This is a genomic window from Shewanella sp. DW31 (genome assembly GCF_015767295.1).
Lineage (GTDB): Bacteria > Pseudomonadota > Gammaproteobacteria > Enterobacterales > Shewanellaceae > Shewanella > Shewanella oncorhynchi.
This window is the reverse complement of sequence record NZ_JADWMP020000002.1, coordinates 230,687-287,921: the sequence shown is the minus strand read 5'-3', so window position 1 is coordinate 287,921 and position 57,235 is coordinate 230,687. Positions and strand designations below refer to the sequence as shown.

The 57,235-nt window shown below is 45.8% G+C and carries 55 protein-coding genes and 1 pseudogene; 35 read left to right on the top strand and 21 right to left on the bottom strand.

Annotated features, from left to right (window positions below; genetic code table 11):
• Positions 1-153: 153 nt before the first annotated feature.
• The 3 genes from hemL to GWI56_RS03505 form a co-directional block, all read right to left on the bottom strand.
• Complete coding sequence (gene hemL, locus GWI56_RS03515; protein ID WP_198572147.1) at positions 154-1,446, bottom strand: glutamate-1-semialdehyde 2,1-aminomutase; 1,293 nt, start codon at positions 1,444-1,446, stop codon at positions 154-156.
• 26 nt (positions 1,447-1,472) lie between these two features.
• Positions 1,473-2,492: an aspartate carbamoyltransferase gene (locus tag GWI56_RS03510; protein ID WP_113940696.1), complete on the bottom strand. Its 1,020-nt coding sequence runs from the start codon at positions 2,490-2,492 to the stop codon at positions 1,473-1,475.
• 196 nt (positions 2,493-2,688) lie between these two features.
• Entirely contained in the window at positions 2,689-4,413 is a 1,725-nt protein-coding gene (locus GWI56_RS03505; RefSeq protein ID WP_198572146.1) for a chloride channel protein, read from the bottom strand.
• Between the two features lie 74 nt (positions 4,414-4,487).
• Here GWI56_RS03505 and GWI56_RS03500 point away from each other — a divergent pair.
• Together GWI56_RS03500 and erpA are read left to right on the top strand one after the other, a co-directional pair.
• Positions 4,488-5,292 (top strand): annotated as a pseudogene (locus tag GWI56_RS03500) (DUF6776 family protein).
• Positions 5,285-5,635, top strand: a complete 351-nt coding sequence (gene erpA / locus GWI56_RS03495) for an iron-sulfur cluster insertion protein ErpA (RefSeq protein WP_006080742.1) — start codon at positions 5,285-5,287, stop codon at positions 5,633-5,635. The pseudogene GWI56_RS03500 and the gene erpA overlap by 8 nt, the downstream one beginning before the upstream one ends.
• Positions 5,636-5,751: 116 nt before the next feature.
• Here erpA and GWI56_RS03490 read toward each other — a convergent pair whose 3' ends face one another.
• From GWI56_RS03490 to GWI56_RS03470, 5 genes are all read right to left on the bottom strand, one after another.
• Entirely contained in the window at positions 5,752-6,201 is a 450-nt protein-coding gene (locus GWI56_RS03490) for a hypothetical protein (RefSeq protein ID WP_168823456.1), read from the bottom strand.
• Positions 6,202-6,226: 25 nt separating this feature from the next.
• Positions 6,227-6,607, bottom strand: coding sequence for a DUF2750 domain-containing protein (locus GWI56_RS03485; RefSeq protein ID WP_028760853.1), 381 nt, complete (start codon positions 6,605-6,607; stop codon positions 6,227-6,229).
• Between the two features lie 164 nt (positions 6,608-6,771).
• A complete protein-coding gene (gene aqpZ, locus GWI56_RS03480) occupies positions 6,772-7,467 on the bottom strand; it encodes an aquaporin Z (RefSeq protein ID WP_198572145.1) in 696 nt (231 codons plus the stop codon).
• A 433-nt stretch (positions 7,468-7,900) separates the two neighbouring features.
• The gene (locus tag GWI56_RS03475) at positions 7,901-9,010 is read right to left on the bottom strand and encodes an anhydro-N-acetylmuramic acid kinase (protein ID WP_028760851.1); all 1,110 of its coding nucleotides are present in this window, start codon (positions 9,008-9,010) and stop codon (positions 7,901-7,903) included.
• A gap of 20 nt (positions 9,011-9,030) precedes the next feature.
• Positions 9,031-10,437, bottom strand: a complete 1,407-nt coding sequence (locus GWI56_RS03470; RefSeq protein WP_113940678.1) for a peptidoglycan DD-metalloendopeptidase family protein — start codon at positions 10,435-10,437, stop codon at positions 9,031-9,033.
• Positions 10,438-10,563: 126 nt separating this feature from the next.
• Between GWI56_RS03470 and tyrS the strand changes: the two genes are divergently transcribed.
• The gene (gene tyrS / locus GWI56_RS03465) at positions 10,564-11,757 is read left to right on the top strand and encodes a tyrosine--tRNA ligase (protein ID WP_131523049.1); all 1,194 of its coding nucleotides are present in this window, start codon (positions 10,564-10,566) and stop codon (positions 11,755-11,757) included.
• A 99-nt stretch (positions 11,758-11,856) separates the two neighbouring features.
• Here the strand turns inward: tyrS and GWI56_RS03460 are convergent, their stop codons facing one another.
• The 8 genes from GWI56_RS03460 to gltB form a co-directional block, all read right to left on the bottom strand.
• A complete protein-coding gene (locus tag GWI56_RS03460) occupies positions 11,857-12,285 on the bottom strand; it encodes a hypothetical protein (RefSeq protein WP_113940677.1) in 429 nt (142 codons plus the stop codon).
• Positions 12,286-12,411: 126 nt separating this feature from the next.
• A complete protein-coding gene (locus tag GWI56_RS03455; protein ID WP_028760847.1) occupies positions 12,412-12,903 on the bottom strand; it encodes a nuclear transport factor 2 family protein in 492 nt (163 codons plus the stop codon).
• A 1-nt stretch (position 12,904) separates the two neighbouring features.
• Positions 12,905-13,531 carry a trimeric intracellular cation channel family protein gene (locus tag GWI56_RS03450; RefSeq protein WP_105249873.1) on the bottom strand — a complete coding sequence of 209 codons (627 nt, stop codon included), beginning with the start codon at positions 13,529-13,531 and terminating at the stop codon, positions 12,905-12,907.
• Complete coding sequence (locus GWI56_RS03445; protein WP_012088590.1) at positions 13,528-13,905, bottom strand: DUF2721 domain-containing protein; 378 nt, start codon at positions 13,903-13,905, stop codon at positions 13,528-13,530. The genes GWI56_RS03450 and GWI56_RS03445 overlap by 4 nt, the downstream gene beginning before the upstream one ends.
• Before the next feature lie 56 nt (positions 13,906-13,961).
• Entirely contained in the window at positions 13,962-14,951 is a 990-nt protein-coding gene (locus GWI56_RS03440) for a cobalamin biosynthesis protein (protein WP_168823446.1), read from the bottom strand.
• Between the two features lie 22 nt (positions 14,952-14,973).
• Positions 14,974-15,684, bottom strand: coding sequence for a 5'-methylthioadenosine/adenosylhomocysteine nucleosidase (locus GWI56_RS03435; protein ID WP_173246143.1), 711 nt, complete (start codon positions 15,682-15,684; stop codon positions 14,974-14,976).
• Between the two features lie 346 nt (positions 15,685-16,030).
• The gene (locus GWI56_RS03430) at positions 16,031-17,437 is read right to left on the bottom strand and encodes an FAD-dependent oxidoreductase (protein ID WP_198572144.1); all 1,407 of its coding nucleotides are present in this window, start codon (positions 17,435-17,437) and stop codon (positions 16,031-16,033) included.
• A 6-nt stretch (positions 17,438-17,443) separates the two neighbouring features.
• Positions 17,444-21,892, bottom strand: coding sequence for a glutamate synthase large subunit (gene gltB, locus GWI56_RS03425; protein WP_198572143.1), 4,449 nt, complete (start codon positions 21,890-21,892; stop codon positions 17,444-17,446).
• 588 nt (positions 21,893-22,480) lie between these two features.
• On the opposite strand from gltB, the gene GWI56_RS03420 reads away from it, so the two are divergent.
• The 3 genes from GWI56_RS03420 to oxyR all read left to right on the top strand — a co-directional run bounded on the left by GWI56_RS03420 (position 22,481) and on the right by oxyR (position 25,174).
• Entirely contained in the window at positions 22,481-23,410 is a 930-nt protein-coding gene (locus GWI56_RS03420) for a TIGR01212 family radical SAM protein (RefSeq protein WP_198572142.1), read from the top strand.
• A 204-nt stretch (positions 23,411-23,614) separates the two neighbouring features.
• Entirely contained in the window at positions 23,615-23,980 is a 366-nt protein-coding gene (locus GWI56_RS03415; RefSeq protein WP_028760840.1) for an Hpt domain-containing protein, read from the top strand.
• A 282-nt stretch (positions 23,981-24,262) separates the two neighbouring features.
• Positions 24,263-25,174 carry a hydrogen peroxide-inducible genes transcriptional activator OxyR gene (gene oxyR / locus GWI56_RS03410; protein WP_198572141.1) on the top strand — a complete coding sequence of 304 codons (912 nt, stop codon included), beginning with the start codon at positions 24,263-24,265 and terminating at the stop codon, positions 25,172-25,174.
• Positions 25,175-25,229: 55 nt separating this feature from the next.
• Here the strand turns inward: oxyR and GWI56_RS03405 are convergent, their stop codons facing one another.
• Positions 25,230-26,297 carry an adenylate/guanylate cyclase domain-containing protein gene (locus GWI56_RS03405; protein WP_105249866.1) on the bottom strand — a complete coding sequence of 356 codons (1,068 nt, stop codon included), beginning with the start codon at positions 26,295-26,297 and terminating at the stop codon, positions 25,230-25,232.
• Between the two features lie 122 nt (positions 26,298-26,419).
• Positions 26,420-27,091: a DNA mismatch repair endonuclease MutH gene (gene mutH / locus GWI56_RS03400; protein ID WP_131523041.1), complete on the bottom strand. Its 672-nt coding sequence runs from the start codon at positions 27,089-27,091 to the stop codon at positions 26,420-26,422.
• A gap of 680 nt (positions 27,092-27,771) precedes the next feature.
• On the opposite strand from mutH, the gene rppH reads away from it, so the two are divergent.
• The 10 genes from rppH to GWI56_RS03350 all read left to right on the top strand — a co-directional run bounded on the left by rppH (position 27,772) and on the right by GWI56_RS03350 (position 36,512).
• A complete protein-coding gene (gene rppH / locus GWI56_RS03395) occupies positions 27,772-28,296 on the top strand; it encodes an RNA pyrophosphohydrolase (protein ID WP_006080762.1) in 525 nt (174 codons plus the stop codon).
• Positions 28,297-28,319: 23 nt separating this feature from the next.
• The gene (gene ptsP / locus GWI56_RS03390) at positions 28,320-30,554 is read left to right on the top strand and encodes a phosphoenolpyruvate--protein phosphotransferase (protein WP_198572140.1); all 2,235 of its coding nucleotides are present in this window, start codon (positions 28,320-28,322) and stop codon (positions 30,552-30,554) included.
• 59 nt (positions 30,555-30,613) lie between these two features.
• Positions 30,614-31,414 carry a sulfite exporter TauE/SafE family protein gene (locus tag GWI56_RS03385; protein WP_198572139.1) on the top strand — a complete coding sequence of 267 codons (801 nt, stop codon included), beginning with the start codon at positions 30,614-30,616 and terminating at the stop codon, positions 31,412-31,414.
• Between the two features lie 42 nt (positions 31,415-31,456).
• Positions 31,457-32,266: a prolipoprotein diacylglyceryl transferase gene (gene lgt / locus GWI56_RS03380; RefSeq protein ID WP_198572138.1), complete on the top strand. Its 810-nt coding sequence runs from the start codon at positions 31,457-31,459 to the stop codon at positions 32,264-32,266.
• Positions 32,263-33,057 carry a thymidylate synthase gene (gene thyA / locus GWI56_RS03375; RefSeq protein WP_105249861.1) on the top strand — a complete coding sequence of 265 codons (795 nt, stop codon included), beginning with the start codon at positions 32,263-32,265 and terminating at the stop codon, positions 33,055-33,057. The genes lgt and thyA overlap by 4 nt, the downstream gene beginning before the upstream one ends.
• Before the next feature lie 117 nt (positions 33,058-33,174).
• Positions 33,175-34,344: a Na+/H+ antiporter NhaA gene (nhaA, locus tag GWI56_RS03370; protein WP_198572137.1), complete on the top strand. Its 1,170-nt coding sequence runs from the start codon at positions 33,175-33,177 to the stop codon at positions 34,342-34,344.
• 2 nt (positions 34,345-34,346) lie between these two features.
• Positions 34,347-34,733, top strand: a complete 387-nt coding sequence (locus tag GWI56_RS03365) for a hypothetical protein (RefSeq protein ID WP_105249860.1) — start codon at positions 34,347-34,349, stop codon at positions 34,731-34,733.
• Positions 34,734-34,848: 115 nt separating this feature from the next.
• On the top strand, positions 34,849-35,757 hold the full coding sequence (nhaR, locus tag GWI56_RS03360; RefSeq protein ID WP_028760830.1) for a transcriptional activator NhaR: 909 nt from the start codon (positions 34,849-34,851) through the stop codon (positions 35,755-35,757).
• An 85-nt stretch (positions 35,758-35,842) separates the two neighbouring features.
• Positions 35,843-36,091, top strand: coding sequence for a succinate dehydrogenase assembly factor 2 (locus GWI56_RS03355; RefSeq protein ID WP_028760829.1), 249 nt, complete (start codon positions 35,843-35,845; stop codon positions 36,089-36,091).
• Positions 36,072-36,512, top strand: coding sequence for a protein YgfX (locus tag GWI56_RS03350; RefSeq protein WP_198572136.1), 441 nt, complete (start codon positions 36,072-36,074; stop codon positions 36,510-36,512). The genes GWI56_RS03355 and GWI56_RS03350 overlap by 20 nt, the downstream gene beginning before the upstream one ends.
• 34 nt (positions 36,513-36,546) lie before the next feature.
• On the opposite strand, the gene nadB is transcribed toward GWI56_RS03350, so the two are convergent.
• Positions 36,547-38,160 carry an L-aspartate oxidase gene (gene nadB / locus GWI56_RS03345; protein WP_113940667.1) on the bottom strand — a complete coding sequence of 538 codons (1,614 nt, stop codon included), beginning with the start codon at positions 38,158-38,160 and terminating at the stop codon, positions 36,547-36,549.
• A gap of 190 nt (positions 38,161-38,350) precedes the next feature.
• Between nadB and rpoE the strand changes: the two genes are divergently transcribed.
• From rpoE to GWI56_RS03285, 12 genes are all read left to right on the top strand, one after another.
• A complete protein-coding gene (gene rpoE, locus GWI56_RS03340) occupies positions 38,351-38,929 on the top strand; it encodes an RNA polymerase sigma factor RpoE (protein WP_028760826.1) in 579 nt (192 codons plus the stop codon).
• A gap of 41 nt (positions 38,930-38,970) precedes the next feature.
• Positions 38,971-39,597, top strand: coding sequence for an RseA family anti-sigma factor (locus GWI56_RS03335; protein ID WP_198572135.1), 627 nt, complete (start codon positions 38,971-38,973; stop codon positions 39,595-39,597).
• Between the two features lie 12 nt (positions 39,598-39,609).
• Positions 39,610-40,542, top strand: coding sequence for a MucB/RseB C-terminal domain-containing protein (locus tag GWI56_RS03330; protein WP_028760824.1), 933 nt, complete (start codon positions 39,610-39,612; stop codon positions 40,540-40,542).
• Positions 40,543-40,552: 10 nt separating this feature from the next.
• Positions 40,553-41,026, top strand: coding sequence for a SoxR reducing system RseC family protein (locus GWI56_RS03325; RefSeq protein WP_198572134.1), 474 nt, complete (start codon positions 40,553-40,555; stop codon positions 41,024-41,026).
• Between the two features lie 166 nt (positions 41,027-41,192).
• Entirely contained in the window at positions 41,193-42,983 is a 1,791-nt protein-coding gene (gene lepA / locus GWI56_RS03320; RefSeq protein ID WP_028760822.1) for a translation elongation factor 4, read from the top strand.
• A gap of 183 nt (positions 42,984-43,166) precedes the next feature.
• Entirely contained in the window at positions 43,167-44,084 is a 918-nt protein-coding gene (gene lepB, locus GWI56_RS03315) for a signal peptidase I (RefSeq protein WP_168823422.1), read from the top strand.
• A gap of 1 nt (position 44,085) precedes the next feature.
• Complete coding sequence (gene rnc / locus GWI56_RS03310) at positions 44,086-44,766, top strand: ribonuclease III (protein WP_012088603.1); 681 nt, start codon at positions 44,086-44,088, stop codon at positions 44,764-44,766.
• The gene (gene era / locus GWI56_RS03305) at positions 44,763-45,779 is read left to right on the top strand and encodes a GTPase Era (RefSeq protein ID WP_028760819.1); all 1,017 of its coding nucleotides are present in this window, start codon (positions 44,763-44,765) and stop codon (positions 45,777-45,779) included. The genes rnc and era overlap by 4 nt, the downstream gene beginning before the upstream one ends.
• A gap of 28 nt (positions 45,780-45,807) precedes the next feature.
• Complete coding sequence (gene recO / locus GWI56_RS03300; protein ID WP_198572133.1) at positions 45,808-46,518, top strand: DNA repair protein RecO; 711 nt, start codon at positions 45,808-45,810, stop codon at positions 46,516-46,518.
• A gap of 70 nt (positions 46,519-46,588) precedes the next feature.
• Positions 46,589-47,326 (top strand): pyridoxine 5'-phosphate synthase, encoded by a 738-nt coding sequence (gene pdxJ, locus GWI56_RS03295; protein WP_198572132.1) that lies wholly within the window; start codon positions 46,589-46,591, stop codon positions 47,324-47,326.
• Positions 47,326-47,706: a holo-ACP synthase gene (gene acpS / locus GWI56_RS03290; RefSeq protein WP_198572131.1), complete on the top strand. Its 381-nt coding sequence runs from the start codon at positions 47,326-47,328 to the stop codon at positions 47,704-47,706. Before pdxJ ends, acpS begins: the two co-directional genes overlap by 1 nt.
• Positions 47,707-47,917: 211 nt before the next feature.
• Positions 47,918-48,442: an Mpo1-like protein gene (locus GWI56_RS03285; protein WP_131523031.1), complete on the top strand. Its 525-nt coding sequence runs from the start codon at positions 47,918-47,920 to the stop codon at positions 48,440-48,442.
• Positions 48,443-48,572: 130 nt separating this feature from the next.
• Here GWI56_RS03285 and GWI56_RS03280 read toward each other — a convergent pair whose 3' ends face one another.
• The gene (locus tag GWI56_RS03280) at positions 48,573-49,847 is read right to left on the bottom strand and encodes a CNNM domain-containing protein (RefSeq protein WP_113940661.1); all 1,275 of its coding nucleotides are present in this window, start codon (positions 49,845-49,847) and stop codon (positions 48,573-48,575) included.
• 99 nt (positions 49,848-49,946) lie between these two features.
• Positions 49,947-50,735, bottom strand: coding sequence for a cytochrome c biogenesis protein CcsA (gene ccsA, locus GWI56_RS03275; RefSeq protein WP_028760813.1), 789 nt, complete (start codon positions 50,733-50,735; stop codon positions 49,947-49,949).
• A 289-nt stretch (positions 50,736-51,024) separates the two neighbouring features.
• Between ccsA and ffh the strand changes: the two genes are divergently transcribed.
• From ffh to tyrA, 7 genes are all read left to right on the top strand, one after another.
• Entirely contained in the window at positions 51,025-52,398 is a 1,374-nt protein-coding gene (ffh, locus tag GWI56_RS03270) for a signal recognition particle protein (protein WP_198572130.1), read from the top strand.
• A gap of 217 nt (positions 52,399-52,615) precedes the next feature.
• Complete coding sequence (gene rpsP / locus GWI56_RS03265) at positions 52,616-52,867, top strand: 30S ribosomal protein S16 (RefSeq protein WP_006080788.1); 252 nt, start codon at positions 52,616-52,618, stop codon at positions 52,865-52,867.
• Positions 52,868-52,887: 20 nt separating this feature from the next.
• A complete protein-coding gene (rimM, locus tag GWI56_RS03260) occupies positions 52,888-53,418 on the top strand; it encodes a ribosome maturation factor RimM (RefSeq protein WP_006080789.1) in 531 nt (176 codons plus the stop codon).
• A 15-nt stretch (positions 53,419-53,433) separates the two neighbouring features.
• Positions 53,434-54,180: a tRNA (guanosine(37)-N1)-methyltransferase TrmD gene (gene trmD / locus GWI56_RS03255; RefSeq protein WP_028760810.1), complete on the top strand. Its 747-nt coding sequence runs from the start codon at positions 53,434-53,436 to the stop codon at positions 54,178-54,180.
• 34 nt (positions 54,181-54,214) lie between these two features.
• A complete protein-coding gene (gene rplS / locus GWI56_RS03250) occupies positions 54,215-54,568 on the top strand; it encodes a 50S ribosomal protein L19 (RefSeq protein WP_006080791.1) in 354 nt (117 codons plus the stop codon).
• A 260-nt stretch (positions 54,569-54,828) separates the two neighbouring features.
• Positions 54,829-55,920 carry a 3-deoxy-7-phosphoheptulonate synthase gene (locus GWI56_RS03245; protein WP_198572129.1) on the top strand — a complete coding sequence of 364 codons (1,092 nt, stop codon included), beginning with the start codon at positions 54,829-54,831 and terminating at the stop codon, positions 55,918-55,920.
• A gap of 27 nt (positions 55,921-55,947) precedes the next feature.
• Positions 55,948-57,087, top strand: coding sequence for a bifunctional chorismate mutase/prephenate dehydrogenase (gene tyrA, locus GWI56_RS03240; RefSeq protein WP_198572128.1), 1,140 nt, complete (start codon positions 55,948-55,950; stop codon positions 57,085-57,087).
• Positions 57,088-57,235 lie beyond the last annotated feature (148 nt).

The window sequence follows — 57,235 nt, the reverse complement described above, 5'->3', positions numbered from 1 at the left end:
GGGTTTCTCTTGGTCGAAAGATCCGATCACTTGGAGGGCTATTAGTTCAACATTTCTTATCCCGAGTTCAGGTTAACTAAATCGAATAAAAGTAAAGGGACGCATTGGCGTCCCTTTGTTATGTTTAAACGGCTTAAATACTAAAGCTTAGGCTTAGCTTGCCGCTTTCATGCTTGCCAATACGCGATCTGCCGCTTCTAAGGTTAAGCGCATCTCTTCTTCGCCATGAGCCATTGACAGGAAGCCAGCTTCATAGGCACTTGGCGCTAAGTAAACACCTTCATCTAGCATGCCGTGATAGAAAATACGGAACTGTTCGATATTACATTGGGTCACTTGATCGAAACGAGTGATCTCGAGTTGTTCCGTGAAGAAGAAACCGAACATGCCACCAACATAGTTGATCGCCATTGGAATACCGTGCTTATCCGCAGCCGCTTTAAAGCCTTCTGCAATACGTTTGGTTTTCGCGCTCAGTGCTTCGTACAGACCTTCTTCACACAGGGCTTCCATTTGTGCCAGACCCGCTGACATCGCAATGGGGTTACCCGATAACGTACCCGCTTGGTAAACCGGACCCGTAGGGGCGATAAATTGCATCACATCTTTACGGCCACCGAAAGCCCCCACTGGCATGCCGCCACCAATCACTTTACCAAGTGTGGTTAAGTCTGGTGTGACGCCGTAGTAACCTTGAGCACCACTTAGTGATACGCGAAAACCTGTCATCACTTCATCGATAATCAACAGCGCGCCAAACTCATCACACATATCACGCAGGCCTTGAAGGAAACCTGGGACAGGTGGAATGCAGTTCATGTTGCCAGCAACGGGCTCGATGATGATGCAAGAAATCTCAGTTGGATACTGTTCGAACAGGGTTCTAACTGAATCTAAATCGTTATACACAGCGGTTAAGGTGTGCTTGGCAAAATCTTCAGGAATACCGGGTGAGCTAGGTTGACCTAACGTTAACGCGCCAGAACCGGCTTTCACTAACAGGCAATCTGCGTGGCCGTGGTAGCAGCCTTCAAATTTTAAGATCTTGTCACGATTGGTAAAACCGCGTGCTAAACGGATAGCACTCATAGTGGCTTCTGTACCTGAACTCACCATGCGTACTTGCTCGATAGAAGGCACCATAGAGATGACTTTTTCGGCCATTTGCACTTCAAGCTCAGTTGGCGCACCAAAAGATAAGCCATTTTCTACCGCTGCTAATACAGCTGCACGGATTTTAGGATGGTTGTGGCCGAGGATCATCGGGCCCCAAGAACCGACATAGTCGATATAAGCTTTACCATCGGCATCGTAAATATAAGCGCCGTTAGCTTTTTCAATAAACAGGGGCGAACCGCCTACACCATTAAATGCACGAACCGGAGAGTTAACGCCGCCGGGGATGGTTTTTTTAGCCTGTTCAAATAGCGCTTCGGAACGGGTCATGTTTAGTCCTTAAAGTCTGTAGCCAATTAGCGATCGGCTTTACGTGAATACCAATTAACCGGACACTCATATTTTTCGAGTTGATTATCAACGCCGAGTGTCAATGCAAACAAAGCCATGCGAATTAACAGCCCATTATCCGCCTGTCTGAAGATAGCAAGATTGGGATGGCTATTTAAATCATTATCTAACTCATTGGCTTGCGCCCGTGAATCCCTTGGAAGCGGGTGCATAATGACTGTGTTAGATTTGCAATGCTGAGTGTAAATACTGCGATTTAAGCGGAACTTGCCGCGATACTTATTTGCTTCTTCCTGTGAAGGGAAGCGTTCTTCTTGAATGCGAGTGAGATACAAAATATCTGCTTTATCTAAATGGCCTTCAAGTTGGTCGGTTATTTTGATGCTATGGCCAGCATTTTCAATGTCGGAGATCACATAATCAGGCATAGCTAATTCAGCAGGTGAAATCAGTGTGAAACTGATGTTCTTATACATGCAGAGTAAGCGCGACAGTGAATGCACAGTACGGCCAAATTTTAAGTCGCCGACCATAGCGATGTGCATGCCATCGATACCGCGGCCAGCACACTTGAGTTCTTTTTGGATAGTATATAAGTCGAGCAAGGCTTGGGTCGGATGCTCGTTCGAACCATCGCCGCCGTTGATCACTGGGACGCGGCTGCCTTCAGCAAACTCTTTGACCGAGTAAGAGTCTGGATGGCGCATGGCAATGACATCAGAATAGGTGGATAACACCCGCGCCGTATCGTACAGGGATTCACCTTTAGATAAAGACGATGAAGCCATGCCTGTGGTTTCACGTACATGGCCGCCGAGCAAGTTAAAGGCACAACCAAAACTCACGCGGGTACGGGTACTAGGTTCGAAAAACAGGTTACCTAAAATGGCTCCATCGAGCACATTATTGCGCTTCTCTCGAAGTGCATAGGGCATCATGCGGCTAGCGACATTAAAAATAGTTTGGATTGAGTCAAGATCTAACTGGTTTACGGAGAGGATATGGGATCCTTCGAACTGATTCATCAGCCTGTTTTCCAATTTGCTAGGGGGCATTTTAAGCTGCATTATCGCGCTTATCTGCCCTGATGTTATGTAGGGTGGCTGAGGCGCGATTGTAGCAGAAGCACTGGGGCAACGAAATAGCCACATTACCACTGTGTTAGATTTTTGCGATGAAGCCCAAAGCTTTTAATCTGCCGCCTCAGGTTTTGAAGCGATATTAGGCTTGGCCTGAACGAATCTCCTGTTGTAGGTTCGACCAACTGATCACTCCAACCACATTGTCTGGTGTATCTTGATAGATAAACACCTCACCGCAGCGTTTGGGTGACAATAGTGAATAGACTTCATTGAGGGTGGTGCTGTCGCTTAGCCCTTGCATGGGATGGCGTGATAGCGTGGTACTGTCATCATAGGATTGCATTTCAAGACTAAGCATTTCGATAATGCCATCGGCATTGCGGACTAGCACAGGGCGACCTTCGGCGCGTTTTAGCACTTCGAGTAACAATTCATCGTTGTTATTGACGATAACAAAGCGTTTATCCATTAAGGCTCGCACGCCTTTTTTCTGCAGTGCTAAATTCACGGGGGCGACCTTATAACCTAGTCCCATAATTTCTAATTGCTTAAAGAAAATGGAGTCGGTCTTAAAACCCTGATAAGCAATTAAAAAAGCCGGAATTGTTACAAACATTGCCGGTAAAATAATGCTGGCGTCATTAGTCATTTCTAACAGGGCGACTAAGGCGGCCAGCGGCGCGCTTAAACACACGCCCATCATGGCTGTCATGCCGATCACAGTGTAAAGCCCTACATAAGGGGCGATGGACGGGAATAAGATAGCGCTGATCAGCGCCAAAATCGCCCCTAGCAGCGCGCCGATACCATAAAGTGGACCAATTAAACCGCCGGGAATACCTAAGCCAATCGCCGCAATAGTGGCAATGATTTTGGCAAATAATAGGGCGATTAACAGCAATAGGCTTGGATGTTGGCTAATGGCTTCGCCAATAGCGAGATCGCCTGTGCCAAGGGCTTGTGGCAATACTAGACCTATTAAGGTAGTGACGCTGCCCGCCAGTAATAGTCGGTAAATGAGTGGCCAGTTTTGACCCGTCGCGGTGACTTTTAAGAGTGAGTAATTAAACAGCGCCGCGGCGCAGCCCAATACCACGCCGCCGATGGCGAGAATAGGGTAATGGTCTAAGGGAATATGGATCACTTGAATACGGTCAAATTCGTGCACATTACCAAACACCAGTTGGCTTGAAACTGCGCCACAAATTGCTGATAGCATAATCGGGAAAAAGTAATGGATTTTATATTCACGTACTATCACTTCGAGTACAAAAATCACCGCCGCCAAGGGCGCGTTAAACGTTGCGGCAATCCCTGCTGCAATGCCACTGGCACACATGATGCGTACGCTATTATCGGGAAGATTGAATTTTTCAGCGAGAAAACTTGCACTGACAGCACCCAGATGAATGGCAGGACCTTCACGGCCGACTGAGAAATTTGTACCTAGGGCAAAGAGTGCTTGAAAAAATTGCCCAGCGGCGGATTGTAGGGGGATTTTACCATAATGCAGTTTAACTCTATGTAACACATAGGCTATTCCCATACGTTTGTAGCGTTTGGAGCCCAACTTCGCCACTATCCAAATTAATATTGCGCCTAAAAGGGGTAACAGGGCTCGCCAGTCGGCGACGTTCCCCGTAAAATCCAGCGCCTGTATTTGGGTGTAATGATTAGCCCAAACGAGCAAGAGTCGAAACAGTAAGATCACACAGGATGCAAAAATAGCAAATAACAGTGCCAGTATGCACAGCTGTGCACTGATGCGGGCTTGAGATAAATGGTCACGTAGCTCATTGGTTAAATACTTTTTGGCTGTGACTATGGCATGTTGGATAGCGACTTTATTTATCGTTAATTGCACTACATTGGCCTGAGTTGTATTGTATCGAACTCGTTCTTGAGTTGATTGTATTTTATATAAGGGGCTGTTACCTAATGCCAAATTATCATCGTTGGCTAGATCGGCTGCAAGTGATGGATCTCAAGTATCGTCCATCTTCAGTATATTTATCGCTTTTAGTGTTAGTTTCTATTCTTTTTGGGGCTTGGATAAGTTTTCTGCTATTAAGCAGCGATGAGCCTGTTGTTAAGCATATCAGCAGCAAGACTCAACGCTTGACCGCTGAGTTAGAGGCACAGACCCAACTACTTGCAACCCGAAATTTAGAGCTGTCCGTCGAGCGAGAGGCTAATACCCAAATGCAAGAAATGTTTGGCCAGCAAATGAAAAAGCAAAAAGAATTGGAACATGAGCTGGCATTTTACCGCAGCATTATGACACCGGATGATAATGCTGAAGGTGTCGCTATTCACGGACTTGAAATGACGCTGGGCGCTTTGGCCAATGAATACCATCTCAAGTTGGTGTTGACTCAGTTGCAAAAGCGTAAGCAAGCTATTCAAGGCCGAACAGAATTGACGCTCATTGGTGTGCAAGATGGCAAATCTGTTAGCTTGAGTGTGAACAAACTCACGGGTTCTAAGTTGGAATTTGATTTTCGTTATTTTCAAGTCATAGATACCAAGGTCACTGTTCCTGCTGGCTTTAATTTACAACACGTGAAAGTCAAAGTGCTGGTGCCTTCGAGCCGCTGGACTAAGAATTCGCAGACCGAACATGTCTATAGTGCCCCTGAGTTATTACAGGGTAAAAAAGAACCACGGGTAATACTTGAACAAAACAGTCAGGTAAAGGATAATTTGCCCCAGAAAACTGATGTTAAGAGGTAGTAATGACTGATCAAGCTGATACAGCAATGCCAATCCAATTTACCGATGCGGCAGCCGCTAAGGTGAAAGGTTTGCTGGAAGAAGAGCAAAATCCTGCACTTAAGCTACGAGTCTATGTGACTGGTGGTGGTTGTTCTGGATTTCAGTACGGCTTTACCTTTGATGAAAAGGTCAATGACGGCGATTTTACGATAGAAAAACAAGGTGTTCTCTTGGTTGTCGATCCTATGAGCCTACAATATTTAGTCGGTGGTGAAGTGGATTACACTTCAGGACTGGAAGGTTCTCGCTTCTTCGTGAAAAACCCTAACGCAACCACAACTTGTGGCTGTGGTGCCAGTTTCTCTGTGTAAAAAAGTTTTTCTGTTTAATGATGACTAACTTTGCATCTTTTTAGGCGTAGAGTGAGATCAAAAAAGCCGTCGCAATGACGGCTTTTTGTTGGGCTAAATTTATTTTCTACAAGAGCTTAGCTCATGATGTTCAGGTTAAGCTTAGGTTTAAACCATGCCTTTACCTTTTTATCAAAGGCTATCCAAACTTGCAGTAATGACAAGACGATCAAAGCGATAAAAATCACATAGTCAGGCAGTTTTCCCTGCCATTCACCTAAGTAAACTGTTGTTGGACCTACCACTAAGTTGCCCGGATCGTACATGATCACTGGCAGCATGCTAATCAATCCAAGCTGCACGACTGTGTAGCCGCGCAGCATGATAAGCCCTGCTTTTTGCCGACCGATAATGGCAATCACCATCAGGAGGGTTAGCAGACAAAATAACACCCCTTGTTTAGCGATTAAGCCACTCACTGACGCAACAACATACACTAGCAATAAGGCAATGAGTCGTTTCGGAAAGTGTTGACTCAGTGCTGTACTTGCCTCTGGTGTCGGTATCGCCGATTTTTGCTCGCTCATAGGCATTCTCGTTTAGCGATAGCGATTAGTGGCTTTGCTTAGGCGCTAATCTTTGATCTAACTCATAAGGCGGGATTACCACACCTAAATCATCTAATACTGGGAATACGGCGACAAAGAGGTCGTCATCTTCCATGCCTGGCACCCATCTTTCGTGAAATTCGTCGAGTGGAATCGCTAACGTTTGGCAATCACTCCATTCATCCACAGCCCAAGAATCAGCGGCTTCTTCGGTTGGCCACATTGGGATGCAATCTTCTTCTTCTGTGGTTAACATCACGCAACCGTCTTGATCTTGTAATGTCCAAAGTATTTTGTGTTCTTTAACTTGTTCAACGAGGTAATCGTAACGGGCTTCTGGCGTCATTGCTGCTGTCTCAGCGAGGTTTTTAACAGTCTTGCTCATGAAAAATATCTCTTTTGCTTGGATAGGGCGAAGCCTGTTGTGTCTCTAATGTAAAAACCTAGGGCACAGCAAAATTCGCCAGTTGGCTAAATGGTAACATTAGAGCGGGATTAGAAAAAGAACAACAGCGCCAAGAGAGCGCTGTTGTGTTAGATCTTCGGCTCTTATTCTGCCGCGTGGAAGTAGCGATAGATAAAGCCCGCCAAAATGGCACCGGCAATCGGTGCTACCCAGAACAACCAGAGTTGTGATACCGCCCAGTCACCGACAAACAGTGCAGGGCCTGTGCTACGCGCTGGGTTCACCGAAGTATTGGACACAGGAATACTAATAAGGTGAATTAAGGTTAAACCTAACCCTATGGCAATTGGGGCAAATCCCTTAGGCGCTCGCTCATCGGTGGCACCTAAAATAATAATCAAGAAGAACAGTGTCATAACTATTTCACAAATCATCACCGACAGCATGCTATAGCCACCTGGTGAGTGCTCACCAAAACCGTTAGAGGCAAATCCGCTCGCGAGTGAAAATCCCTCTTGTCCTGAAGCTATGAGATACAAGATGCCTGCGCCCACAATCCCACCCGCGACTTGGGCTACGATATAGGGCAATAATTCTGCTGCCGGAAAACGTCCCCCAGCCCAAAGGCCGAATGACACTGCAGGGTTGAGATGACAACCTGAAATATGGCCAATCGCAAAGGCCATGGTTAATACGGTTAATCCAAAAGCTAAAGCGACGCCGAGTAAGCCTATGCCTACTTCTGGAAATGCGGCGGCAAGTACAGCACTACCACACCCACCAAGGACTAACCACAAGGTGCCGAGAAATTCTGCCGCCATTTTTTGTGACATGTTCATTGTTTGATTTCCTATTCTTTTAAAGACGCTTGTTTGTTAATCAGTGCGTCTTTATTCCTAATTTACCTGCCTATTAACGGATCTTGTCTGAGTGAGCAAAATCGCGCTGTAGACACGAGTTCCCTTAAAACCAGTTTCTTATTGGACGCCTATGAGGCTATTCCTAAGTGTTTGAGCTGTTTAGAGCAATATCCTGTATCCATTTTTACTATAGTGAGACTTGATTAAGCTTCAGTGACGAAACTTTTTTACTCATGCTTCTGTCACTAAATGCTTCAGTAATTAAGAATAGATGGCTTTAAAATAGCTGCTGATTTTCTTGATAAATTTAGGCAGGAAGAGGGGAAAAGATTAGTTTGTCTTTTAAAGACAACAAGAGCTTCATGTAGAAGCTCTTGTTTAGGTTATCGCTTTAGTATTTTGCGAAGGCTAATTACTTAGCGCTAAATCGTCCGCCGAGTACGGCTTCGCGGGAGGCGCCTGTTACTGCTGGGAGATTAGCGGGTAAACCTAAGTGATTGCGCATGGCGAGCCAGGCAAAGGCGATGCCTTCTGCCCACTTAGGATCTACGCCAAGGGCCGAGGTAGTATCCAGCTTATAACCTGGTAATAAGGCTGCAAGACGCTGCATCAGTTGACCATTAAATGCACCGCCGCCACAGACGAATAATTCCCCTTCATTGGATAGTTTTATAATGTCTTGGGCTATGCTGTGGCAGGTTAAATCCAATAAAGTTGATTGAATATCTTCTTCATCTAAATGATTAAAGGGCGATAATTGCTGCTCTAACCAAGCTTGGTTAAACAGTTCGCGACCGGTGCTTTTAGGGTAAGCAAGGGAGAAATACGGATGCGAAAGCAGCTGAGTTAATAAGCTTTGATCAGTTTTTCCGGATGCAGCCCATTCGCCATTTTTATCGAAGGGCTCACTTTTAACCTGTTGCATCCAGGCATCAATTAAGGTGTTGCCTGGTCCTGTATCAAAGCCTAAGACTTCTTCACTATTGCCCGGCAGATAGGTGATATTGGCAATACCACCAATATTGAGGATGACACGTTTTTTACCGACTTGGGCAAAGGTTTGCTGGTGGAATGCGGGTACTAAGGGCGCGCCTTGGCCACCAAGGGCAATATCTTTGCGACGAAAATCGGCAATGACATCTATGCCTGTTTCGGTCGCAATAGTATTAGGATCGCCAATTTGTAAGGTAAAACCCACTTCGAGGTTTGGCATATGGCGCACGGTTTGACCATGGCTACCAATGGCGATGACATCTTCTTTCGCAATAGCACATTTAGCCATCAGATTATTGACTGCTAAAGCAAACAGCTGACCTACATTACGATCTAAACGGCCGAGGCGGTTAATTTCATCTGAGCTGGGTAAGCACAGGCGCTGTAGACCTTTGAGCAAATGGCTCGGAATAGCTTCGGTATGGCTGGCGATAAGCTGCGGCTGCGCGCCTGAAAAGTCGACCAATACTGCATCGACACCGTCCATGCTGGTGCCTGACATAAGTCCAATATAATAAGCGTTTTTCATTGGGAGGAATCCATCCGTCGTTATTGCATTGCCAATTGCGTTTGCTTGTTTTGCGAAAGTGTAGTCATCAATTGCTTGCTAAGTGCATCGAATTGATTTTTTTCTTTTCTCGCAATTGATTCGGATTTCGGTAGCGTAATCGTTCTCGGGTTGCGGTGTACGCCATTGACGATAAATTCGTAATGTAAATGAGCCCCAGTGACACGGCCTGTTTTACCTAAAGTACCAATAATTTGTCCTTGCTTAACGTTGGCGCCTTTGCTGACATTACGTTTTGTGAGGTGTAGATATTTGGTGGTATAGGTATCGTTATGTTTGATAAACACATAGTTACCGTTGAATTGATTATAACCAGACTCAATAACGCGTCCACTACCCGCAGCTTTAATGGGCGTGCCAATGGCTGCGACATAGTCTACACCGCGATGGGCTTTGACTTGGCCTGTCACTGGGTGCAAACGTCTTGGGTTAAAGTTGGAGCTGACATACTTAAAATCGACCGGTGAGCGCAGGAAGGCTTTACGCATGCTAGTGCCATTTTCGGAATAATAGTTACCGTCGGTATAGCGAATGGCAGTATAGCGCTCATCTTGGTTAACAAATTCTGCAGCTAAGATATTGCCATTACGCAAAAATTCACCATCGGCATATTCTTGCTCGTAAATAATGGCGAAGCTGTCGCCTTCGCGTAAGTCTAAGGCAAAGTCGATATCCCAGCCGAATACGGTCGATAATTGTAATATCTGGTTAGCAGACATGCCTGCATCCACAGCGGCATTCCAGAAATTGCTCTTAATTTTGGCACTGGTGAAATGGTTGCGGATTTCCACATCCTTTTCGGAGATTTTTTCGTTGTATTGCTCTTGGCTTTTAGTGATGACTAGCGTGGAAATAGCATCGACCCGATAACGTACTTCAGTCAAATTACCGTTTGCATCCTTTGAAATCACAATTTCTTCGCCCGGCATTATCTTAAGTAAGTTTTGCTTGGCTAAAGGCAACTGGGTGATTTCATAAACGTCTTTGCTGGTTAAGCCAGCGCGGTCAAATACCGCGGCTAAAGTATCACCATTTTTGACGTTAAAATGTTCGACATCTCTGTGGAGAGCGCTTTCGTGGGATCCTGCGGCTTGATTATTAGCTCCAGCTGCAGCGAGCGCATCGGGTGAGGATAACGGTTCAGCCGTTGTCGGAGCATTATCTGTTTGACCTTCTAGTAACTCAGGGCGTTCAGGCGAGCGAAAAGCTAAGGGCACATCATAACGGGTGTTGATTTGAGCTTGGTCATCAATGCTAGTGGTTTGTCTTGAAGCTTGCGCTTCTTCAGAAGGTAGAAGCATGGTTATCATTGTGATAACTGAAAGAATGCTAAGGAGAATTTGATGCTTTTTAGGCAACAATTTAAATAACGTTATAACCTTTCCCATTGACGCCGATACCAATAACCAGAGACTTAAATAATCCCGTTAGTGTACACACTTTCAATTGTGGTGGCTAACAAGTAACATAAGTCTCTTCATTTTATGATCATGGCCTTAGGAGTCCCTGCCGAGATGGCTGATTTAGACCAAGTATTAGCAGAAATTAGACGTGGTACCGATGAGATTTTACTCGAAGCGGATCTGCTGGAAAAACTCAAAGAAGGACGTCCACTCCGTATTAAGTTAGGCGCTGACCCTACCGCTCCGGATATCCATCTTGGACACACAGTAATCTTGAATAAATTAAGATTATTCCAAGAGTTAGGTCATGAAGTCATTTTTTTGATTGGTGACTTTACTGGTATGGTGGGGGACCCAAGTGGTAAAAATAGCACACGTCCGCCGCTCACCCGTGAACAAGTTTTAGCGAACGCAGAAACCTATAAAGAACAGGTTTACAAGATCCTCGATCCTGCTAAGACTCGTATCGAATTCAACTCAAGCTGGTTAGAGCCATTGGGCGCCGCTGGTATGATCCGTCTCGCGTCTAAGCAAACAGTGGCTCGTATGATGGAGCGTGATGACTTTAAGAAGCGTTATGCCTCGGGTCAGTCTATTGCGATTCATGAGTTTATGTATCCTTTACTGCAAGGTTATGACTCAGTTGCGCTGCAGGCCGATGTTGAGTTGGGTGGTACAGATCAAAAGTTCAACCTGTTAATGGGCCGTGAACTGCAAAAAGCCGAAGGCCAAAAGCCACAAGCTGTGATCATGATGCCGCTGCTCGAAGGTTTAGACGGCGTGAAGAAAATGTCTAAATCGGCGCATAACTATATTGGCGTGAGCGAACCTGCCAATGAAATGTTTGGCAAGCTGATGTCAATTTCGGACGACTTGATGTGGCGTTACTTTGAACTACTGTCATTCCGCCCACTGGCTGAAATTGAACAGTTTAAGCAAGATGTGGCGAATGGGTCTAACCCACGTGACACTAAAATCGCCTTAGCTAAGGAAATTATCACACGTTTCCACGATGCAGCGTCTGCCGAAAGTGCGCATCAAGCCTTTGTCGATCGTTCTAAGGGCATGATCCCCGATGATATCGAAGAAATTGAGTTAGCTGCGGGTGAAGGTATTGCGATTGCCAATCTGTTGAAAGACGCGGACTTAGTGTCATCGACTTCAGAAGCGATGCGGATGATCAAGCAAGGCGCGGTAAAGATGGACGGCGAAAAACTAGAAGATAGCCGTGTGACTTTGTTAGCGGGTACTGTTGCTGTATTCCAAGTCGGTAAACGTAAGTTTGCCAAAGTGACTTTGGTATAGTGACGTTGGTTTAGTTAGGTTTACGCTACAGTAAGTTTAAACGAACAAAAAGAGCGCCTTAGGGCGCTCTTTGTTTTTGAATCTTTTGACAATACAAGATTAAGGCGCTGTGCTGGCCTCATGCTCGGCGATATTACATCTGTCGGTGCCAAAGTGTTGCCCACCACTGCATTTCCATGCCAATTGGGCCGAACTTACCTGCCAAAGTTTAGCGTTTTGTTTCAGTGAGATAATCAACAGCATCTGTGGATGCTGCTTGGAAAGCTCGCTCACTTGATAGGTTAAAATGCCGTCTTTATTGGTTTGAGTTCGCACTAAGGTAAATTTGTTGCCTGCATATTGGCTGCTGATTTTATTGGGATCTTCCGACCAAGGCTGATGTTGTGCCTGAGCGGTACGTAGTTGTTGATTAAAATGGCTTACTGGCTGAACGGCGTAGGAAACGATAATGGGCTGTAAGGCCTGTGCTTTGGGGGCCAGTATTAAGCCATTAAGGGCGAGTAGGGCAATCAATCCAAAAAACTTCATACAAACCTCATTGAAACGAAACGGCTCAGTCAATTTTTCAAAGGTGAAATACGCAGTGGTATTGACTCATTGTTAGTTTCGACTCGTTTTTAGGGATCAAGTTTCAAAGACGGATAAATTTTGTGACTACTGCATCGCTAATTGGTCTGACATGGTCTGGTAATCGATTAGGTCGACATGTTCCGTTACTCTGCGATTGAGCATGTCGATCTTAAGGCTTGTCACACCTGGTATCGCAACATCGATGATTTTCCCCGGTTTGCCAAATTGTTCACCTGGACCTTTGAAATGGTAGTTACCTATCATCACCACTAAAGAGCCTGCGTTATACATATGTTCTATGTTGAAGTTGTACTCGAGCACGCCCTCGTGGGCACGCTCAAGGAAGTCGATGATGAAGCGGCCGCCGGTGTATTTGCGGTTGGCGGTTTTGTCGAAGAAGACGCTTTCGCGGTTATAGAATTTTCGCAGTGTCTTATAGTCGTGTTCAGTCAGCGCATTCATATATTTTACGGCTAACTGCTGTTCTTGTGGCATTTCACCTGAGTTGGCTTGCGCCGCTGCAGGATTGAGGGCTGGAACAAAAATGAGGCACAAAATAAAACACAATATTCGCAAACTATTCCCTCTTGGTCTTGAGATCAAAGGCCGGTAATGAAAGATGCCACTTGATGGCACTTAAGCGGATTAACAGGGCACTGGCCATCGCCAGAAACAGCGCCATTTTTTCGCCCATACCGTAGGCTAAGCTCACGGTATAGCCTATACCACCTATGATCGAAGCTGTGGCATAGACTTCTGTGCGTAAGACCATAGGAACTTGTCTACACAGTAAGTCTCGAATAATGCCTCCTCCCACGCCTGTGATCAAGCCCATTACGACGGCAATCATCCCACTCAAGCCCATATTGAGGGCCTTTTCAGCACCTATCACGGTAAAGAGGGCCAATCCAAAGGCATCTGCGACGGGTAAAATATACTCGGGTACCTTACGAGGGCGACGGACTAATAGCAAACAGACGAGCACGGTCGCGAGGATTACTATGATGTAATTCGGGTCGCGGATCCAGAACACTGGCGTTGCACCAATTAAGGCATCACGAATACTGCCACCACCGACAGCGGTAACCGAGGCGAGCACGATTACACCAAAGGGGTCCATTCTATGGCGTCCAGCGGCAAGTGCGCCGGATAATGCAAATACAGCGGTACCCCATAAATCAAAAAAGTAGATCCACTGGCTCATTTACTCATCTCTTTGATATGGATATTTAATGCGTCAACAGAGATGCGGATTTCAATCACAGATAAAATCAGTGAATAGAGCAAGAGCAGTAGGCTAGCGCCAAAAATCACTGAGCCGGTTTTATTAAAGCCGATATAGATAAAAATCATACACAATACACATAGGGCAAAGCTTGACACACCTGCTTCCTGCATTCGACGAATGATCGTAATACGCTGGCTCAGGTTCTTAATTTGATCTTTATGTACGGGTTTTTCACCATTGCTTAAATTTCGGATTAATGCGGCTAAGGCAAAAAAACGATTGGTATAAGCTAAGAGTAACAATGAGATAGCAGGAAATAACAACGCAGGTGTTGTTAATGAAACATGCATGTTTTCGAGCAAGATGGTCAGCCTTTAACTTCACGTTGAGATAATGCGGCATCATATCACAGGCTTTGTAACCAACGTAAACTTGCCCATAACAAGGGCAGTATAATGATAAAGCTAAACCAGATAGCACAGGCACGTGAGGTCAGCTTAATTGCAGGCGTGATGTCATCACTGGTTGGCTGCGGACCGTAGCACAATTTATCCACATTGATACGCACGCCAGCAAACTTCTGTGGTCCACCGAGCTCGATTCTCAAAATACTGGCCACGAGATTCACACTGAGAACATAACCTCGAATAGCGTGATGATTTTTAGGGGCTCTAAAAAGTTTTGCAAACGCCTTAGGCCCGCCTTGAATGGCGAGCGACAGGCTCCACAACCAAGCCGGAATCGCCAGCAAGATAATGGATACACCATTCACAGTACTGCAGAAATGTTGATACTTTGGTTGAATGGGCGGCCAGCTCAATTCGAGTTGTTTGAGCATGCGCACAGCTAGCACTAGCGGTGCTCCAGCAATAGCGAAAAAGAAAATGGTCGATGCTGTGCCGTAAATAGGCGCTGTGGCGAGTTTTTCTATGGTGGCTTTGGCTAGGCCGATTTCCGACAAACTATCGGTATCGCGCACCACCCAAGGCTGTAAAAGCTTTTTTGCGCTGGCATTATCTCCACGTTTTAAGGCCTTAGCGATTTCATCGGCAACTTGGCTAAACCCTGCATCTGTTAAACACAGATAAAGCACCAAAAATTCGAAAAACCATGGAAAGGCAGCCAGTTCGAGTAAAAAGGTGATAATGGCCCAAAATGGAAACAGCAACAGTAACATAGCTAAAAAGCCTGCTGTGGCTTGTTGGCTTGGAGATCGTTCAGGGCGATTCACTTTGGCTGCGAGTTGCTTGGCTAAATGGCTAAACCAAATAAGCGGCTGCATTTCCCGTGGTAATGGCGCTAACCGCGCCAATAACAAAGCAAAAAAAAGTACCAAAAAGCCTTCAAACAAAGCGCCATCTATCTCGACAAGTTGTTGATAAAAAGAGGTGTGCATTCGGTACTTTCCACTTAAGTGATTATTTTATTGCGCTAGGATTCAGTTGCTCAAGCAGCAACATCACCATCAGAGCCGAGTGATAACCCGCTTTGACAATATAAGAGTCGAAATCCACTGGCGAGTCATTGTTGGCGTTATCCGATAAAGAGCGGATCACCACAAATGGCACTCCAAACTGATGACAAACTTGAGCGATTGCCGCACCTTCCATCTCACAGGCGGCCATAGTAGGGAAGTTTTTGAGCATGGCTTGGGTGCGAACAGGATCGCAAATAAAGCTGTCGCCAGTACAAATCAAACCCTCAATCGCTTTGACTTCACCCAGTTGAGCAATCGCTTTGTTGGCTGCTTCAACTAAATGTGCGGCAGGAATAAACGCAGCTGGTTGCTGCGCCATTTGGCCAATTTCATAACCAAAGGCGGTGACATCCACATCATGGTGACGCACTTCAGAAGAAATCACGATATCGCCAATGGCCAGCGAATCCACAAAACCACCGGCAGAACCAGTATTGATCACCGCATCCGGCGCATATTTTTCGATGAGTAGCGTGGTCGCAATACTTGCGGCGACTTTACCTATGCCTGAGCGAGTCACGACTACGTCTTTACCCGCGAGAGTACCAGCAATAAATTCAATACCAGCAATGGTTTGCGATGTCGCATTTGTCATGGCGGCGATCAGGTGAGCGACTTCTGGCTCCATTGCGCCAATAATTCCAATTTTCATGGGAGACCTTTTTGATTCAACACTTAAAGAGTGGGACACGGGAATGCTGGCTAATATACCACACAGTTTTATGCAGTCGTTATGGCGAGATTGGGATTGCTTGATAATCGCGGGTTAAAACGCGGGAGGGTTAACGGAAAAGTGCACCCCTAAGAGGTGCACTTTTATCTATCTATTTCATCTGTCTATTTTACTTATCTATTTTTCCATCAACCGATGGCGACAAATCACAAAAAAAAGGCTGGACTTGTTTGCCTAAGTCCAGCCATTGCAGTGCTTGTTAAATGACAGCGGTAAAACAGTTTTTTAGCGATAAAACAAACACATTGGCGTTTAAGCTTAGCGCTTAGTCTAAGTAGTTAAGAATACCTTGAGCAGCATCGCGACCTTCGGCAATGGCTGTCACGACTAAGTCAGAACCGCGCACCATATCACCACCGGCAAACACTTTCGGGTTTGTGGTTTGGAATGGATTTTCGTCTAACTTACTCGCTTTAACTCGGCCCCATTGATCTAGCTCGATACCGTGTTCGGCAAACCAAGGTGCTGGGCTAGGCTGGAAACCAAAGGCGATAATAATCGCATCGGCTTCGAGCAACTGTTCGCTACCTGCAATCGCTTCGGCCCGTTGACGACCGCTGGCATCGGCTTTGCCCATGGCTGTTTCGACGCATTCAATGCCAACTACTTTGCCATCTTGGGTTTTAATCGCCACAGGTTGACGGTTAAACAGGAAGTTAACCCCTTCCTCCCGCGCATTTTGTACTTCGCGGCGTGAACCCGGCATGTTGGCCTCGTCTCGGCGGTAAGCACAGACTACGCTGCTGGCACCTTGCCTGACGGCTGTGCGTACGCAATCCATCGCAGTATCACCACCGCCTAATACCACAACACATTTACCTTCAAGGTTCAGGTAGGGCGTTTGCGCATCTTGCGTGCCCATTAAATGATGGGTGTTACCAATCAAATAGGGCAGGGCTTGGTATACGCCTTGGGCATCTTCACCCTCAAGGCCTGCTTTCATCGCGGTATAGGTGCCCATACCGAGGAAGACGGCATCGTATTCTTCGAGCAGTTTAGTAAATGGGATGTCCTTACCTACAGTGACACCGAGTTTGAACTCAATGCCCATGCCTTCTAATACACTGCGACGGGTCGCCATAACGGCTTTGTCGAGTTTAAAAGACGGAATACCGTAGGTGAGTAGACCACCAATTTGTGGATATTTATCAAAGACCACAGCTTTAACACCGTTGCGAGACAGAATATCCGCGCAGCCTAAACCCGCAGGGCCCGCACCGACAATCGCCACTCGTTCAGGGCGTGGCGTGACCTTGCTCATATCGGGGCGCCAGCCTTGGGCGATAGCTGTGTCGGTAATGTATTTTTCGACATTACCGATAGTGACAGCGCCAAAGTCGTCGTTCAGAGTACAAGCACCTTCACAGAGTCTGTCCTGTGGACAAACACGGCCGCAGATTTCGGGCAGAGTGTTGGTCTCATGCACTAAATCTGCCGCTTCCATGATGCGGCCTTGTTCCGCTAGCTTGAGCCAGTTAGGAATATAATTGTGTAGCGGGCACTTCCACTCACAATAAGGATTGCCGCAATCTAAACAGCGGTCCGCTTGCTCAGCCACTTGAGGTTGGGCAAAGGGCTGATAAATCTCAATAAACTGAGTCGCACGTTTAGCTGCAGGGTGTTTAGCGGGGTCTTTACGACCCACTTCAATAAATTGAAAATCGTTACTCATGCGCCATTACCCCGCTTTTACAACTAATTCTGGGCTCGATTTCTCTAATTTGAGCAGATCGGCCACGGCAATATTTTTAGGTTTTACTAATACGAAGCAATCTAACCAGTTACCAAAATCACTTAAGATCATCTTTGCATGTTCGCTGCCCGTCTCGGCCACGTGGGCTTCAATCAGACCTTTTAAATGTTGTTGATGTATCGGTGATTCGAGTTTTTGAGTATCGACAAGCTCAGTATTCACACGGCGATTGAAGCGGCCGAATTGATCGAACACATAGGCAAAACCGCCTGTCATCCCAGCGCCGAAGTTCACCCCTGTTTTACCAAGGACAACCACAATGCCGCTGGTCATGTATTCGCAGCCGTTATCGCCAAGCCCTTCGACCACAGCAATCGCTCCTGAGTTACGAACTGCAAAACGCTCGCCCGCTTGACCCGCGGCGAAGAACTTGCCGCCCGTCGCGCCGTAAAGACACGTGTTACCGACAATGGCGCTGCGCTCACTTTGGAACGGGCTGCCAATTGGCGGGTAGATGACAATCTGGCCGCCAGACATGCCTTTACCCACATAGTCGTTGGCATCGCCGCAGAGTTTTAACTCAAGGCCTGGGCTGTTCCACACGCCAAAGCTTTGGCCGGCACTGCCGTTAAAGCTCAGTTTGACCGGCGCTTTGGTGCCTTTGACGCCGAGTGTGCTCGCGATATAGCCTGACAACGTCGCGCCAACGGAACGGTCTGTGTTGTTGATGCTGTAAGCAGCATCGAAACTCTCGCCCTTATCGACAGCGCTTTGGCATTCGTTTAATAAATGCTGGTTAAGCAGCCCTAAATCCGCCGGTGGATTGGTTTCTTGCCAAGTGCGTGACGAGGTTGCTGGCACCTTGGGTTGATACAAAATCGGCGATAAGTCGAGCCCTTGTTGCTTAGCGGTTTGACCTTCGAGGGCATATAACCATTCGCTGTGGCCGACTAAGTCTTCAAATTTACTCACCCCTAAGGTCGCCATCCATTCACGAACTTCCTGTGCAACAAACTCAAAGTAAGTCATCACTCGCTCTGGCAGACCATGGTAATGGTTGTCGCGCAGGTTTTTATCTTGCGTTGCTACGCCAGTCGCGCAGTTGTTCAAGTGGCAAATACGCAGGTATTTACAACCTAGGGCGATCATCGGCACAGTACCAAAACCAAAGCTTTCGGCGCCTAATAATGCGGCTTTAATCACATCGGTACCGGTTTTTAAGCCGCCATCGACCTGCAGGCGAATTTTATGGCGTAGACCGTTTTCCACTAGCGATTGATGCACTTCGGCTAACCCTAGCTCCCATGGACTGCCCGCATATTTCACTGAGGTAATTGGGCTAGCACCTGTGCCGCCGTCATACCCTGAAATCGTGATCATGTCCGCATAGGCTTTGGCCACACCGGTGGCGATAGTGCCCACACCGGGTTCTGACACAAGTTTCACTGAAATCAGCGCTTTCGTGTTGATTTGCTTCAAATCGAAAATCAGCTGGGCTAAATCTTCGATAGAGTAAATATCGTGGTGCGGTGGCGGTGAAATCAAGGTCACACCAGGGCGTGCATGACGCAGTCCGGCGATTTCAACGCTGACTTTATGGCCGGGTAACTGACCACCTTCACCGGGTTTTGCCCCTTGGGCGACTTTAATCTGTAACACATCAGCATTAACTAAATAATGCGCCGTAACGCCAAAGCGTGCCGAGGCAATCTGCTTAATCGCAGAGTTGCGTTCAGTATTAAAGCGGCGAGCATCCTCACCACCTTCACCTGAGTTCGAGCGGCCGCCTAAGCGGTTCATTGCAATAGCCAGCGCTTCATGGGCTTCGGGGCTCAAAGCACCGATACTCATGGCTGCGCTGTCAAAGCGTTGATACAAGCCCGCTGCGCCTTCGACGTTAGCGATATCAATCGATGTTTGTGCGCCCTTAATACCGATTAAGTCACGCAGTGTGGCCACGGGACGATTGTCGACGAGTTCGGTGAATTTTTTATAGCTCGCGAAGTCTTTGTCAATCAATGATGCTTGCAAGGTGTTGACCACATCAGGGTTGAAGCAGTGATACTCGCCGCCCTCAACGTATTTTAGTAGGCCGCCTTGTGGTAACGGCACATGGGCACGGTAGGCCGCTTTGTGCAAAATAGCCTGGTCTTGGGCGATTTCTGCAAAGCCTGCGCCCTCGATGCGGCTAATTACGCCTTTAAAACACAGTTCGATCACTTCGCTGGCAATGCCTATGGCTTCAAATTGTTGGCTGCAACGATAAGAGCCGACAGTGCTGATGCCCATTTTGGACATGATCTTACGCAAGCCTTTTTCGATGCCGTAGCGGAAGTTCAACATCAATGCCGTGGTATCGGTTAAGTCATGGCGTTTCGCCAGTTCGGAAATTGACTCATACACTAAATACGGATAAATCGCCGTGGCACCAAAGCCAAGCAATACGGCAAAGTGATGCGGATCTCGCGCCGATGCGGTTTCAACAATAATGTTGGTGTCGCAGCGCAGGCTCTTATTCACTAGCATTTGCTGCACAGAACCTACCGCCATGGCCGCGGGGATCACTTGCGCTGTTTTACCTATGGCTCTATCAGAAAGGATCAACAAAGTCGTGCCGCTGCGGGCTAAACGCTCGGCTTCGGCAGTGATACGGCGAATGGCGCTTTCTAAGCCTTCCTGTGGTTCGTAATTTAAATCGACAATATTGGCGCGATAGTAAGTGCTATCTAATCCCAGTAACTGGTTAAAATCACTGAATAATAAAATAGGTGAATTGAACATCACCCGGTAAGCATGCCCAGTCGTTTCATTGAAGAGGTTCTGTTCACGGCCAATACAAGTGGTCAACGACATGACGTGCTTTTCACGTAAGGGGTCGATAGGTGGATTCGTTACTTGAGCAAATTTCTGCCTAAAATAGTCATACAGTGAACGTGATTTTTTCGACAATACCGCCATAGGTGTGTCGTCGCCCATAGAACCTGTGGCTTCTTCACCTTGCTTCGCCAATACCCAAATGACTTGTTCTAATTCCTCACGGGTATAGCCAAATTGTTTTTGGTATTGCAGCAATAGTTCAGGGCTTAATTCGCTGGCACCGTGCTGCTCAGAGGCTAAATCTTCCGCTGGCGTTAAAGTACGGCTGTTTTTCGCCATCCACTCTTTGTAAGGGTGGCGGCGTTTAAGATCGTTATCAATTTCAAAAGATTGGTACAGGCGGCCGTTCAAGGTATCTAATACCAGCAATTCGCCAGGCCCAACACGGCCTTTTTCAATCACTTCATCGGCGGCGTAATCCCAAATTCCGACTTCGGAAGCTAAGGTCAAAATACGATCTTTTGTGATCACATAACGCGATGGACGCAGACCATTTCGGTCAACAGCGCAGGCGGCATGGCGACCGTTGGTCATCACAATACCTGCCGGACCATCCCAAGGCTCCATGTGCATAGAGTTAAAGTCGTAGAAGGCTTTTAATTCGTCATCCATTTCTGGATTACTTTGCCAAGCAGGCGGGATCAATAGACGCATTGCACGGTATAAGTCCATGCCACCGGATAACAGCATTTCCAGCATGTTATCTAAAGATGAAGAGTCTGAGCCTGTTTCATTCACAAAGGGAGCGGCCTGCTGCAAATCTGGCAGTAGCGGCGAATTAAACTTATAGGCACGGGCACGAGCCCATTGACGGTTACCCGTAATAGTATTGATTTCGCCGTTATGGGCTAAATATCTAAACGGCTGAGCTAATGGCCATTTAGGAGAAGTATTCGTTGAGAAACGTTGATGGAATAGGCAGATAGAGCTTTTTAAGCGAATGTCCGCGAGATCGGGATAAAACGCGGGCAAATCTACAGGCATCATCAAGCCTTTATAGACGATAACTTGGCCAGACAAACTCGCGACATAGAAGTCTTTGTCGTCGGTGATCTGCTGCTCTAAGCGGCGACGCGCCATATAAAGGCGGCGTTCCAAGTCTTTTTCACGCCAGCCAATGGGGGCGTTGATCAGTACTTGGTAGATTTGTGGCAGGCTAGCCTTGCCAATTTCACCTAACACATCGGGATTGACAGGCACCTTGCGCCAGCCTGCAATACTTAAGGTTTCACGCTCGAGTTCGCGCTCAAGAATAAACTTGGCTTGGTCAGCCAGTTCATCGTCTTGACTTAAAAACAGCATACCTACGGCAAATTTTCGGCTCAAATGCCAATCATTTTCCGCGGCAATCGCTTCAAAAAATTGCACGGGTAATTGCATTAATAAACCACAGCCGTCGCCAGTGCGACCGTCGGAGGCAATGCCCCCGCGGTGCTTCATGCGATCTAGACCATGGATTGCCGTGCGCACTATACGGTGGCTGGCTTCGCCATCCATCTGTGCTATCAACCCAAAACCACAATTGTCCCGCTCAAAACTGGGATGATATAAGCTCATACAAAAACCTCCCTAGACCTCAACTGATTACTACTCGGGGAGAAAATGTAAAGACTTTCTATAGATATGCACCCGAACCACCCAAATTAGCCTGAGATTCAATAAAGGTCAAACCAAAAATTTGCATAAAACATGGGTATTAATTCATGTTTCATACGCAAATCACAATTACCTTACGTTAACGTCAACAGTAAAATGTGTTGTATAACATTATGAATAAAAAGAATTTTAAAAACTATCAAACTCAAAATTTACCAAGGTGTAACATGCTGGTGGGATTGTTTTTGATTTAGAAATAGTGATTTTTATTGCAAACACAGTAAATAGATAAAAAATTAAAATTGTTGAATTGTTATTCATTTTTGATGTGAGCAAGATCTCAGCGGTAAGCTGGCTAATTTGAGGATGCGCACATTTATGATAATAACGGTATGAGTCAGGCGGGAATTTGATGTAGCGCCAAGAAACCTCTCGCTACCTTGCTTACACTAAGCTTTTTCTTCTATTTGTTCACGTATTTTCTTTTCTATTTGTGATTTTATCTTGGTTATTATCAATGAAGCGATATGAAATTTGGTTGGTGCTCTGATGGGGCTTGATGCATATGTGAACACCTTTGGTGCCGTTTGTAAGGCGCGATATGGCACCCGACTGCGAAAACTCACTATAGATGCCAAGTTTACTTGCCCTAACCGTGACGGCACTTTAGGGCGCGGAGGTTGTACTTTCTGTAATGTGGCGTCATTTAGCCATCAAACTGCCGATGTATTGAGTATTACTGAGCAACTCGAACAGGGTAAGAGCCGCTATCGTGAGGCGAAGCCTCAGGCACAAGCCGATAAATTTATTGCTTATTTTCAAGCCTACACTAGCACTTATGATGAATATCAAGTGTTAATGGTTAAGTACGATGAAGCGGTTAAAGATGGCGAGATAGTCGGTTTATGTGTAGGAACTCGCCCCGATTGTGTACCGAATAATGTACTGGATTTACTGGCGCGCTATCAGGAAAATGGTGTCGATGTGTGGTTAGAGCTCGGGTTGCAAACAGCCAAAGATGAAACACTGCGTAGAATTAACCGTGGCCATGATTTCGCCTGTTATAGTGACACTGTGTCTAGGGCGAGAGCTCGCGGTCTTAAGGTGTGCACTCATCTCATTCTTGGCTTACCCGATGAAACCCATAGCGATTATATGGCGACTTTAGCTGCTGTATTGCAGCAGGGTGTTGACGGTTTGAAGCTACATCCTTTGCATATCGTCGAAGGTAGCACTATGGCTAAGTCGTGGCGAAGTGGGCGCTTACCTTTATTGAGTCTTGAGGATTATGCCCACAGTGTCGGTGAGATTATCCGCCATACCCCCCTAGAAGTTATTTTTCACCGTGTCACCGCTTATGCGAAAAAACCTATGTTATTAGCACCCGATTGGTGTGCCTATCGTTGGGATGGATTGGTAGCGATTGTGGATAATTTGCAGCTTTATGGTGGACAAGGGCACGCATTAGCGCAACGATAGAGGCAAGTTAGTGGGATAAATTTACTCCCTAAATGTTATGTCGTCGCTATTATTTCGTAAGCGTTTATTTACGACTATTAGTTTGTTTTTTGTTAATTTTAATCTGAATTAGACCATGAATATCGCTATAAGTTGCACTGACAATTTTAGTGGGTATCATGTGATAAATTCGTTTTAAGCATTGAACCACTTAAGGGAGGCCTTATGGCCACAGTTGAATTAGAAGCAATCCTAGATCTCAATACTCTCGAACAGTACTGCAGCGCCATTGGTGCCGGTACCTTACTCAAGAGTGTGGTGTTATTTGAGCAGCTAATGCCTGAATATGTTGGAAATCTAGTGAAGGCTAACGACGCAGCAGACAAAGATACCTTATGTTCAGAAGCACATAAATTTAAAGGTGCTGCAGGTTCTGTGGGGTTAAAACGTATTCAGCAGATCGCCCAGTTATTACAGCATGGCGAAGAAGCAAGATGGGATGCTGAACATGGCTCTTGGGTTGCTGACATCGTTGAACACGCGAGTGCAGATTTACAACAGTTAAAGTTATTCCTCCAAGCCAAAGCATAAAATATTACTTGCTAAGGTACGTTAAGGCGCAGCAATAATGTCTATTGTTGCGCTCAATTGAGTGAATCTTGCATTGGTTTTACGATTAAGTTTGTTGTTTTCGACATTTTCTTGTTAGCGCTTTTCCCATCTTATTTTGATACTCCCACTTAAGTTTTACGGCGAACCGATTGAATATCGATTCGGGTCACAATCCTGATATCTTATGCCGCGTTATTGCTCATCACTTATGCTAAAGTAGATTTAATTTCTTAATTCATAACCTTCATGGCAATCGAGAAAATGAAAAGTTTACCTAGCTTAAAAAACTTATTCTATTTGGTGAATCTCCATCAAGAGCAGAATTTTAACCGCGCCGCTAAGGTGTGTTTTGTCAGTCAATCAACACTTTCAAGTGGGATCCAAAACCTAGAAGAGCAGTTAGGGCATCAGTTGATTGAGCGAGACCATAAGTCATTTATGTTTACCGCCATTGGTGAAGAGGTGGTGCAGCGCGCCCGTAAAATTCTCACTGATGTGGATGATTTGGTGGAATTAGTGAAAAATCAAGGTGAGCCGATGACGGGGGATATTCGCTTAGGCTGTATTCCAACCATAGCGCCTTTCCTATTGAGCCGTGTGATCCGCCAGTGTCAGCAATCTTATCCGGCGATGAGTTTATTATTGAAGGAAGATACCACTGAGCGTTTGCTAGATGCTTTGGGTAAAGGAGAGCTGGACTTATTGATCCTAGCGCTACCCGTTGATACTAGCGGTTACCACAGCATGAAAGTGGGCATAGATCCTTTCAAAATGGTTGCCCACAAAGATTTAGCGGGTGGCATACATCAACCTATTGATTATCAAACTCTGCCGGACGAGAGCATTTTTCTTCTGCAAAGTGAGCATTGCATCACAGGCCATGCTATTACTGCATGTCAGCTAGGTGATAGTGCGAAAGTCAATCCGTTTGCCGCCACCAGTTTGCATACTTTAGTGCAGATGGTGAACAGTAAACTGGGCACCACGTTTCTTCCGCAAATGGCCATTGACGCGGGTATTTTGAATGACACAGATTTAGTGGTGATGACGCCACCGGGTGAAGCTCCTTACCGTGATATCGGCCTTGTTTGGCGTCAAACCACCAGTCGCATCTTAACTTTCCGCACTTTAGGTTTAATGATCCAAAAATTATTAACTAAGGACGGGGAATAAACTGACTGTAACTGCAAAGCATTAATTCAAGCTAAAGCTTAAAGTCGATTACAAATCAGAGCGGGGAAACGCCAAACACTTCAATTGAGTGTTGTTTCCCTTTGAGTTTGACTGGGCCTAGATTTGATAGGTGATACTGAGTGTTGGGGTTATCTAAACGTCCCGCGAGTGCGCCCGAAATCAACATGCGCTGTCCTAGTGGATTACATTGATCTTGCAGTCTTGCTAAGGTATTGAGCACGTCACTAAAGAAACTAATTTCTTGTTTCTGTACACCAACAACTGCAGCGACGACTTGGCCACAATGAGCCGCCGCTTTAAATTTCGGCACAAAGCCATAATGCTCTTCAAAGTAGCGGCGTTGCCAGTTCAGTTGTTGGCTAAATTCAAAATAAATATTCATGCAGCGGTCGTGAACTATCCCTTCTTCTAATGGCCAGTGAAGCAGCACTGCATCTCCCATATAGCGGTAGATTTCAGCTTCGTTATTGGACACTGTATCTGAAAGTAAACTAAAGCTGTCTTGGATCAATCGACTAAAGCGGTAATCGCCAAGTGATTCGGCATGTGTGGTTGAGGCGACCATGTCTAAATAGAGGAATAAGCGCTGCTCATATCTTGGCTTGTGGTATTTACCAAGGCCTATGTTGAGTAAAATACGCGGCCCGACTAATAATGCCATTTGCTCGACAAAAGCTAAGCTGACTCGTACGACGACCAAATATACGATCAATGCTTGGAATGAAGGGCTATAGAGAATGTGCGCCGTCAGCATTTGTCTGAGGGTCGACATATGATTTTCGATGGCCCACATATTTAAAAACTGAGTCATGTAAGCTAACGTCGTAGCACCCAGTAATAAAAACAAGCCCTTAAAGATGACTGAAAACACATAGGGGAGGCGATTGATTGCACTGAAATCTGCAATGACGTTCGACATCCAATGTAAGCTGCCAAAAATTATCCCCATGTAGATAGCAAGTGTTGCGAGATCAGCCGAACTTACCGCCCATTGGGGCAGCTCTGGTGATTGGGCATATCGAAAAAACACGAATGCAGCCATGGCAATCGCCCAAGCTAAAATCGCAAAAAGGAGTTTTTTCGCTTGTCTACGTGCTCTCACTGCTTGATTGGTATCCGAATACGGCTGTGATTTCAGGATGCCGTAGTTTATAGAAAAGAGTCACCTTAGTGCCAGTGAAATTTGTGATCTGGATCAATCCAAGTCCATATCGTTACTAAAAATTAACCAAATACCTTATTAAGTATCATAGCAGTGAAACTGGTCTTTAAATAAAAGCCCCTAGGGTTGGTCATTTTGAGGCTACCATCTTCGGCAATGCTTTGTGTTAACGCCTTACTATTAGCGGCCTTAGGGCGCAATTGCAGCACTTCGCCGTGGCGCGCTGTAAGCCTCTCTACTTTTCCGAGGGCGATAAGCTCCATGATCTCTTCCCAATCCTGTTGCAGTAATTGCAACTCGTGCGGATCTGGTTCCCACAATATTGGTGTACCTATACGGCGCTCACCCACAGGAATATGCCTCTCTCCTTCAACGGGTACCCAAAGTACTCGCTGTAACTTATGGCAGACTAAGCTGTTTTGCCAGGTTAATCCTTGGATATTCGATAGCGGCGCCACGCAGACATAAGTGGTCTCCAGCGGTCGCCCCTGTGTATCAATGGGGATAGTTTTTAGCTCGACTCCTAAATGTAGAAAATCTTGCTCAGGTTTAGAACCCGCCGTTGCGCCTAATTCCATTTCGATTAATTGACCGACCCAACCTTTATCGCGTTTAAGATCCTTGGGGACACGAATGCTTCTTTGGCTGGCTATCTGCGCCAAACTCACGCCCGCCATCATGTTGGCACGTTCGAGTAGTTCAGATAGATTTTCGGGGGGGATAATTCGATTCATGGCTGGATTTTACTTAAAAATAACCGCTTAGCAATGGCGGTTAAAAAACGAGCTCTACAGGGTGGGTTAACTTGTACCGAATGTTTTTATTCTAAGTGACTGATTTTAAATTTTATATCCGTGTTAACCCCCGTTTTGCAAAAAAGTGTTCAAAGTTACTCTCTGCTTTCCCTTGCGTTCCCCACATACTTATCCACAGATATTATGGATAACTCAGTAAAGTGAGCCTCTTAACCTAATAAAAACCCTAAGTCAATGCGAATAAAGTGCATTTATTCTGGCTTTTGTGGACACTATTTGTGTATAAAGTTGAGTAATATCGCGAGAATGATAGAAATACTTCTTGCTGGTCAAATAATGAGCTTTATTGGTTTTTTAGTCTAAAACAAATCATGATTAACGTACAAGCTTATGAATTTATTAATCATTAAGTTTTAACTCTAAATTTTAAAAACGATGGTAAATAGATGTTTTTTGAACGTTATAACAAGTTCACCTGAGTTTCAAACAGAGATATCCACAGAAAATGTGGATATCCCCGGATTCCATCCCCTAGCATTGTTGATAAATGTCTTTTAAGTCAGATGTTATCCAAAGCTTAGGATAAAATAGAGGTTTGCTGAGAGACTAGCTTTATGAAACAATCAGTTTATTAAAATTTAATGTGATTTGGAGTCCATGTGATTGATAGCGACGGCTTTCGCGCAAATGTGGGCATTATAATTTGTAACAGATATGGCCAAGTCATGTGGGCTAGACGTTTCGGTCAACACTCATGGCAATTTCCTCAAGGTGGCGTCGATGATGGCGAGACAGCAGAAGAGGCTATGTACCGTGAGTTGTATGAAGAAGTGGGCCTAAGACCTGAACACGTGCATATATTAACCTCGACCCGTTCTTGGTTGCGCTATCGTTTGCCAAAGCGTTTAGTGAGGCAAGACAGTAAACCTGTGTGTATCGGGCAAAAACAAAAGTGGTTTCTGTTACAACTGAAAAGCCAAGATAGTGCGATTAATTTGAGTTCTTCTGGGCATCCTGAATTTGACGATTGGCGCTGGGTAAGTTATTGGTATCCTGTGCGGCAAGTTGTGTCATTTAAGCGTGATGTTTATCGTAAGGTGATGAAAGAGTTTGCGGTAACGGCATTGTCATTCCAAACCCTAGAAATACCTAGGAAACGGGGAAGACAAAAAACAACGGGCTGATTTTCAAAAGAGGATTGAAAACAGTGTTAAATACGCTTAGGGATATTACTCAGGCTGTGGCATCTGCCCACAGTTTGGAAACCGCATTAGAAATCTTAGTTTCATCGACTAAAGCGGCGATGGAAACCCAATGTTGCTCCATCTATATCCTAGAAGAGCAAGAACTCGTGTTATCTGCAACCGATGGTCTTGAAAAAAGCGCCGTTGGTCGAGTACGTATGCCGCTGACTGAAGGTTTAGTTGGACTTGCTGCCCAGCGAGAAGAGGCCGTTAATTTAGCGGATGCTCGGCTTCATCCAAGGTTTAAGCTTTTTCCTGAAGTCGCCGAAGAAGAATACCGCGCTTTTTTAGCTGTACCTATTATCTACCAGAAGGCTGTGGTTGGGGTGATAGTGGTACAGCAGGCGAGTGCTCGCCAATTCAGTGAGGGCGAAGAAGCCTTCCTGATGACCCTCGCCGCCCAATTAGCGATGGCAGTGCGTGGCTTAAAACAAAAAGCACAAGTCAGCTCCCATCATCAACAAATTCTGTTTCAAGGTACTTCAGCATCAAACGGTATCGCCATTGCGTATGCCTTCGTACTTGGTGGGGAAATCCCCCTTGAACAGCCTGAGGTGCGTTCTGACGATATTGCCTATGAATCGAGTCGCTTAACCACGGCTATGGTGCGTTGTAAAGAAGCGATAGGTGCCTTATCTCAACGGTTTGATCGCGAGCAAGATGACGAAGTTGTCTCCATTTTCAATGCATTACAGTTACTGCTTGATGATGCTAGTTTAGGCGGCGAATATACCCGTGAAGTGCAATTAGGCTGGGCTGCTGAGTCGGCGGTGAGTCGAGTGTCTCTACGTTATATTCAACAGTTTTTAGCAATGGAAGACCCTTACCTTAAGGAGCGGGCTAGCGATATTCGTGACTTAGGTCAAAAAGTATTGCGCCAACTTATTGAGCCAGAACGTCTAGAGCTTGAGCCCGATAAACCTGTAATCCTCATTACCCGTGAAGCCGATGCGACTATGTTGGCTGAGTTCCCAAGGCAAAAGCTTGCGGGTATTGTCACTGAGCTTGGTGGCGTAAACTCCCATGCCGCTATTTTAGCCCGCGCCTTAGGTGTGCCTGCAATCACAGGTGTAGAGCAACTGTTATCTGCCAATATTGACCAAAAACTTCTAGTCGTAAACGCAAGCCGTGGTCAGTTATTGGTGTCGCCATCACCTGCGATTGTCGGTGAGTATCGTAGCCTGATTTCGGCACAAAAAGCCTTGCAACGCCAGTATGCCCAAGAATTAGCGCTGCCTTCTGTAACCTTAGATGGTTCACGTATTCGCTTGTATCTCAATGCGGGATTACTCAGTGGTGTGGCCTCTGAAATTGCAGAGGGCGCCGACGGTATTGGGCTTTATCGCACTGAAATTCCTTTTATGTTGCAACAGCGCTTCCCGAGTGAATCTGAGCAAGTCAAAGTCTATCAACAGGTCTTATCGGCAGCGTCCGGTCGACCTGTGGTGATGCGTACTTTAGATGTGGGAGGTGATAAACCTTTACCGTATTTCCCGATTAAAGAAGACAATCCTTTCCTTGGATGGCGCGGTATTCGCTTGTCTCTGGATCATCCTGAGCTGTTTTTGGTGCAGTTACGGGCCATGCTACAGGCTGGGGGAGACGGTAAACAGTTAAGTATTTTGCTGCCTATGGTCAGCAACTTAGATGAAATCGATCAATCCTTAGAATATTTGCAACAAGCCTATGTTGAATTAAAAAACGATGTTAACAGCGACATAGTGATGCCACGCATAGGCATTATGCTCGAAGTGCCAGCCATGTTATATCAGTTGGATGATGTGGCAAAACGAGTGGATTTTGTCTCTGTTGGTAGTAATGATTTAACCCAATATTTATTGGCTGTTGACCGTAATAACCCGCGGGTGAGCTCGTTATTTGACAGTTATCATCCTGGAATATTGCGGGCTTTGCATCAGGCGCACCTAGATTGTCGATACCATAAACTCGATATTAGTATCTGTGGAGAGTTAGCGGGCGAACCTATGGGGGCCATTTTGCTGGTGGCTATGGGATACGATCAGTTGAGTATGAATCAGGGCAGTTTAGCGCGGATCAATTATCTATTGCGTCGTGTTGCGCGGGCTGATTTAGATCAATTACTTGCTAAAGCGCTGAGCCTATCAAACGGCTTCCAAGTGCGTGAGCTGGTTAAAGAATATTTGACCCAGCAGTGTCTCGCAACAATTCTTAATTAACTAATGCTGTGTTTTGCTTTAAGCTAAGGCCCTCAATTTATCACGCTGTAGGTACTCGTGTGGATAGTTTGTTGTTGGTGTTCTTTATTTGCTTGGCTTTAGGCGCATTTGTCGGCTTTATGGCAGGATTATTAGGTATCGGTGGCGGCTTGATTGTAGTGCCTGCACTGCTTTATATTTTGCCATCGGTCGGTATTAGCTCTACTCAGCTCCCCCATATTGCAATTGCCACTTCGCTAGCAGCCATTATTCTCACCTCTATTTCGTCGGCACGTGCCCATCATAAGCGTGGCAATGTGCCTTGGAATTTATTCAAATCAATGTTACCGGGCCTGATTATAGGCGCGCTGGCTTCAGGTTTTATTGCTGAGCGTATTCCCGCTGATAAGTTACAACAAGGTTTTGCCATTTTTGTGATTTTAATGACAATTCAAATGGCTTATCCCGTTAAGGCCGAATCAAATCGTCAATTACCTAATTCAGTAGTGCTTTTTGTTGTATCGGCTTTTGTTGCGGTTTTGGCAGGTTTGACCGGGATAGGTGGCGGTATACTGATAGTGCCATTTTTGACTTTTTATGGTTTACAGATGCGTCAAGCCGTGGGCTTTTCTGCGGCGATGGGCTTCTTAATCTCTCTTTCTGGCAGTTTCGGCTATATTATTGCAGGAATGAATACCCCTGAGTTGCCCTATGGTACCTTAGGCTATATCTATTTACCTGCATTGTTTGGTTTAGTGATCACTTCTGTCTTGATGGCGCCTGTGGGGGTAAAAGCGGCGAGCACTTGGCCAACATCGGTACTTAAAAAGATATTTGCATTGTTACTTCTATGTGTCGGCCTTAAGTTAATTCTGACCTAGTTTTTATGTTTATCTCAGTTTGAGGCTGCTAATGGATGTGTTATGGCGTTGAGTTTCCCCAATATCGATCCCGTGATCGTTTCATTTGGACCGTTTAATCTTTTTGGACAAACCTTTGAACCGGCACTGCGTTGGTATGGTTTTACCTATTTAGTCGGATTTGTTGCGGCCATGTGGTTGTTGAACCGCCAAGCCGACCGTTCAAAGGGGATATGGACGCGGGAACAAGTTTCAGATTTACTCTTTTATGGTTTTCTTGGGGTGATTTTAGGTGGCCGTATCGGTTACGTGCTTTTTTATCATTTCGATTATTTCCTCGCCAGTCCCCTCTATTTATTTAAAATCTCTGAAGGTGGCATGTCTTTCCACGGCGGTTTGATGGGCGTGATTACGGCGATGCTCTATATCGCGTGGAAACAAAAACGTACTTTTTTTGCTGTCGCCGATATGGTGGCACCTGTTGTGCCTATTGGTTTAGGCGCTGGTCGTATTGGTAACTTTATTAACGGCGAGCTTTGGGGACGAACCACTGATGTGCCTTGGGCTATGGTGTTTCCAACTGGTGGGCCTGACCCACGCCATCCATCCCAGTTGTATCAGTTCGCCCTTGAAGGCGTAGCATTATTCCTATTACTTTACTGGTTTAGCAAACGTACCGATAAAGTCGGTGCCGTCTCTGGTATGTTCTTAGTCGGTTACGGTATGTTCCGTATTATGGTTGAAACTGTGAGGCAACCCGACACACAGTTGGGACTCTACTGGGGATTTATAACTATGGGGCAGATACTCTCTGTGCCTATGGTGTTAATCGGTTTGTACTTGATTTTTCGTAAGCAAGGTAAGCAGCAATGAAACAGTATTTAGACTTAATGAAGCATATATTAGCCGAAGGCGTGGATAAATCGGATCGCACAGGTACTGGGACTCGCTCGGTATTTGGCTATCAAATGCGCTTCGATTTGAGCAAAGGTTTTCCTTTGGTGAGCACCAAAAAATGCCATATGCGCTCTATCATCCATGAATTGCTGTGGTTTCTGAAGGGGGAAACTAACGTTGCCTATTTACGCGAAAATAAGGTCAGCATTTGGGATGAATGGGCCGATGATAATGGCGATTTGGGCCCAGTTTATGGTGCCCAGTGGCGCAGCTGGCCAACCCAGAGTGGTGATGCTATCGATCAGATTTCGCAAGTTATCGCCCAGATAAAATCTCAGCCAGATTCTCGCCGTCTTATCGTTTCTGCGTGGAACGTGGGCGAACTGGATAAAATGGCTTTGGCACCGTGCCATGCGTTTTTTCAGTTCTATGTAGCTGATGGCAAATTATCTTGTCAGCTGTATCAGCGTAGTTGTGATGTGTTTCTGGGGTTGCCATTTAATATTGCCAGTTATGCTTTGTTGACTATGATGGTCGCCCAGCAATGTGACTTGGCCTTAGGTGATTTTGTGTGGACGGGTGGCGATACCCATTTATATTCTAATCATATGGAACAGACGGCACTGCAGTTAAGCCGTGATCCAAAACCGTTGCCGACTATGACTATTGTACGCAGACCTGAGTCGATTTTTGACTATCAATTCGATGATTTTGAATTAACAAACTACGCTCCACACCCTCATATCAAAGCCCCTGTTGCTGTGTGATGTATGTTTTTTAGTCTAACACTTCGGGATAACCGAGGTGTTAGGGAGAAACTTACGATTATATTTGTTATTACAATTCGTCTACACTCAATTCATTATGATTTTTAGGAGTGCAAGATGGAAAAAGCAATTAGAAATTTTCTGAGCCAAGAGTCGGCTGGCGGTATCCTGTTATTGGTTGCTGTTGTCTTAGCCATGCTGATGGCCAATTCCCCCTTATCTGGACTTTATCAAGGCTTTTTAGGCACTGACGTTCAAGTCAAAATTGGCGAGCTCAATATACACAAGCCACTCATCCTGTGGATAAACGATGGCTTGATGGCCATATTCTTTTTGCTGATTGGTTTAGAAGTGAAACGTGAGTTACTTGAAGGCGCCTTATCGAGTGTCGCTCAAGCTTCCCTGCCTACCTTTGCAGCGATTGGCGGCATGTTAGTCCCTGCTGGTGTGTACTTACTGTTTAACTATGGTGATCCTGTCACACAAGCGGGCTGGGCGATTCCTGCCGCGACTGATATTGCCTTTGCCTTAGGTATTATGGCACTGCTCGGAAGCCGCGTTCCTGTTTCACTGAAAGTCTTCTTACTTGCTTTAGCTATCATCGATGATTTAGGCGTCATAGTGATTATCGCGCTGTTTTACAGTACTGACCTATCAACCATTAGTTTAGTGATTGCCAGTTTAGCGATTGCGGGCTTGGTCGGGTTAAACCGCAAAGGGGTTACCTCACTTTTACCCTATGGCATCTTAGGGTTAATTCTTTGGGTTGCCGTACTTAAGTCTGGAGTGCATGCGACTCTGGCTGGCGTCATCATTGCTTTTTGTATTCCATTGCGGGCAAAGGATGGCAGTTCACCCTCAGAAGGCTTAGAGCATAGTTTGCATCCTTGGAGTACTTTCCTCATTTTGCCAGTGTTTGCTTTTGCCAATGCGGGCGTTTATGTCGGCAATATGAATTTGGAGACGTTAATTTCTCCTGTTCCTGTTGGTATTGCATTGGGCCTGATGTTAGGTAAGCCAATCGGTGTAATGTTATTTAGCTTTATTGCGGTGAAACTAAAATTAGCTCAATTGCCCGATGGCGTAGGTTGGAAGCAAATTGCCCCCGTCGCGGCCATGTGCGGTATTGGTTTTACTATGTCTATGTTTATTGCGTCGTTGGCCTTTGAACATGCAGACCCTATGTACGGTGACTTAGCACGCCTAGGGACCTTAATCGGTTCGATTATGGCAGCGTTAGTCGGGTATTTCTGGTTATCAAAAGTGTTACCTAAGAAAGGAGTATAACTATGATAAAGTTGAAATTAATGGGAATAGCAACGCTCTTATGTTTATCGACAACCGCGACGGCATCGCAAATTTCGGCCTGTAATCAGGATGCAAACTCGCAGACTTGCCAAAGCTATCTTGAAGGAATAGTGGATGGCGCTTTGATGTTTAAATCTGATTCCTTAGGGGCGAGATTAGAAACTAATGGTTATGAATCGAGGGCACTTAAGTATCGCGGTGGTAAACGTTTCCAAGAAGCGAATCGAACCTATTGCGCCGAACGTATTCCTGAACGTAACGTTTTAGTTTCAGGAGTCACTGAAGCGGTAAGTCTGGGGAATGCTGCCGATTTGGAGCAGTTACAAGGCATAGTTACTAACTTACTCGACTGCCAGCGTTTAAAGTAACTTGACTGGGAATCATCAGGTTTTTAATCATCTGATTTTAAACTATCGAGTTTAAAATAACACAGTCCCCCCCTCAGCGCCTTGGCGTTTGAGGGAGCATTAACAGCGGGTTAGCATGCTGCACTTGAATTATAACCACTTGTATTATTTTTGGATGATTAAGAAAAAGGGCTCAGTCGCGAAGGCGGCCGAAGCCCTATGTTTAACGCCGCAAACGATAACTGGGCAAATTCGTGCCTTAGAAGATAGGTTAAACGGCAGTCTGTTCAAGCGAGTCGGGCGGACATTGGAGGCGACAGAATTAGGTGAATTGGTTTTTCGCTACGCCGATAAGATGTTTAGCCTTAGCTATGAAATGCTCGATTTACTTAACTATCAAAAAGCGGATGCCATGTTATTCGAGGTGGGTATTGCCGATGCCTTATCTAAAGCTTTAGTCAGCCGAGTGTTATTATCCGTAGTGCCTAATGACAATTCTATGCACTTAGCCTGCTATGAGGCGACTCACGAGAGCCTAATGGCGCGTTTACGTGAGCATAAACTGGATATGATCCTTTCGGATTGTGCAGGTGAGTCACTGAAATACCCTGAAATTTTATCTAAAAAATTAGGCGAGTGTGGCGTGAGTTTTTTCTCCGCTGAGACTTATAGCGCTGATTTTCCTGCCTGTTTAGAACAAGGCCAGCTATTAATCCCCGGCCGTAGAACTTCACTTGGACAACAGCTATATCGCTGGTTTGACGAGCAAAACCTTAAAGTCAGTATCTTAGGTGAGTTCGATGATGCGGCCATGATGAAAGCCTTTGGTTACCTTAAACGAGGTATTTTTGTCACACCGTCGATTTATCGCCAAGAAGTGATTTCCCATGGTATGAATTTGCTCGGTGAAACCACCGATGTGAAAGAGGAATACCATGTGATGTTTGCCGAACGTATGATCCAACATCCTGCGGTAAAGCGATTATTGGATACAGATTTTAGCGATCTCTTTGAGGGGCTCGATACGCAAGTACAACAATGCTAATTTTGTGAGTCAATATGAAGGGTTAATCGACACTTTAGTCAGTGAACTGATAGACTAATGCCAAATCTGTGTTGGGAGAAATACCTTGGAATTAATGAACATCGCAAGGGTTCGCTGGGCATGTCGCCGTGGGATGCTGGAATTAGACGTCTTGCTTCAACCTTTTGTTGAAAATTTCTATCAAGAAATGTCCGATGAAGATAAAACCGTGTTTATCCGTTTGTTGGAATGTGAAGATCCAGAATTGTTTGCTTGGTTTATGGGCCATGAAGTGTGCCCTGATACTGAACTGGCTCGTATGATAGTGAAAGTCCGTGGAAGACCGGCACCATAGTTTCAGCGTAAAAGCCTCTTTCGACCAACGACTCTCGTTGGTCGTTTTTATTGGTGTCTGTTCTAGCTCATTTCTGCTTTGGCCCCAAAGCGAGATTATCGCCTTATCTCTGCTTAAATATTTGTTTATCGTACTTGTCAGTATTTTCTTGCTGTTGCAGTTGTGGCGACTGCAGCATTGGCGTTTAGATTTTGTGCTGAGTGATAAAGGCGAGGGACGTTTGTCAACGGGGGAGCACTTTCAGGTACTAAAACGCACTTGGGTCACGCCCTTTGTTTGCGTGATTTATATCGAAGTAGATACTCAGTTGCGGCTCTTGCTGGTTTGGGCTGATATGTTAGACGATACTGACTATCGACATTTATGTCGTCTGTTGCTGCGGGCTAAAATGCAACAGACTAAACCTCATTCTGAGATTTAGTCTGTTTATGATGAAGTAATCTATGCGTATGCGGTTACTTTTCTGGTAGTAAAATAGTCGGGCGAGGCGCGTCTAATTTCTCTGGATGATCGATATTAAAATGCAGCCCACGGCTTTCTTTACGCTCCATGGCACAGCGAATAATTAATTCGGCCACTTGCACTAAGTTACGTAATTCGAGCAAGTTATTGCTAACCCTGAAGTTACTGTAATATTCCTGAATTTCTTGCTGTAACATCAGGCAGCGGCGCAGTGCACGCTCGAGACGTTTATCAGAGCGTACAATTCCAACGTAGTCCCACATGAATAACCGCAGTTCGTGCCAGTTATGGGCGATGACCACTTCCTCATCCGAGTTCGACACTTTACTTTCATCCCATGCTGGAATTTGTCCCGGGATTTGAATTTTATGCAGTTGGCTTTCTATGTCCTGTGACGCCGCACGGGCAAACACTAAACATTCGAGTAACGAGTTACTCGCCAGACGATTGGCACCATGTAAGCCCGTATAGGCGACTTCACCAATAGCATAGAGACCATTGAGATCCGTCTGACCGTGCATATCTGTCATTACTCCACCGCAGGTATAGTGAGCAGCAGGCACGACAGGGATTGCATCCTTAGTGATATCAATTCCCAGATCTAAGCAACGGCTATAGATGGTCGGAAAATGCTTCATCACAAAGTCAGCATCTTTATGGCTGATATCCAGATACACACAGTCGGCACCCAGACGTTTCATCTCATAATCGATGGCGCGGGCAACGATGTCACGGGGAGCGAGCTCAGCGCGTTCATCAAAGTCCGGCATAAAGCGGCTGCCATCTGGACGACGCAGATAAGCCCCTTCACCACGCAGGGCTTCGGTGAGTAAGAAGTTGCGCGCATCTGCGTGGTACAAACACGTCGGATGGAATTGGTTGAACTCCATATTCGCCACGCGGCAACCTGCACGCCATGCCATGGCAATACCATCACCACTAGCGACATCGGGGTTTGAGGTATATTGATAAACCTTAGAGCTACCGCCTGTTGCTAACGCAACAAACTTGGCCTTAACGGTTTCGACGTGCTCTTCATTGCGATTCCACACATAAGCGCCTAACACACGATTACCTGGGCGATTTAATTTACGGGTGGTGATGAGGTCGATGGCGTTATAGCGTTCTAAAACGTGAATATTGGGGTGGGCGAGTGCGCGTTCTTGCAGTGTGGTTTGCACTTCTTTGCCTGTGGCATCGGCAGCGTGCAGAATACGTCTGTGGCTATGGCCGCCTTCACGGGTTAAATGGTAAGGTGCATCTTTTGCGTTGCCGTCTGTGGTTTCTTCTTTATCGAAGGCGACGCCACACTCGATAAGCCATTGCATCGCACTCTTGGCATTTTCAGCCGTGAAAGTGACAACGTCTTTGTCACATAAACCCGCCCCTGCGATTAAGGTGTCTGCAACATGGGATTCGATAGTGTCACTTTCGTCGAAGACGGAGGCGATACCGCCTTGGGCGTAGTAAGTCGACCCTTCCGAGAGTGGGCCTTTTGAAAGCAGAATTACTTTTGCTTTTTCAGCAAGATGCAAAGCTAGTGTCAGACCTGCGGCACCGCTACCTATGACTAATATGTCAGATTGGTGTTCAACTACTTGTTTCATCGGGTATCATGATGTGACTGAAGAGTGCCAACTATGGTAAACCAACTCACCGATTATGGGTACTTTCCTTTTTACCTTACTTTTTTTGTATAATTTTTAGAACTTTTTCAAAGCCCGCGAGTCTACATAAGTGAATATGATTCGAGCGACTGAGAAATCAGCATTTTAGATTTAGGAGAAGTCGGCTCGGATGAGTGGACAATTAAGTGATCAACAATTAGTTGAGCGCGTACAACAAGGTGATAAAAACGCTTTTAACCTGTTAGTGCTTAAATATCAAAGTAAAGTCATTAGCTTGATATCCCGTTATGTACGGAACCAAGCGGACGTTGCTGATGTCGCACAGGAAGCGTTTATCAAAGCTTACAGAGCTTTGCCAAACTTTCGCGGTGAAAGTGCATTTTATACTTGGTTGTACCGCATCGCAGTAAACACTGCGAAGAATTATCTCGTATCACAGGGGCGTAGAACGCCTGCGAATGATGTTGATGCAGAAGATGCCGAATATTACGAAGGCAGTGACGCGCTGAAGGAGTTTGCCTCCCCAGAACGGCTAATGTTATCGGATGAAATCAAAAAAGTGATTTTCGATACATTAGAGACCTTGCCTGAAGAATTACGAATGGCCATCTCATTGCGTGAACTCGATGGTATGAGTTACGAAGATATTGCCATAGTCATGGATTGTCCTGTCGGGACCGTAAGATCACGTATCTTCCGAGCACGAGAAGCAATCGATAAAAAGCTCCAGCCTTTGCTGGAAGCCTAAATTCTTATTTTAAGAAACCCTTATATTTAGACAGGTGAAAAATGGATAAATTAGGTCAAGAATGGGTATCTGCCGCAGTCGATGGAGAGACTGATGCGCAGACCATGGCAGAGTTATCTGCTGATACACATTCACATGATAAATGGCATAACTATCATATGATAGGCGATGCCATGCGTGGCGAATTGCCGCAGACTATTGTGTTAGATCTCTCTGCTAGCATTGCTGCCGCCATTGAACTTGAGCCAGCGATAGTTGCGCCTAAGCATCATGCGTCTAAAGTTACTGCACCTGTAACTCCACAAATTGTCGCCAATTCGGAGCAAAGCCGCGTAATACCTTTATTTAAGCAATTTGGTCAATATGCCATTGCTGCGACGGTTGCTATGTTTGCGATTGTGGGTGTGCAGAATTACAATCAAACCGCCGATGATGCCGCGTCACCATCGCCCGTGTTAATTACAAGGCCGCTTATTGGTAGCGCATCACCTGTGAGCCTACAAACCGGTCCTGTACAACAGAATCAAGGCTATACCAATGATCAGGTGAATGAGCAACGTCGCCGAATTAATACTTATATCCAAGATCATATGTTGCAACAACGATTGAATACTGGTGCGGTTGTAGAGGACAATACCGAGGTCATACCCGTTCCGGTCAATCAATAACGAGGAGTTAGCTTGCGTCTAATCCTGTTGGCTTTATTAGCCTTGGTCTTTCCTGCAACCGCGCAGGAGGACATGCCTGCCAAAGCTTGGCTCGAGAAAATGAGTCAGGCTTTACGAGAGAAAGAGTTTAAAGCATCGATTATTCAACTTCAGGCCGATCATATTCGGCCTTTGGTTTACCTGCACGGTAAGGTGAATAATCAAGAAGTTGCCTTTCTAGAATACCTTAACGGTCCACCCAAAAATGCAGTGCGTGTCGGTAATCGTGTCACCTTTATTGAGCACGATGAGCCTGCGTATAGTATCGTTTCTAATCATATTCAAGGTGTCTGGCCCGCTGCTTTCTCTGCCAATATGGCGGACTTAGAAGTGGGTTATCAGTTTGTACTCGGTGGCCGTACCCGTATCGCTGGGCGTCCGGGGCAGATGATCCGCCTGTTGCCTAATGATGAATTCCGTTATGGCTTTCAAATTTGGCTTGATATGGAAACCTATCTGCCGCTGAGATACGACATGCTGACTCAAGATAAGCAATTACTTGAGCAGATCATGGTGATTGAACTCATTGAATTCAGCGAGCCGCCAGCCATTTTGCAAGAGGCCTATAAGCAAGAGTGGCCGGCAGTTATCGATCAAGCCGAGCGCCAAGACGGTCAAAACTGGCAATTTGCTTGGTTACCCGCAGGTTTTACTGTGGTAGTGCGCGACCATCATAGATTAATTGGCAGTCACGAAGCGGTGGAATACATAGCACTGACCGATGGACTGGCAAATATTTCTGTTTATGTGGCGCGTGCAGGCACGAGTCCATTGCCTGAAGAATTAATTACCCGTAATGGCTTGTCATTAGTCTCAGAAAAAGTCGGTAATGCCGAAGTGGTTGCTGTGGGTAAAGTGCCGACAGAAACCTTAACGCGCATTGCTAAAAGTCTGACGCTAGAATAGGACGCCGATTATGATGGAAGAAATTGCCAGAGTCGTCTCCAGTGATAGTCAAGGCTGGTTGACGGTTGAAGTGGAACTTAAGAGTACCTGCAAGAGCTGCAGTAACAGTGAGTCTTGCGGGACCTCTGCTGTCGCTCAGGCTTTTTCCTCGAAAATCCAGCAATTTTCTATTCAGAGTGACCGCCGCTGTGAGGCTGGTGAATTACTCAAATTAGGCCTTCCCGAGAGCGTGATCCTCAAAGCCGCGGCATTAATCTATTTAATGCCGCTGTTTGGCCTGTTTGTCGGCGCGGCGTTAGGACAATTTTTAGGCCAGTTGCTTGAGTTTAATCATAACCTAGGTGCCATGGGCTTTGCGGCCGTTGGTGCCTTGATTGCGTGGTCTTTTGGTAAGCAACAGGCTAAACGTTTAGAAGTTGATGCTCAGCCTGTGATTTTGGCCTATTTAGGTAGGAGCATCAATTTAAACGAATTAGCTCAATAATTTCAATGTGTTATTTTTTATCAAATAGCAGCTAACTGCGGTTTTGGGCGTTGTTTTATCGGCCTGTCTTAAGTAGGAGTGAATGTGATTGGTATTGAAACCGCAATCAGGTACAATTTCGCTCCTTTGAACCGTATCCATTTTCAGTATTAGTCATTGCAGCATAATGAAACAAATTAGAAACTTCTCAATTATTGCCCATATCGACCATGGTAAATCGACGCTATCAGATCGTCTTATTCAGGTTTGTGGCGGTTTAACCGACCGTGAAATGGATTCTCAAGTTTTAGATTCTATGGATCTAGAACGTGAGCGTGGTATTACGATTAAGGCACAAAGTGTCACTTTGGATTATAAAGCCAAAGATGGCCTTGTCTATCAACTCAACTTTATTGATACCCCAGGTCACGTTGACTTCTCCTACGAGGTCTCGCGCTCATTAGCTGCCTGTGAAGGTGCTTTGCTGGTGGTTGATGCGGGTCAGGGCGTTGAAGCTCAGACACTGGCAAACTGTTATACCGCGCTGGATATGAATCTAGATGTGGTACCCATTTTAAACAAGATTGACTTACCACAAGCCGATCCAGAACGTGTTGCTGCCGAGATTGAAGATATCGTTGGTATTGATGCGATGGATGCTGTGCGTTGTTCGGCTAAAACAGGTGTCGGTGTCGACGAGGTTTTAGAAGTCATTGTTGCCAAAATTCCACCGCCAGAAGGCGATCCTGACGCACCATTGCAAGCCTTGATTATCGATTCTTGGTTTGATAACTACTTAGGCGTAGTGTCGTTAGTGCGAATTAAACACGGTAGCCTGAAAAAAGGTGACAAGTTTAAGGTAATGTCTACAGGGCAAAACCACACTGCGGATCGCGTGGGTATTTTCACCCCAAAACAAACTGATAAAACCGAACTTAAAACCGGTGAAGTCGGCTTTGTGATTGCGGGTTTGAAGGAAATTCACGGCGCGCCCGTGGGTGATACGTTAACTTTAGCCAAAAATGGTGCTGAAAAGCCGTTACCTGGTTTTAAGAAAGTGAAGCCACAGGTATACGCTGGCGTATTCCCAATTTCGACCGACGAATATGAAAACTTCCGTGATGCGCTGAACAAACTCAGCCTGAACGATGCGTCATTATTCTTTGAACCTGAAAGTTCATCGGCACTCGGTTTTGGTTTCCGCATTGGCTATTTAGGCCTGCTCCACATGGAAATCGTACAAGAGCGTTTAGAGCGTGAATACAACCTAGAGTTGATCACCACTGCGCCAACCGTAGTGTACGAAGTTGTCATGACCAGCGGTGAAACGATTTATGTTGATAACCCGTCTGATCTGCCTGCGATTAACAACATTGAAGAAATGCGTGAGCCGATTGTTGAGGCCAACATTTTAGTGCCAAAAGAATACTTAGGTAACGTGATTACCCTGTGTATTGAAAAACGTGGCACCCAAGTGAACATGGTTTACCACGGTAACCAAGTGGCTGTGACTTACCATCTGCCAATGGCGGAAGTGGTCATGGACTTCTTCGACCGTTTGAAATCCACTAGCCGTGGCTATGCATCACTCGAATATAACTTTATTCGTTTCGATCCTGCAGACATGGTGCGTTTAGATATTCTCATCAACGGCGACCGAGTCGACGCCTTGGCTATGGTTATCCATAGATCAAACATTCGTCACCGTGGTTTAGCTTTAGTGGATAAGATGAAAGAACTTATTCCACGTCAGATGTTTGATATTGCGATTCAAGCGGCGGTGGGCAGTCAAATTATTGCCCGTTCAACCGTGAAAGCCCTGCGTAAAGACGTAACGGCTAAGTGTTATGGCGGCGACGTTTCTCGTAAGAAAAAACTCTTAAATAAACAAAAAGAGGGTAAGAAACGGATGAAGCAAGTAGGTAACGTTGAGGTGCCACAAGAAGCATTCTTAGCGGTACTTAAGCTAAACGAGTAATCGTTAGCATAAGAAGTGACAATTTAGTTGACTATTGCGCCGCTGTTTGCGGCGCTTTAGTTAGGTTATCGCATTGGTTTATCACTTTGGTTTACCAAGGTCGAATACGGTAAGTTAACTAAAGTATGATATTCGCTGAGTTAGGCACCTTTAATTATTTTTAAGGCAGGAGTTCAATAAGCAATGGCAGCGTATTTTTCCATTATTCTAGTGCTAATCACCCTGATCTCAGGACTTATTTGGTTAGTCGATGTGCTCGTTTTCGCCCCAAAGCGTCGTGAGAGTTTAGCGTTAGCAAAGGCATCACAAGCGAATTTAACTGAAGAAGCTGAGTACCAAATCATTCGTGAGTCGACCATAGTCGAAACCGCGCATTCTATCTTCCCTGTGATTGCCTTTGTGTTGATCCTACGTTCATTTATTTATGAGCCATTTCAAATCCCATCGGGTTCTATGATGCCAACCCTCTTAGTGGGCGACTTCATTCTGGTGGAAAAATTCAGTTATGGGCTTAAAGATCCCGTATGGCGCACTAAACTGGTTGAAACTGGCGAGCCAAAACGCGGTGACGTGGTGGTATTTAAGTATCCTGAAAATCCGCAAATTGACTACATTAAGCGTGTTGTCGGTTTACCGGGTGATAGAATTATTTACCGTAACAAGCAGTTGATGATCCAGAAGGCCTGTGGCGTTGAGCAAACAGCTTGCCCAGAACCACAAGTTATCGCCCGCACAGAGATCAGTCGTGGTGATTACAGCCAAGATGGTGTGCCATTACTGCGTTATAAAGAGGAATTGGGCGATGTTGCCCACGATATTTTGATTAACCCAAGTCGACCTGACATGCTGGGGTATTTTAAGCGCGAAGGTAATTTACCCGCGGGTGAGTTTTTAGTGCCTGAAGGCCATTACTTTGCCATGGGTGATAACCGCGATAACAGTACCGACAGTCGTTTCTGGGGCTTTGTACCAGAAGAGAACCTTGTTGGTAAAGCGGTAGCGATTTGGATTAGTTTTGAATTTGACCGTTCAAAAGCCGACTTTCTCCCAACTTGGGTGCCTAGCGGTGTGCGTTTTGAGCGTGTAGGTGGAATTAAATAGCATGGAACCGATTAAAAATTTGCCACGTTTGTGTCGTACCTTAGGTTATGAGTTCAAGAATATTGAGCTTTTGACTCAAGCGCTGACCCACAGAAGTGCGGCAAATAAGCATAATGAGCGCTTAGAGTTTTTAGGTGATTCAATTTTATCTATCGTGATTTCTGATGCTTTGTATCATCAGTTTCCGAAGGCAACCGAAGGCGATTTAAGCCGGATGCGTGCCACTTTAGTCCGCGGTGATACCTTAACTATCATCGCCCAAGAGTTTAAGCTCGGCGATTATTTATATCTCGGTCCTGGCGAGTTGAAAAGTGGCGGATTTAGACGCGAGTCGATTCTTGCCGATGCGGTTGAAGCCATTATTGGCGCCGTTTACCTTGATTCCGATCTCGAAGTTTGCCGTGCATTACTGCTGAAATGGTATGCCGAGCGTTTGGCCGAAATCCAACCTGGGATCAGTCAGAAAGACGCTAAGACATTACTGCAAGAACATTTACAAGGGTTTAAAAAGCCGCTGCCTGATTACCAAGTAATCAACATAGAAGGCGATGCCCACGATCAGACATTTACCGTTGAATGTCGTATTGAAGACTTGAGTCAAAGCGTCATTGGTGTGGCGAGTTCACGCCGTAAAGCCGAGCAAATCGCGGCCGCTCAAGTATTGGAGTTACTAAAGAAATGACCAAAAAAACAGACTTGTCAGGTATCGATGCTGCAAAAGCGGCAACTGAGCCGAGTTTAGATGAATTACTGGCAAGGATGAATGCGGCCGCGCCAACGCCGTCGGCCCAATACGATGTCACTTATTGCGGCATGGTAGCGATCATTGGTCGCCCTAACGTCGGTAAATCAACGTTAATTAACCGTTTACTTGGTCAGAAGGTAAGTATTACTTCTAAAAAGCCACAAACAACGCGCCACCGTATCATGGGTATTCATACCGATGGTCCGAAGCAAATCGTGTTCATCGATACACCAGGTTTACACATAGAAGAGCAGCGGGCGATTAACCGCCTGATGAACCGCGCAGCAGCCAGTTCGCTTGCCGATGTAGCTATGGTGATTTTTGTGGTCGATGGCATGACGTGGACCGCCGATGATGAGATGGTGTTGAGTAAATTACGCCGTGGCGGTGAAGAGCGTCAGACAATTCTGGCGATTAACAAAGTCGACAATATCAAAGACAAAGAATCGCTGTTCCCGTATTTGGAAGAAGTCGCCAAAAAATATCCTTTCGATGAAATTTTGCCGATTTCAGCCAGTAAAGGTACCAACGTTAAGCGCATTTTAGAGCTAGCGGCGGCGTCTATTCCTGAAGGACCTTTCTTCTTCCCTGAAGACTATGTTACCGATCGTTCGCAACGTTTTATGGCGTCGGAAATTGTGCGTGAAAAATTGATGCGCTTCTTAGGTGATGAATTACCCTATGATGCGACAGTTGAGATTGAACAGTTCAAGATGATGGAAAATGGCGTTTATCAAATCAATGCCTTGATCCTTGTTGAGCGTGAAGGTCAAAAACGTATGGTGATTGGTAGCAAGGGCGAACGTATTCGTACTATCGCAACTCAAGCTCGCTTAGACATGGAGACCTTGTTTGATAATAAAGTTTTCCTCGAAGTGTGGGTGAAAGTGAAATCCGGTTGGGCCGATGATGAACGCGCCTTGCGTAGCTTAGGTTACGGCGACGATTAAGCATTAATTTCAGCGAGCGCGCTTACCGATGAAACGTGGTTACGTTTTACATCATCGCCCATATCGAGAGTCCAGTGTCTTAGTTAACCTGTTAGTTGACGGCATTGGACGGGTTGATGTGGTTACCCGAACCGGCAGCGGTAAGCGCTCTATCAAGAGTATTCTCCAGCCCTTTCAACCGCTGATCTTCGAATTTAGCGGTAAGTCTGAATTAAAAACCTTAACTCAAGTCGAAGCCGCTGCGCCTGCTGTGCCTCTTTCTGGCCAAAGTTTGTTTGCTGGTATGTATATCAATGAGTTATTGGTTCGCACTTTGTCTGTACAGCACAATGCCGAAGAGTTGTTCCTCATTTATCATCAAGCCTTAGTCGGCCTTGCCGCGAAGTTTTGCCAATCCCAACTGCGTTATATTGAGCTCGCCTTGCTGCGGGAATTAGGTTTTATGCCTTCTCTTAGCCGCGATACTCAAGGTGAACCACTCGTACCTGATGATTATTACCAACTCGTGCCTGAGTTAGGTTTTCAATTTGTGCTTAACTCCCGTGCTCGCAACGCCTACCAAGGGGCAATGTTGACGGCGCTTAACGATAACCAGCTCACCGAAGCACATTTTTTGAGCGCGAAGTTGTTGATGCGCTCCCTGTTAACGCCATTACTCGGGACTAAACCTTTGTTGAGTCGACAATTGTTCGTCAGCACAGCCGTACCAACTAAGATTGATGGGAATAATTCGCCCTAGCTCCTGTTTTTTAGCGTGAGCCTAAGTACAATAGGCCGCAATATCAGCGTTAAACATTAAGGAGTTCCCGATGAGCCGTATCTTATTGGGCGTGAATATCGACCATATTGCTACTCTGCGCCAAGCCCGTGGCACCAGTTATCCTGATCCTGTGCATGCTGCTGCCGTTGCTGAACATGCTGGCGCCGATGGCATCACTATCCATTTGCGTGAAGACAGACGCCACATCATAGACCGCGATGTATATTTGTTGGCAAAAACCTTGAAAACCCGCATGAATTTTGAATGCGCTGTGACCGAAGAAATGCTTAACATCGCCTGTGAAATTAAGCCGACCTATGTCTGTTTAGTGCCAGAAAAACGTCAAGAAGTCACCACTGAAGGTGGCTTAGATGTGGCGGGGCAATTAGATAAAATCACTGCAGCAGTTAGTCGTTTAGCTGCTGAGGGTATTCAAGTCTCCTTATTTATCGATGCCGATAAAACTCAAATTGATGCCGCTGTTGCCTCTAGCGCACCGCTTATTGAAATTCATACGGGCTGTTATGCCGATGCTAAAACGGAAGCAGAAGAAGCCACTGAGTTAGCGCGTATTAGCGAAATGGCAAAATACGCCCATGGCAAAGGTTTAGTGGTTAACGCGGGTCATGGTTTGCATTATCACAACGTGAAACCCATCGCGGCGATTCCTGAGTTATATGAACTCAATATCGGTCATGCGATTGTCGCACGTGCCGCTATTGATGGTTTAGCGACAGCAGTGAAAGACATGAAAGTGTTAATGCTTGAAGGTCGTCGAGGCGAATAATGGCGATTGTCGGCCTAGGCACAGATATCGTCGAGATTGAGCGTATTCAGGTCCATGTGGCACGCGCAGGTGACAAGCTGGCGAAACGTGTGCTGACCGAGTCTGAGTTAGCCATTTATACTGCCCATAGTCAGCCAAGTCGTTATCTTGCCAAGCGTTTTGCTGCAAAAGAAGCCGCAGCCAAAGCCCTCGGTACGGGTATTGGCCGCGGCGTGTCGTTTCAGCATATTCACATTGGCAACAATGAGGATGGTGCACCGACGATTCACTTTACCGAGGGGGCGCTGACGCGCTTACAGCAGCTTAAAGCGACGGTTGGGCATATCTCTATTGCCGATGAAAAATCCTACGCGATTGCGACGGTAATCATAGAGTCTTAATAAACCCGAGTTTGTGTCTGTTGGCGGTAAAAAAGGAACCTTAGGGTTCTTTTTTCATTTCTGGATGGGTATCCAAATCAGTGCCAAATTACTGAATGCAACAATTTATTTACTTTTACTGTTCAGCTTAATTGTTTTACGTTAGTTTATGGCTTGCGCGTCGCTCAATTTGGCGCACGTAAAATCAGGGGCAAATGAAGAGGAACCCGACATGAAATCCGCCGCAGAGCAGTTATCGACCTACAAAAGTGTGCATTTAAATCAGCGTAATATTCAGACCCATTTTATTGGCATCCCACTGATTATTTGGTCTGCTTTCCTGTTGTTGGCCACAGTGCGTATTCCGCTGGGGAGTATGGGAGAGACAAGTTTAGCAGTGATAGTCGGTATATTCGTGTTGGCCTATTATGTCCGTTTACACTTAAGGCTTTCAATGGGGCTCATATTATTTATGGTACCTGTGCTGCTCACGACTGAGTGGGCGGCGCATATCGCCGGTGCCACTTGGCTTGCCCTAGGGGTATTTGTGGTGGGCTGGGTGTTCCAGCTAATTGGCCATCAATATGAAAAAGCCAAGCCTGCCTTTGTGGATGACTTAAATCAGCTATTAATTGGGCCATTTTTCTTAATGGCGGAAGTGTATTTTATGTTGGGCTTAGAAAAGGCGCTGAATGCCCAGATAACACCAATGGCGCTTGAGAAGCGTCGTATGCTTGAGGCGAAAAAGTCTGCATAGCTTGGCTAGATAGTGAATTAGAGTAGATAGATTTATAGCTTGGGGGAGCATCATCGCTTGGAGGAAATCGTCCGCCGGACCACATCTTAACTCGTGTGGTTCGGCCATTTTTTATGCTCAAAATTGAGGATTAAACTCTGGGGGGATGATAATACAGTGGGATAATTCTCACTGTATTAATCATATTCTCTGACACATCAATTATCTCTAATGGATAACCTGCTAAACGTAAACTGGTATTCGCAGAAGGAATTTCCTCCAGATACTCCAGAATCAGACCATTGAGGGTTTTAGGGCCATCGGTGGGAAAGTTCCACTTCATTTCTTTATTCAAATCGCGGATCGTAATGCCCGCATCAACTAAGTAGCTGCCATCTTGCTGGACCTTAATGTCTTCACTCGGGGTGGTCAACATAGAAGTGGTAAAGTCGCCGACAATTTCTTCGAGAATATCTTCGAGTGTTACTAGACCTTGAATATCACCATATTCATCAACGACTAAGCCGATGCGCTCTTTATTTTGTTGGAAGTTAGCTAGCTGCACATTGAGTGGCGTACCTTCTGGCACAAAGTAGAGTTCTTTCACTGCGCGCAGCAAAGATGACTTGCTAAATTGCTCTTTAGATTGGAGGCGCAGAGCATCGCGTAGATGAATAAAGCCCACTGCATCGTCTATGGTGTCGCGATACACTAACACTCGGGTATGTGGACTTTGGATCACCTGACGATTGATAACCTTAAATTCGTCATTGACGTTAATTCCGTAGATATCTGAGCGTGGCACCATAATATCTTCAACGGTTACTTTCTCTAAATCCAAGATAGATAACAGCATTTCTTGGTGGCGTCGGGGGATGAGTGCCCCTGCCTCATGTACCACAGTGCGCAACTCTTCTTGGCTTAGTGCATCGCTACTATTAACGGTTTTTATCCCCATCAAACGTAAGATACCTGTGGTTATTAAATTAACGCTTGAGACAACATAGGCAAAGGTAGAGGAAAGTATAAGTAGCAATATGCTAGAGGGAAAAGCAATACGCTCAGGATTTAGCGCTGCGATGGTTTTTGGCGTGACTTCAGCAAAAACGAGCACGACTAACGTAAGCACGCCTGTTGCAACAGCGACCCCTAAGTCGCCCCAAAGACGCATACCAATGATAGTCGCAATAGCCGATGCGGAAATATTGACTAAGTTATTACCAATTAAGATCAATCCAATCAAACGGTCAGGACGCTCAAGTAACTTCAAAGCTCTAATCGCCCCTTTATGGCCATTGTTGGCTAAGTGGCGTAGACGGTAACGGTTGAGAGTCATCATTGCGGTTTCTGAGCCTGAAAAATAGGCAGAGAATAGGATAAGCACTAGTAAAACGATCAGGAGTGCGCTTGTCGATATAGCGTCCAAAAAAGGCTCCAATGTGGCCAGTAAACTTAAGTAAATACCGACATTTAAAAAAAGTGTCAAGTCGGCCGCAGCAATAACTGCCCCAGCCGACTTAAATGTTTAGTTGAGGATTAACTCTTTGACAATGCGCGCGCCAAAATATGCGAGCGAAAGTAAGGATGCGCCAGTCAGAGTATAAATGACTGCGGTACGAATTTTACAACCGACCCAATACTGTTGCCACAGCATAGTAATGTATACAAACCAAGCCATTATCGACAGAATTGCCTTATGACCTTTACCATCGGCGAACATATCTTCAAGGAAGATAAAACCAGTCGCGAGCGACAAACTGAGCAAGATAACGCCGATAATCACTAGGTGATACAGTTGTTTTTCAACTGTCATCAGCGGCGGAATGCCAGGGCTCAGCATAAATTGTTTTTTCTTCAGTTTATTTTGGATCATCGCCAGTTGTATCGCATACAGGGCGGCAATCATCAGGGCGCTGTAGGCCATGAGTGACAATACGACGTGGGCTAATACTTCAGGATAAAGCTCAAAATGCGTGATGAATTTAGGTGGCAATAACCAGAGTAGGGCAACCGAAAGTACTGAGCAGGCGTAAACCACGGGCACGACGACGATGACTTTCAGCCTGAACATCAATATCGTAAAAGTAAAAGCAATAATCCAGTTCACTAAGGAAATCACATTCGTCAGGCTAAAGTTTTGGCCATCTGTGGTGAAAATCACTTGTGATAATGCTGCGGCATGCAAAATAACCGCAATAGCGGCAAAGCCTGCGACAGCACGGCGATTCGGACCGTCTGGGTGAAACAATCTACTCGTCACTAGTACCAATGCAATGCAATAAAAAAACATGGCTGAGGCAGAAAAGATGACCATGGGTAATTAACCTATTTGTGTAGTTAAAGGTGCCTTAAAAACGGGGCATACAGATCAATATTTCCCCTAGAATAACATGAGCTGTCGGCAAATGGGCAGTGACATGAGTTGCAAAATTTAGCAGATTCTTATTGTTAGGGTTAAATAGTGTGTCGACGACAATAAAACATGACTCAGCGCAAGCAAAACACTTAACCACAATCAAGATGGGTGCAGCAGTAGCATAATGCGCATGCATCGTTATAATACAGCCCATCAATCGAGATTCTTAAAGGTATAGAACAGGACGATGTTTGAGAACCTAACCGACAGACTGTCACGCACACTGAAAAATATCAGTGGCCGTGGTCGCTTAACTGAAGAAAACGTTAAGGAAACCCTGCGCGAAGTGCGTATGGCACTGCTGGAGGCCGATGTTGCCCTGCCTGTGGTGCGCGAATTTGTTAATAACGTAAAAGAACGTGCCGTTGGACAAGAAGTCTCTAAAAGCTTAAGCCCAGGTCAAGCCTTTATTAAGATAGTTCAAAGTGAACTTGAAAAATCCATGGGCGAGGCGAATGAAGCCCTAGATTTAGCCACTCAGCCGCCAGCTGTGATTATGATGGCAGGTCTGCAAGGTGCGGGTAAAACCACCAGTGTGGCCAAACTGGGTAAATTTTTACGCGAACGCCATAAAAAATCGGTATTAGTCGTCAGTGCTGACGTTTATCGCCCCGCGGCGATTAAACAGCTTGAGACGTTAGCGCAAGAAGTGGCGGTGGAGTTTTTCCCATCGGACGTTAGCCAAAACCCAATCGACATTGCGAAAGCGGCGATTGCCCACGCTAAATTAAAGTTTATCGATGTGGTGATCCTCGATACCGCGGGTCGTCTGCATGTCGACGAAGCCATGATGGACGAGATCAAAGGCTTACACGCAGCGGTTAAGCCTATCGAAACCTTGTTCGTTGTTGATGCTATGACAGGTCAAGATGCGGCAAACACCGCTAAGGCTTTCAATGAAGCTTTGCCACTGACAGGGGTTATTTTAACTAAAGTCGATGGTGATGCGCGCGGTGGTGCGGCGTTATCGATTCGCCACATTACGGGCAAGCCGATTAAATTCCTCGGTGTGGGTGAAAAGACCGACGCGTTAGAGCCATTCCATCCTGACCGTATTGCCTCACGCATTTTGGGCATGGGCGATGTGTTATCGCTTATCGAAGAAGTTGAGCGCGGCGTCGATAAAGAAAAGGCCATGAAGCTGGCTTCGAAAGTGAAGCAAGGTGGCAGTTTCGATTTAGAAGATTTCCGTGAGCAGTTACAGCAAATGAAAAACATGGGCGGCATGATGAATATGCTGGAAAAACTGCCCGGTGTCGGTCAATTGCCCCCAGAAGCCTTAGCGCAAATCCAAGACGGCAAGATGACAGGCCAAATGGAAGCCATCATTAATTCGATGACTTCCAAGGAGCGCAAGAACCCTGATTTAATCAAGGGCTCACGCAAACGTCGCATCGCAGCTGGTTCTGGCACGCAAATTCAAGATGTAAACCGTTTATTGAAACAGTTTACTCAAATGCAAAAGATGATGAAAAAAATGTCTGCTAAGGGCGGCATGCAAAAAATGATGCGCGGAATGCGCGGTATGATGCCGCCAGGAATGAAATTCCCGGGACGTTAATCGGGCATTTTTAGTTAAACTTAGCACTTTATCAGTCGGTTGACTCTGGCAACAATGAACCGCTTACTGAGGGCGCAGGCGTAATAATCGCCATCTTTGGTTGCATTCGTTGGAAAGTCAGGTAAAATCTTCCGGCTTTCTATCTGGGACTCTTCGCGAACACGGGGTTCCAGTTTTTATTTTTGCTTCAAGCAAATCATTAGAGGATTGAAAACGCATGGTTACCATTCGTTTAGCTCGTGGCGGCGCAAAAAAGCGTCCATTTTACAACATCGTTGTTGCTGATAGCCGTAACGCTCGTGACGGTCGTTTCATCGAGCGTGTTGGTTTCTTCAACCCATTGGCCCGTGGCCAAGAAGAAACTTTACGTTTAGACCTAGCTCGCGTTGAGCACTGGGTTTCTAACGGTGCAGCTGCTACAGAACGTGTAGCAAAACTGATCAAAGACGCTCGTAAAGCAACAGCTTAATAGCGTTAAGGTATAGATTGATGAGCAGTAACCAACAGCCAGTCGTACTGGGGAAATTAGGCTCCTGTCATGGCATTAAAGGTTGGCTGAAAATCACCGCCTATACCGATTCTGTTGAAGGTATCTTTGACTATTCACCTTGGCTTATTAAAGAAAATGGTGAATGGCGCGAAATAAAGGTCACCCAGTGGCGTTATCAAGGTAAGGCCGTTGTTGCCTTACTTGATGGCGTAGAAACACGGGAGCAAGCGCAAATGCTCACAAATTGTGAGATTGCGATTTTGCCGGAACAGATGAACGATTTGCCAGCAGATGAATTCTACTGGCGTGATCTCATCGGTTGCGAAGTGGTCAATACAACAGGCTATAACATGGGAATTGTCGATCAGATCGTGGAAACAGGATCGAACGACGTATTACTCGTTAAAGCCAACGCTAAAGATAGTTTCGGCAAAGTGGAACGTATGATCCCCTTTGTCCCTGAGCAGTTCATCAAAACGGTTGATCTGCAAGGTAAACAGATTTTAGTGGATTGGGATCCTGACTTCTAAGTCGAGGTACAACAGATGTGGTTAGGGGTAATAACCCTGTTCCCAGAGATGTTCCGTGCCGTGACAGACTTTGGTGTTACGGGTCGAGCCGTGAAAAACGGCCTGCTCGAGTTGCACACGTGGAATCCCCGTGATTTCACCCATGATAGACATAATACGGTAGATGACAGGCCTTACGGCGGTGGTCCCGGAATGTTGATGATGGTGCAACCCTTGCGCGATGCCATCCATGCAGCGAAAGCCGCAGCGGGTGAAGGTGCGAAGGTGATTTACTTGTCACCTCAAGGACGCAAGCTGGATCAGCAAGGCGTCACTGAGTTGGCTCAATCATCACGTTTGATTTTGGTCTGTGGTCGATACGAAGGTATTGATGAACGCATCATTCAAACGGAAGTGGATGAAGAGTGGTCGATAGGGGATTACGTGCTTTCGGGCGGCGAATTACCGGCGATGACTCTGATAGATTCAGTATCGAGATTGGTTCCTGGCGTGCTAGGAAAACAAGCTTCGGCGGAGCAAGATTCTTTCTCCGACGGTTTACTGGATTGTCCACATTACACTCGCCCTGAAAGCCTTGATGGTCTTGACGTACCGGCAGTGCTGCTAAGTGGCAACCACGAACAAATTAGACTCTGGCGTTTACAGCAAAGCCTTGGTAGGACTTTACTTAGACGGCCAGAATTATTGCAAAATCTAGCTCTGACTGACGAACAAACGACTCTATTAGCGCAGTTCGTTGAAGCAATGAACAAGCATGCTTAGTCGTAGCTCAGTTAATTCTAGAACGGAGTAAGTTATGAACAACATCATTAAAATGCTCAACGATGAGCAAATGAAACAAGACGTACCTGCGTTTGGTGCTGGTGATACAGTAGTCGTTCAGGTTCGTGTTAAAGAAGGCGATAAAGAGCGTTTACAGGCTTTTGAAGGCGTTGTAATTGCTAAGCGTAACCGTGGTCTGCACTCTGCATTCACAGTACGTAAAATCTCTAATGGCGAAGGTGTTGAGCGTGCTTTCCAAACGCACAGCCCACTGATCGCTAGCATTGAAGTTAAGCGTCGTGGTCGCGTTCGTCGCGCCAAACTGTACTATCTGCGTGATCGTTCAGGTAAATCTGCACGTATCCGTGAGAAGCTGGCAACTAAGTAATAGTTACCGCTACAGAAAACAAGACGTAGTGTTCGCACAGAAAACCGCCCTAGTGGCGGTTTTTTGTTGCTGTTTTTTGAGTATTTATACTTGATCTAAAGAGAATGAACAGGCATAGTGGTCGCCTGATTGTAATGGTGTAGCATTACAGAAGTGCATTGCGATGGATTTACGCTATTTTATATCCGAAATGAATGCCCAAGCTGACTTGAAGTCCTGCTTCGACAACTGGGTTAAACACTAAGTCTTAGGTGGTAAGCATGCAACAAGATACGATTAACAACGTACACATCAGTTCAGAGAAAGTCTTAATCACGCCGCAAGAGCTTAAAAATGCCTTGCCACTCTCTGAGCATGCTTATCGTTATATCCTCAATGCCCGCAAAACCGTGGCTGATATTGTCCATAAGCGCGACAATCGAGTATTGATTGTCACTGGCCCTTGCTCCATCCATGATATCGCCGCCGCTAAGGAATACGCTTTAAGGCTTAAAACTCTGCACGATGAACTCAGTGATGAGTTCTATATCTTAATGCGAGTCTACTTTGAAAAGCCACGTACTACGGTAGGTTGGAAGGGCATGATCAACGATCCCGATATGGATGAATCCTTCGATGTCGAAAAAGGCCTGAAAATGGCCCGTGAGCTGATGATTTGGTTGGCCGAGTTAGGACTGCCTGTTGCCACCGAAGCACTCGATCCTATCAGTCCTCAGTACATTTCTGAGCTTGTCACTTGGTCTGCCATTGGCGCTCGCACCACTGAATCGCAGACTCATAGGGAAATGGCATCGGGTCTTTCTATGCCGGTGGGCTTTAAAAATGGCACCGATGGTAAGCTCGATGTAGCGATTAATGCGCTAAAATCGGCGGCCAGTAGCCACAGATTTATGGGCATAAACCAGCAGGGCCAAGTCGCATTATTGCAAACTGCGGGCAATCCCGATGGCCATGTGATTTTACGCGGTGGTGCAACGCCCAACTATGATGCGGCGAGTGTGGCAGAGTGTGAAACGCAGCTCCATAAAGCCAAACTCAATGCACGTTTGATCATCGATTGCAGCCATGGCAATTCATCCAAAGACTACAGCCGCCAAAAGCCTGTCTGTGAAGATGTGTTCGAGCAGATTTTTAACGGCAATAAGTCGATTATTGGCGTCATGCTAGAAAGTCATTTAAATGAAGGCAATCAAAGTTGTGATAGGCCATTAAGCGAGCTAGCTTACGGTGTTTCTGTAACAGATTCTTGTATTAATTGGGAAAAAACAGAAACCATTTTACGGGAAGGCGCAGCGAAGTTATCTTCAATACTTCCAACGCGTTTCGATATGCTGAAAGTAGCTAACGCTTAAATTGGTTACAGCTTAATGGACTCAGGTATGAATGAAAAAACAACGGCCGAATTAGAACACCTTCGCGGCCTGATTGATGGTGTTGATCAGCAATTACTGCACTTACTGCGTAAGCGCTTGGATCTCGTTGCACAAGTGGGCACGGTGAAACACGGCGCGGGTTTACCGATTTATGCACCTCAGCGTGAAGCAGCCATGCTGGCTAAACGCCGTGAAGAAGCAAAAACTATGGGGATCGAGCCGCAGTTGATCGAAGATATTTTACGTCGCTTGATGCGTGAGTCTTACCTTAATGAGAAAGATGTAGGCTTTAAACAAGTCAAAAAAGATTTAGGGTCTGTGGTGATTATCGGCGGTAAAGGTCAGCTTGGTGGGCTATTTTCACAAATGCTGACTTTATCCGGCTACCAAGTGAATCTGCTTGATAAAGACGATTGGCAGCAAGCAGATAGCCTATTTGCCGATGCGGGCGTGGTGTTAGTGACTGTGCCGATTGCGATTACTTGCGATCTTATTCGTGAAAAGCTGACCCAATTACCAGCTGACTGCATTCTGGCAGATTTGACCTCCATCAAGACTGAGCCGGTTAAAGCCATGCTTGAGGCGCATTCTGGTCCTGTCGTTGGTTTTCATCCTATGTTTGGTCCTGATGTGGGCAGTCTGGCGAAGCAAGTCGTGGTGGTGTGTCATGGTCGCTCGCCGGAAAAATACCAGTGGCTACTTGAGCAGATCGCCATTTGGGGGGCGCGGATTGTCGAAGCAGAACCAGAGCGTCACGACAATGCGATGCAGCTAGTGCAGGCAATGCGTCACTTCTCGACCTTTGTGTATGGTTTGAATCTGTGTAAGGAAGAGGCCGATATTGATACTTTACTGCAATTTAGCTCGCCGATTTATCGATTAGAATTGGCTATGGTAGGGCGCTTATTCGCCCAAAGCCCAGAGCTTTATGCCGATATTATTTTTGCCCAGCAAGATAGCCAGCATGCTATTGGTGATTATTTAGACAACTACCGTGAAGCGTTAGAGCTACTAAAACGGGGTGACAGGAACGAGTTTATTAAGCAGTTCCAAAGTGTCGCCAAATGGTTTGGGGATTTCGCCCCTCAATTCCAGCGCGAAAGTCGTATTATGCTGCAATCGGTTAATGATATGAAAACCAATTAATAAATAAACAGTTACTCTTTAAAACGCCCATCATTGATGGGCGTTTTTTTATGGATTTTTTAACAGGTCACATTGTATTTATTAGCAATTGCTTAAGGTGATCTTTCTCTAACATTTAGCATCTCACTTTAGAAATGACTGTCGCTTA

Excerpts from the sequence above, each read along its gene's own strand:
- lepB (WP_168823422.1), top strand. The coding sequence starts at position 43,167 with ATGGCAGCGTATTTTTCCATTATTCTAGTGCTAATCACCCTGATCTCA.
- gltB (WP_198572143.1), bottom strand. The coding sequence starts at position 21,892 with ATGAGCTTATATCATCCCAGTTTTGAGCGGGACAATTGTGGTTTTGGG.
- thyA (WP_105249861.1), top strand. The coding sequence starts at position 32,263 with ATGAAACAGTATTTAGACTTAATGAAGCATATATTAGCCGAAGGCGTG.
- GWI56_RS03460 (WP_113940677.1), bottom strand. The coding sequence starts at position 12,285 with ATGAAGTTTTTTGGATTGATTGCCCTACTCGCCCTTAATGGCTTAATA.
- tyrS (WP_131523049.1), top strand. The coding sequence starts at position 10,564 with ATGGCTGATTTAGACCAAGTATTAGCAGAAATTAGACGTGGTACCGAT.
- nhaA (WP_198572137.1), top strand. The coding sequence starts at position 33,175 with ATGGAAAAAGCAATTAGAAATTTTCTGAGCCAAGAGTCGGCTGGCGGT.
- GWI56_RS03485 (WP_028760853.1), bottom strand. The coding sequence starts at position 6,607 with ATGAGCAAGACTGTTAAAAACCTCGCTGAGACAGCAGCAATGACGCCA.
- ccsA (WP_028760813.1), bottom strand. The coding sequence starts at position 50,735 with ATGGTCATCTTTTCTGCCTCAGCCATGTTTTTTTATTGCATTGCATTG.
- rpsP (WP_006080788.1), top strand. The coding sequence starts at position 52,616 with ATGGTTACCATTCGTTTAGCTCGTGGCGGCGCAAAAAAGCGTCCATTT.
- ffh (WP_198572130.1), top strand. The coding sequence starts at position 51,025 with ATGTTTGAGAACCTAACCGACAGACTGTCACGCACACTGAAAAATATC.
- GWI56_RS03365 (WP_105249860.1), top strand. The coding sequence starts at position 34,347 with ATGATAAAGTTGAAATTAATGGGAATAGCAACGCTCTTATGTTTATCG.
- GWI56_RS03445 (WP_012088590.1), bottom strand. The coding sequence starts at position 13,905 with ATGCATGTTTCATTAACAACACCTGCGTTGTTATTTCCTGCTATCTCA.
- nhaR (WP_028760830.1), top strand. The coding sequence starts at position 34,849 with ATGCTGCACTTGAATTATAACCACTTGTATTATTTTTGGATGATTAAG.
- rnc (WP_012088603.1), top strand. The coding sequence starts at position 44,086 with ATGGAACCGATTAAAAATTTGCCACGTTTGTGTCGTACCTTAGGTTAT.
- trmD (WP_028760810.1), top strand. The coding sequence starts at position 53,434 with ATGTGGTTAGGGGTAATAACCCTGTTCCCAGAGATGTTCCGTGCCGTG.
- rpoE (WP_028760826.1), top strand. The coding sequence starts at position 38,351 with ATGAGTGGACAATTAAGTGATCAACAATTAGTTGAGCGCGTACAACAA.
- GWI56_RS03420 (WP_198572142.1), top strand. The coding sequence starts at position 22,481 with ATGGGGCTTGATGCATATGTGAACACCTTTGGTGCCGTTTGTAAGGCG.
- GWI56_RS03285 (WP_131523031.1), top strand. The coding sequence starts at position 47,918 with ATGAAATCCGCCGCAGAGCAGTTATCGACCTACAAAAGTGTGCATTTA.
- mutH (WP_131523041.1), bottom strand. The coding sequence starts at position 27,091 with ATGAATCGAATTATCCCCCCCGAAAATCTATCTGAACTACTCGAACGT.
- GWI56_RS03325 (WP_198572134.1), top strand. The coding sequence starts at position 40,553 with ATGATGGAAGAAATTGCCAGAGTCGTCTCCAGTGATAGTCAAGGCTGG.
- oxyR (WP_198572141.1), top strand. The coding sequence starts at position 24,263 with ATGAAAAGTTTACCTAGCTTAAAAAACTTATTCTATTTGGTGAATCTC.
- GWI56_RS03415 (WP_028760840.1), top strand. The coding sequence starts at position 23,615 with ATGGCCACAGTTGAATTAGAAGCAATCCTAGATCTCAATACTCTCGAA.
- tyrA (WP_198572128.1), top strand. The coding sequence starts at position 55,948 with ATGAATGAAAAAACAACGGCCGAATTAGAACACCTTCGCGGCCTGATT.
- GWI56_RS03490 (WP_168823456.1), bottom strand. The coding sequence starts at position 6,201 with ATGAGCGAGCAAAAATCGGCGATACCGACACCAGAGGCAAGTACAGCA.
- aqpZ (WP_198572145.1), bottom strand. The coding sequence starts at position 7,467 with ATGAACATGTCACAAAAAATGGCGGCAGAATTTCTCGGCACCTTGTGG.
- pdxJ (WP_198572132.1), top strand. The coding sequence starts at position 46,589 with ATGAGCCGTATCTTATTGGGCGTGAATATCGACCATATTGCTACTCTG.
- hemL (WP_198572147.1), bottom strand. The coding sequence starts at position 1,446 with ATGACCCGTTCCGAAGCGCTATTTGAACAGGCTAAAAAAACCATCCCC.
- era (WP_028760819.1), top strand. The coding sequence starts at position 44,763 with ATGACCAAAAAAACAGACTTGTCAGGTATCGATGCTGCAAAAGCGGCA.
- lepA (WP_028760822.1), top strand. The coding sequence starts at position 41,193 with ATGAAACAAATTAGAAACTTCTCAATTATTGCCCATATCGACCATGGT.
- lgt (WP_198572138.1), top strand. The coding sequence starts at position 31,457 with ATGGCGTTGAGTTTCCCCAATATCGATCCCGTGATCGTTTCATTTGGA.
- GWI56_RS03430 (WP_198572144.1), bottom strand. The coding sequence starts at position 17,437 with ATGAGTAACGATTTTCAATTTATTGAAGTGGGTCGTAAAGACCCCGCT.
- GWI56_RS03245 (WP_198572129.1), top strand. The coding sequence starts at position 54,829 with ATGCAACAAGATACGATTAACAACGTACACATCAGTTCAGAGAAAGTC.
- rimM (WP_006080789.1), top strand. The coding sequence starts at position 52,888 with ATGAGCAGTAACCAACAGCCAGTCGTACTGGGGAAATTAGGCTCCTGT.
- erpA (WP_006080742.1), top strand. The coding sequence starts at position 5,285 with ATGACTGATCAAGCTGATACAGCAATGCCAATCCAATTTACCGATGCG.
- GWI56_RS03450 (WP_105249873.1), bottom strand. The coding sequence starts at position 13,531 with ATGAGCCAGTGGATCTACTTTTTTGATTTATGGGGTACCGCTGTATTT.
- GWI56_RS03440 (WP_168823446.1), bottom strand. The coding sequence starts at position 14,951 with ATGCACACCTCTTTTTATCAACAACTTGTCGAGATAGATGGCGCTTTG.
- recO (WP_198572133.1), top strand. The coding sequence starts at position 45,808 with ATGAAACGTGGTTACGTTTTACATCATCGCCCATATCGAGAGTCCAGT.
- rplS (WP_006080791.1), top strand. The coding sequence starts at position 54,215 with ATGAACAACATCATTAAAATGCTCAACGATGAGCAAATGAAACAAGAC.
- GWI56_RS03475 (WP_028760851.1), bottom strand. The coding sequence starts at position 9,010 with ATGAAAAACGCTTATTATATTGGACTTATGTCAGGCACCAGCATGGAC.
- nadB (WP_113940667.1), bottom strand. The coding sequence starts at position 38,160 with ATGAAACAAGTAGTTGAACACCAATCTGACATATTAGTCATAGGTAGC.
- GWI56_RS03435 (WP_173246143.1), bottom strand. The coding sequence starts at position 15,684 with ATGAAAATTGGAATTATTGGCGCAATGGAGCCAGAAGTCGCTCACCTG.
- GWI56_RS03470 (WP_113940678.1), bottom strand. The coding sequence starts at position 10,437 with ATGGGAAAGGTTATAACGTTATTTAAATTGTTGCCTAAAAAGCATCAA.
- GWI56_RS03510 (WP_113940696.1), bottom strand. The coding sequence starts at position 2,492 with ATGAATCAGTTCGAAGGATCCCATATCCTCTCCGTAAACCAGTTAGAT.
- acpS (WP_198572131.1), top strand. The coding sequence starts at position 47,326 with ATGGCGATTGTCGGCCTAGGCACAGATATCGTCGAGATTGAGCGTATT.
- GWI56_RS03335 (WP_198572135.1), top strand. The coding sequence starts at position 38,971 with ATGGATAAATTAGGTCAAGAATGGGTATCTGCCGCAGTCGATGGAGAG.